We start from the raw sequence: 57,671 nt of genomic DNA on the forward strand, positions 1-57,671 counted from the left end.
CCGGAAGGCCGGATCGCTCCGCGATCCGGCACCGGAGTCCGCTCCGCAGACTCCGGAAAAGCGCAGCAACTAGGCGGAGGAGTGGGTGAATTGACGTTCAGTCACTTAAAAGTGACGCAGTATCACGTGAGCGCTTCTGTCCGGAGTTCTTGATCATTTTCTGCCGGGCTCTGCTAGCAGATGCGTCTTGCTGCTGTCATCGCGATGCCGAAGCCCGTCAGAACTCTGCCGACGGTGTGAGAGGACTGGAGCATGACCGAAGACGGATCAGGTGCACAGCAACGCCCAGGGGTTGTGCCGGCGGAGGTGGGCCGGACTGCAGCGGTGCAGCGCCTCCTCGACCTCGATGGCCGCGATGAGCTGACGTCCACGCATGTCCGTCTGGTAGCAAAGGCGTTGGGGCGTTCTGAGCGGACGGTGTGGCGGTGGTTGTCTGCCGCGCGAGTGGAGGGCCGGCACGGACGCATTACTGCGGCGCGGTTCACGGTGACACCGGAAGTGCGCACGCTCCTGGCCCTGTGGGGCGGCAACGCTTCCCGCGTTCACGCCGAACTGGTTGAGCGGGCTCGCTTGAATCCTGACAGCGGGCCGGCGCCGTCGTTGGCGACCCTGCACCGGGCGATCCGCCGGGACCTGACGGCGGGTGAGCGGGCCGGACTGCGTCAGGGCGAAGCAGCCCGGCGGGTGTACGACGTCTTCGCTACACGGCCGCCCACCCACCGCAACGCTGTCTGGGAAGGCGACCACAAGCGGGTTCCCGTCGAGGTCGACGTCGAAGGAGAACTGGCCTGCCCCTGGGTGACGTGGTTCATCGACTGCGCGACCAGAGTGGTTGTCGGTGTGGCGGTCACTCCTCATGCACCCAGCCGGGACGCGGTCCTGGCCTCGTTGCGGTGTGCGATCGACCGGCGTGAGCCCTATGGTCCGGCCGGAGGGCTCCCTGGCGCCATCCGGGTCGACCGAGGCAAGGAATTCCTGTGCCGCACCGTCACGGCTGCCATGGGTGGCTTCGCCGTCGCCGTGGTGGATCTGCCCCCGTACACGCCGCATCTGAAAGGCACCGTCGAGGCGCTCAACGGCGCGGCCGAGGAGATGCACTTTGTCCTCCTGCCCCGCTACCTGCACCGGCAGAAACTCACCGGAGGCAAGAGCGCTGATCCGGACGCGCCCGCTCTCGCCTTCGAGGCCTTCGTGGCCGGGCTGCTGGGCTGGGTGAACTGGTGGAACGGCCAGCACCGGCCTGCTGGCCTGGACGGCAGGACCCCGCTGGAGGCGTGGATGGCCGATGCCACCCCGCTGGCTGAGGCTCCGCCCGAGCAGCTGGCTCACTTCTCACTCGAAGGTGACGGACGGGAGCGGTCCATCACCAGCCACGGCATCAGGTGGCACCGCCGCGACTACATCGCCGAGTGGATGGTCGGCCGGACCGGTACGCGCGTCTCCATCCGGCACTTGCCTCACCACGACGACGTCATCGAGGTCTTCGCCGGCGGCACGCACCTGGGCAGCGCGTATCTGGCCGAGGCGGCCACGGCGGAGCAGGTCCGTGCGCTCAGAGCTGCCCGCACGGCGTCGGCCCGCCGCCTGCGGGCTGATCTCAAAGCTGCCGAGAGACTGCGCCGGGAGCGGTTCAAGGCGCAGACCGTGGCTGGCCGCGCCGAACGCAGCCGTACCCCGGCCCGCGGTGAAGCAGCCGGAGAGCTGGAGGGCGGGGCGCGACGGGACAGGCGCCAGCTGGCCCGGCCGGGTCTGATTCCCCATGGCCCGGCGCCGGAGCACTGGGTGCAGCTGGTGGATCCCAAGCAGCAGGACGGACGGCGTGATGAGGACTGACCTGGCCTACGGGCGCCTGCCTGACGAGCGTGAGGACCACTTCCTCGGCCTTAAGGCAGCGCATCTTGTGGGGACCGAGGCGTTGCTGACCACCCGGGACAACATCGAGGCGGTCATCGAGGCCAAGGCGATGATGTGCGCTTATGGGCCGGCCGGATACGGCAAGACCATGGCCGTGAACTCCGCGCTGCGGGCCTTGGCACCCGACATCACCTATCGCCTGGAACTGCGCTCCGGTCCCACCCCGCGCGACATCCGCCATGGACTGTTCAAGGCTCTGCGCCTGCCCGGCGAACCGCCCAAGCGTCCGATCGAGTTCGACGCGCTCCTGAAGAACGTCCTCGCCGAGCAGTTCCGGGTCCTGGTGTGCGACGAGGCACAGTGGATGAGCCGCACCGGATTCGAGTTCTGGCGTCACCTGTGGGACGACCGGCATACCGACATCGCCGTCGTCTTCGCCGGCGGCGACAACTGCTAGGTCCTGCGCCGTGAGCCGATGCTCGCCTCACGGATGTACATCTGGCAGGAGTTCGACCGCATCCCCAAACACGAGATCCGGCAGGTCATCACCGTATTCCACCCCGTCTGGGCCGCCGCGGACCCCTTACTGATCGACGCGGTCGACGCGGAAGCCGCCCACGGCAGCTTCCGCAACTGGGCCAACATCACCCACCACCTCGTGGCAGGGATGAGGAAGACCGGTGCGGACACGGTCACCGAAGCCCTGGTCCACTGGGTCTACAGCAAGATCGGCGGCATGTAGCAGTGAAGCCAGGCAGTCGGCACAGGACAGATCCGGGCGCAGCATCACGTCATGCGGTACGAGCAGCATTCACCGTCCTCCTCGACACCGGCGATGACCCAGTCTTCACTCAGGCCGCACTCGCGGCGCACCGGCTTGGCGCGGGACGCCTGGTCGTCCACCCCACCCCGGCAGCCTCCCACCCGCCCGGCCTGGCCCAGGACGTCCTGGCCGCGCTCGGCAAAGCCCTCCCCCGCCATCAGGGCGACGTGTCCCGACACCGCGCGGCATGGGCCGACATGGTCCGCCCCGCCTGGACCGCGGCCGCCAGCTGGATCCACGCACAGCGCATCGGCCACCTCGTCCTCCTACGCGCTCACACCCAGACCCCCGCACGATGGGCGCAGCTCACCCATCTCCAGCGGCGCACCGGGATCCACCTCACCCTCCTCTGGCACGACACCCTCGAGAGGCTGAACGACCGGGCGCAGGCATGGCAGGAGGCGTCCTGGGCCCTCATCAGCGAACAGGAAGCCGCCCAGCAGCGGCTACACCGTTGCGGACAGCGGCCCGCCCTCGACCAGCACGGCCAGAACCCGGCAGACACCAAGCCCGCGGCCCACCCCGTCGGGTGGCTGCAACAGGTCGGCCATCCGCTGCACGCAGGGCTCCTCGCCGCCCAGCTCGCCTGCGGCCAGCCCACACCCCAGCAGCTCGCGCGTGTCTGTCTCACCGACCTCGCCCCGGACGCGACCGCCCTGGCTCTGCCCCACCCCGGCCGCTACCGCTCCCCCGACCGGACCTGGCACCCCATACCCGTATGGGCGTGCCCCGCACTCATCGCAGCCCGCGCCTGGCAGCACCACACCGGACACCCCTACAGCAGCCGACGTTTGTTCCAGCACACCAACTTCCACCACCACAACCAGCTCTACGACCTCGCAGCCGCCGCCGGTATCCACCCCGCCATCACACGCCTGAACGGCGACCCCGCCTGGCCCACACCCCAGCGAAAAACATCGTGGCTCACGGCCACATGGTGAGAGCGATCGGCAACCAGCCGACCAGCACACTCTGCACAACCTGTCAGCACAGCCTCAGCAGTATCTGTCAGCCCACCATCAGGCACTGACCAGCGCAAACAACCCACCCCACCACTGACACCACAACAACAAAACACCACCGACAAAACACCACACAACACCATCCGCGCGGTTGAATTCCGGCGAAGCCGGAATTTGGGGGCCAACTCCGTTGGCCCCGGGCGCGAATCGCTTCGCGATCCGGCCCGAATTGGATTCGCTCCGCGAACCCAATAGTCTGGCTGGGGGGTTAGGGGGCGCCGGTTTTCTGCTTTCCTCTCGACTTTCTTGACTTACCGTCATGAACTCGGCCTGTCCAGCAGGTTGAGCCATCCGGCCCGCTCCGCCCGCCCGCTGTCCTCTTGTGGGCCACCACCAGTGATGTCAGTGGCGGGGTGGGTTGTTTGGCGCTGGCCAGTGCCTGATGGTGGGCTGACAGATACTGCTGAGGCTGTGCTGACAGCTTGTGCAGAGTGTGCTGGTCGGCTGCAACGAAACCCCACTGACAAAACACCGCACGACACCAGGCTGAATTCCGGCTCCGCCGGAATTGCTGCCAACTCCGTTGGCAGGGGCTGGAATTGCTCCGCAATTCGGCCGGACGGAATTCGCTCCGCGAATTCCTTTGTCTAGCTGCCTGGTTCAGGGCGAGTCGTTTTCCGGCTCACTCTGTGTTATTTACTGACTCGTCAAATCCACGTAGTTCAGAGCTGCTTCGCAGTTCTGATATCCCGTTCGCCTATTCCATTTAGTCAATCAGACTGTCTCATGTGGGATTCGCCCGCGCAAGTGGCTACCCTCGTGCCCCCTCCCGGGGCCCAGTGGGGCCCGTGTGGGCCGCGTCAGCGGCCGCGCGGAGGCTCCGCCGACGCGCAACATGAAGCCCGCCCCGATCCCCGAAGCCGCCGCGCAGCCCATGCCCGCCCCACCCTTTTCTCTCATTCGGGCAGGGAGAGCGGCAGCAGAGGGGATGTCAGCACCCCAACCACGAGTGAAAAGGCTTCTGACCAGGCACGATCGCGGACAGTTGATCAGGTGAGGTCAGGGGATAGCTCAGGGGATAGCTCAGGAGATTACGCGGGGTGTTGCCACAGAGGGCCTATTAGGTATTATGGAACGCGTCGCACGGTGGCCCCGGGCGACGCCGCCAAACGTTCGTCGACAGGAAGGCGCTCACGTGGAGATCGTCATAAGCGGGGGCAGGGTGACCTCCCTCAAAAGCGAGATCACGAACCTGCAGGCTCGAGCCGCTCGCAGCATCGCCAATTACCTTCCGCGCCCCGAGCTTCTGAGGGACGCCGTAATCCAGCACAACAAGGGCGAGGGCACCACGTCTATCCGGTTCGACACCAAGGCCGGTCCCATCCGGTTCCTTATTCCGGACTCCCCGGACATGGAATACCAGTTCATCAACGACACCGACGACGGGCCCGTCATTCTCGGATCGTTCAGGGGATTTGCCCTTTCGAGCCGATCTGTCGCGTTCCGAATCAGTGAGTTTCTGCGGATGCGTGAGCTCAAGTAGATAACCGTGCGCCGTGGTCCAGCATGCTGGACCCCGCTCAGAGCCCCGACAGCTTCACACCTACAGGAAGGACAGTCGCTGTGAGCATGACCCGCCTCGACCCGATCCAGCCCAAGTACCCCGCCGCATCCCCGAGTGAGGGCGAGGAAGAGCAGACTGAAGCAGCTTTCGAGTCCGCACTGGCTCAGCTCTCGCCGCGTTTCGGATTCCGGCTCCACCCGCAGGTACGCGAGCTGGCGTACGCCCTGTTTCAGATGGGATGGACCTCGGGTGTGCGCACGGGCCACACCTGGCCGTCACTGGCGAGCGTGCCTCTGCCGGACGGAATGATCCATGACGCCATAGGCGCATTGGTGAGCGCCGTAGGGGGAAGGCCCCCGCGCCTGGGGCAGAAGGTCGAGTACGAGGGAAGCGTGACGGGTCGCCACGGGAGCTACTGGGTCACGCACATTGAAGCGCACCTGAGCCTGTCTGGCCGTCCGACAGCGCATTACAGCCTCGGTGAGGTTCGGAACGGGCTTCTGCGTCCGGTGCTCCACAACGTGCACGTGGAGAGCTTTAAGCCTCTGCCGGAGGACTTCGACCGGGACGCTCTGTAGATCGGCGGGGGTGGGGCGGCCGGAGGTTAAAGGGGTTGCCCCACCCTCAGATTTAGGTATTATGGAACTTGCCCGGAAGGGGTGGCCCCCCTCTCGGGCACGCCGAAAGTTCGTCTCCCGAAGGGAACTTGAAGTGGCACACGAGATCGAGCAGTTCACCGACGGCACCGCCGCATTCGTCTCCGCGAACGAGAGCGCGTGGCACAAGCTGGGCACCGTGACCTCTGGTGCGATGACCGCCGAAGAGGCCATGCGCCTCGCGTCCCTGTCCGAGTGGAACGTGCGTCTCCTGCCCCTGACCGCGACCGAGCTCACCGACGACGGTGCTACGTCGCTGGAGGTACCGGAGCACTTCGCGACCGCGCGCACGCACCCCAAGACTCGCCGCACGCAGACGCTCGGAGTGGTCGGCAGCGACTACCAGCCCGTGCAGAACGAGGAGCACGCGGAGTTGCTCAACCACCTGGTCGACGAGTCGGGCGCGCACTTCGAGACCGCCGGATCGCTCAAAGGTGGTCGTCAGGTCTTCCTGACCATGAAGATGCCGCAGACCCTGACCATCGGCGGCAACGACGACGTCGATCTCTACATCGCGGCTTTCAACAGCCACGACGGGGGTTCAGCGTTCCGGCTGGTGGTCACACCGGTTCGTGTGGTGTGCGCGAACACCATGCGCGCGGCTCTCCACAGCGCGCGTTCCTCGTTCGTGGTCCGCCACACTGCCGGAGCCAAGGCCAAGATCGCGCAGGCTCGTTCCGCCCTGGGCCTGACCTTCCGGTACGCGGAGGAGTTCGAGAAGGCCGCACAGCGCATGATCGAGGCTGAGATGACGCTGAGCGAGCTGAAATCGGTCGTGGACGAGTTGTGGCCGGTCAAGGACAGCGACCACCCCCGGGCCAAGACCAACCAGCGCCAGCGGTGGGGGGCTATCTCGAACCTCTTCGAGAACGCCGACACCCAGGCCGGTATCCGGGGCACCCGGTGGGCCGGATACAACGCGCTCACCGAGTACGCCAACCACCTGGCCCCGGCGCGAGGCGGCTCCGCCGAAGCGAAGGCAGACGCCCGTGCCGAGCGGGTGATCAGTGGTTCGGCGAACGGCCTGATGGAAAGGGCTTTCGCCCTCACCACGGTCTGATCCCCCTGAATGCCGGATGGGCACCCCAACTACCCCCATGGGGGTGCCCATCCGGTCCCCACCGGCCAGCAAGTAGCCGCGCCCCACCCCCGAGCGCGGAGCGCTCCACCTCGTGCCAGGAGCGCGGAGCGCTGCCCGCCGGCCCCTGCCGCGTAGCGGCAGCGCGTCGCGTCTGCGGAGCAGAGCGCGCGCCACGAACACGTCTGTTCTCCGGCGCCCAGGCCGCGCCGGCGGCCGCCCGGCAACTCGGCGCCCACCGCCCCCCCCTGCCGCTTCACCGCCCGCGCCAAAGGTGCGCCGCTTCGAAGGGATTGCCATGGAACTGTTCACTCTCGATGGCCAGGAAGGCCCCCTGATGGATCTGTCCACCCCTGTGGGGCTCTCCTCGTTCGCGCAGGCGGTCGCCGAGCATCTCGGTACGGCGTGTCGGGCGCCGAGTGACGTGCAGGGCCGCGCGGAGCTCGTCTTCCCCGACGGTCGCGTCCTGGAGCTCGTGCCCAACCGGCGCGGTACGCGGCTGGTCATTCGCGCGGTGCTGCCGAGGGAGGCCGCTTCCTGGGGCATCGGCGCATCGATCACGGTGTCCGCCCGGCCGCGCCCCATGGAGGGCGAGACCCCAGAGCAGGCCGCCGCCCGGCACACGGCCACGCAGATCCGTCAGCGGCTGATCCCCGAGCACCTGGCAGCCCTGGCCGAACTGCGCAAGCACTACGCCCCGCTTGACTCCACCCTGGAGCGCGCCGAGAGGATTCTGTCGAGCTTCCCGGACAGTCCGCATGGGGCGGTGGCCGTGGGCGAGCGGATGATTCACGACTCGATGGGGTTGAACGTCCGGCGTGCTGTCGCCTGGTGGCGCACCCCCGCCGGGCCCTCGCGTGCGGTAGCGCCGTTCATCGCGGATGCCCTGCGCCGGGGCGGTCTGGCAACGACGGAGCCCTACGGGAGCGGTTACGTGTTCTTCGCCCCACCGCCGCCCGACGAGGAGGCCGTCATGCGGTTTCGTCTCGTCCCCGTCGGTCACCGCGCCGGTGTAGACATGGTGGATCAGTACACCGGAGCCTGTGTGCGCACCTATGGCGATGCGCACTGGGCCCTCGGGGTCGCGGAGAGCGCTGAGCGCGAGAACGAGGCCGCCCGCGCCGCCGAAGTGGCGTCCCTGGACCTCGCCGGGCTGTCCGAAGACCTCATCGAGGTGGAACACGTCCGGGCGCTGGCCGTCGACTTGGCTATGGCCGGGTACATGCCCTACGGCCTGAGCGGTGTCGACGACGCCGAGACACCGTGCTTCCTCATCTGCCCCGCACCGCACGGTGCGGTCACGGTCTCACGTCTTCTGGAGCCCTGGGGGTCCGTCCGGCCCGGAACCCGACTGCCTGCCCCGCACCACGAAGGCGAGCACTACGACCAAGACTTGCAGGCCTACGCCTCTGTACTGGCCCGCCCCGGCCGCACGGTGACCGTTGCCGCGCACGAGGTCCACGTCCAGTTCGACGACCCGACACGGTGACAGGAGGTTCCGCCATGCCCACCACCAATCACCAGGATCCGGCTCTGCGCCGGGCGACCACTGCCGTGGCCAGGCTGCTCGCAGTGCTGGGCACCGGCCAGCAGCACCTCGTGTGCAGCGACGGTAAGGGCGTCGCGATCACAACGGTCGACGTCGTCCTGTGCGGAGAGGAGATGACTCTCCACCACACGGCAGCCGACACATGGGCACTCGCCAAGGTGCTCAGCCGGGCGTTCACCTCAGCGGCCGGTGGCGGACTTGTCGTCCGTACGTCGGCGACCCAGGACACGGCGGAGCGGGTGCGCGGCTGGCGGGTGCAGGCCGGCTGGCTCACCCCGCTCACCGCCGCCCAGGTGTTCTCCGCCTACTGCACCGACGCCGTCACCGGCGACCCGCTCAGCCCCGAACGCGGCGTCGAGTACTGCCCGGGCCTGACCGTTCCCAGCCCCGAAGAGCTCTCCTGACCCCCGCTCCTCCCGGTGGGCCGCCCCGAAGCGGCCCGCCGCCTCCCCGGTGCTCCTCGAATGATCGGAGAATGCGCTGTGTTCAGCATCGACACCGCGTCCGGTACCGTGCCCGCCGCCCCGAGCGAGCCGGACCCCAGTGGGGCCGTCCGCTACGCCCTGACCGGCGCCGTCACGGGCACCGTGCACGTGGTCGCCTCGCACGACCCTCGCCAGTGGGACGACTTCCGGGCGCTGCGGATCAGTCTCGGATCCGAAAACGGCATCCATGCCCTCCCCACCGAGCCGCTCCCCCGCATCCGTGGCCGCTCCTACACCGGGGTCATGACCCGCCGGCTGACTGTTCCGGCCGACGCCGGGGACGGCTGCTTCATCAACGGCAGGCTGGCGGACAGCGCCGACCGCGACGCACCGCCCCAGGCGAGCACGACCCTGCACACCGTGATGCACGGCTGCGGAGAGCACTACGCCGCCCGCCCCGACCTGCCGGAACTGCAACGCCTTGCCCGGTGGCGGGAGACCCCGAAGCTGCGTGCCTGGCTGGAATCGATGATCACAACAGACCAAGCACACATCAGCCGCGACGAGCGGGAAGCGCAGCAGCACCACCGATCAGCCCGGATGTGCATCCAGGCGTGGTGGTTCCTGGCCCGCCTGTTCACCGAACAGCCCTCCCCGCTGCTCGCCTATCTGCTCGGCAACCACCCTGACTCAGTCGCCCACCGCGCCAGCTATCTGCCGCTCTGGGCCGACATCAGCGCGCGCAACGCTGCCGACACCCGCCGCCGACTCGACCACCTCCTTACCGAACGGGAAGGACTACGCCACCGCGGCCACCCACCGCTGCGCACCGCCTCCAGCGCTCGCTACGTGTCCTGACCTCCCGCCCGGGGCGGCCCGCCCAGCCGCCCCTACTGCACCAACGAATTCACCGGGGACCCACTCAGCCCTGAACGCGGCGTCAACTGGGGAACAAGCCCGCCTGTCCCCGCCCCGGAACAGATCTCCTGCCCCCGAGCAACCCCGAAGTGGCGTGCCGCCAGGCTGCCCCGGTCCGCCCCTGCCCTGCCCTTGCTCACGAGGAGAGACGAGTCATGGCATCGTTCACCCACGCCACCGTGCAGCGCTGCACTCACCTTGCCCGCGCCCTCGCCGCCGATGTGGAGCGACAACGGCTGCCAAAGCGACCCGCAGTTCCTGGACTACGTCGTCACCGACCCGCACGGCCGCATGTGGCGGATGGGTCACTCCACCAACTTCCAGATCCCTTTGTCCAGTCCGGGGCAGATCTGGCAGGCCTGCTGTCCAGCCCCGATGACGACACCCCGGTTCTGTCCGCCCGCCAGGTGGCGAAGCGCATCAAGGACGGCTGCGCATGAGCAGCCCACCGCCGCCATTCAGGCCCGAGGACTTCGAAGAGCGATGCGAGACCTGTCACACACCGCCGGGGCAGCTCTGCCGCACCTGGTGCGACACCGGATACACCGCAGATGATGCCCGCGCCGACGCCGTACGCTACGACGCCCACCGAGCAGCCCATTGAACCAATGCTTCCGGTTGGTCTGAGAGACCGGTCGCGGCTCGGGCCGAAATGCGTGCACTGTCCGCCCTGGAGGAGTTTCTGGGGCACGTGCTGAACACGCGGCTCCGCTTCGCCTGATTCTGCGCGACGACGCCACCGCCCACCCCGGTGGCCTGATGACCGGGGCCCGGCCGCGCGCGCTCCGTAACGTCCGCCGTTCACCCTCAACGACGAATCCGCGCAACCACCGGTATCCGCCCGCTGTGAAGAGAAGGGCTCCGCCGTGCCCCGATCCGCACTATCCCCGCCGCCCGCGTCGGCTCCCATGGCAGAGGAGGAGCGCCGGTGTGTCGACTGCGGGCTGCCGTGCAACGAGCAGGTCGCCTCCATCCGCCGCCTGCGGGGTGGCGCTCGTGCGGTGTACGCGTGCTCTGTCCACGCCGCCCGCCGGCGGGTGCGCTGACCTGCACCTTCGCGGCGGGCCAGCGCCGGGTAATACGGTTGCACCACACCACGACTACAGTATTATGGAACATGTCGGGAAGGTGGCTCCTTCTCGACTCCGCTGAACGTCCGTCAACCCAGCACAAGGAGGCCAGACATGGCCACAGCCACCGCCGACCAGACGGCCGCGCCCCTCCCCGTCGACACCGCCGAGGAGAACCTGAGTGCCGTTCTGCTCGACCCGAGCACGATCGTGCGCGACGAGTACAACGCCCGCGAGCACGACACCGAGCCCGACGCCGAGCTGATCCACTCCGTGAAGGCCGTCGGCGTCCAGGACCCGGTCAGTGTCCGCCCCCGCCCGGACGGCACCTATGGCGCGTTCAAGGGCTGGCGGCGTACCCAGGCCGCACAGATCGCGAACGCCACCGCCGAGGCGGAGAGCCACCCCCAGCGGCAGATCAGGGCCTATGTCCGCACCGACCTGGTGGACAGGGACGCCTGGACGCGGTTCCTGTCCCTGATCGAGAACCACCAGCGGCAGGACATGTCCCCCAAGGACACCCTCAAGGCCGCCGAGCTGTCGCTGCTGGGGATGGACGAGGTGGAGCAGACGCAGGCCGCGTGTGCGCTCGGCCTCAAGCGCGGTACCGGCAAGCGGCTTGGCCGCGCGCAGCAGCTCGATGACGCCACCCTGCGCCGGGCCTCCGCCTCGGGCATGGACCTGGAGCAGATCGCCCAGCTCGCGGAGGTCGAGGACGTGCCCCGCGCCCAGGACCGCCTGCTGCGGGCGCTGGCCCGCGATGAGGCGGAGGACGGGGGCGGGCGCGGTCACTGGGACCAGGAACTCGCCCTCCTCAAAGCCGAGCAGGACGACCGCACCGCCCGCAAAGAGGCTGTCGCGGCACTGGAGAAGGCCGCCATCCCGCTGCTGCCCGCGCCTTCGGCGTACGGGGAGAAGGACACCGCCCGGCCTCTGTCGGATCTGACCACACCCCTGGGCAGGCCACTGGAGGAGGCCAACCACAAGGGCTGCCCCGGCCACAGCGCCCGCCTCGACGACGAGCATCAGCCCCTGTGGTACTGCGCCGACCCGGCCGAGTACGGCCACAAAGTGCGTCCGAAGCCGAAGCCGCGCAAGAGCGCCGAGGACGAAGAGGCCGCCGCCGAGCGGGCCCGCACCACCGCGTGCAACCGGGCCTGGAAGGCTGCCGCAGGCCCCCGCAAGGCGTTCGTCTCCCGCCTGGTCCGCACCAGCAAAGCCCTGCCGGAAGAGGCCCGGCTGTTCGCCCTGGGGGTGCTGCTGGACCTGCCCCGCTTCTACGGCAAGTGGGCACAGCGCCAGGAGGGCGAGGACGTAGCCCAGTTCCTGGGGGTGAAGCTGCCCGAGAGCCCGCTGGAGCAGGTGCGGCTCTCGGAGCACGTCACCCTCTCCAAGGCCCGGACGGCTCACGTGCTGTTCGCGCATGTCGCCGCCGCCTTCGAGCGCGACATGCGCGAGCCCAAGGGCTGGAACGACGCCACCATGCAGGTGCGCTTCCTGTGGGAGGACCCCACCCCCCAGCAGGCCGCCTACCTGCTGCTCCTGGAGAAACTCGGTCAGGACGACAAGGGCTCCTACCGGCTGTCCGAGGTCGAGGAACAGGCAGTCGCCGCCCACCGGCGCCAGGACACTGACGCCACCGACGACGCCTGAGCCACCAGGCCAGACGCCCGCGCACGAAGGCCGGGCACCCACGGTGCCCGGCCCCACAACCCGCGCTCACGCACGACACCGGGAGCCCCTCATGTCCGCGTCCGGTCTCACGCAAGCCCTGGCAAGTCAGCAACAGCAGCCGCTCTGCCTTGACGTGCTGCGCCATCTGGTGGCCCACGACTGGGCACGTCTTCCGGGCACCACCCTGGTCGTGCTCTGCACCGCCCCCGAGGGCAACGGCTTCTCACCGTTCAGCACCTACGAGCATGCCCGCTACGCCCCCGAGGCTGACGGGCTGCGCGGCGAGATCTACCCGCTGGAGAGCGACCTCGCCCATGACCCCGGCCTGCGCGAGCTCTTCCCGCAGATCCCCGGCAACGCCGTCGCCGCGCTGGTGATCTACCCGCTCGGCTGACAGACGCACACCCCGCAGGCACCGCACCACCGGCGTCCATCCCCGGCCCGCCGTCCGGCGGCCGGGCTCTTCCACCGGGCGCACCCCGGGCCCGGATCACCCCACGCTGCACGAGAGAGGAATCCGCCATGCCCACCTTTGCCGAAATCCGCGCCCACGTCGCCGCCCTTACCGACGTCGACGCCCTCACCGCCGTCCAGGAGACGGCCGCCGCCCGCCTGGTCGAACTCGACGCCGCCCAGCGCCCGGTCATCCTTCCCGGGCGCACCGCACGGATCAACACCACGATCCGCCCGGCCTGCCTGCGCCGCCTGACCGGCACCGTCGGCCAGCCCAACACCACCGGCAGCCGCTTCGACTTCGTGCTCGACGAGGACTCCACCCAGCAGCTGCGCAACGACCCCCACAACACCCGCTTCACCGTCCGCAAGGACCAGACGCGCTACCGCATCCCCAAGGTCCCGGCCGCCTGTATCGAGCTCACCAACCCCCCGGCCGACGCGTAACCCCACCCCGGTCTGGGGCGGCGCGGCAATGCCGCCCCGGACCGCACCCGCAGACACCGTCTCCGCAACCAACAAGGAGCGCCGCACATGTTCAACCGACTCGAATGGGCCGACACCGCCAGCGCCGCGGTGCTGCTCTACCCCGGCACCGACATCGACGACGCCATCGTCGAACCCGGCGAGATCGCCGTCGCCGTAGGGACCGGCAGCAACGGCATCGCCCTGTACGGGTCGCCGCGACAGCTCGCCGACCGGCTGCAACAGCTCAGCGACGCCATCCGCAGCGCCCCGCCCGTACCCCAGCACGCGGCCTGCATCAGCGCGCACCCCGCCCCGCCGCATGCCAGCGACGCCGTCTTCCTGGACGCACAGCCGACCATGTGCGGCGACACCGCCACCGTGGCCACAGACCCACGCCAGGCAACCTGCCCCGCCTGCATCGAAGCCCACAACGCTCACCCCGCTACCCCGGACCGCCTGCGCATCCGCCTCAGCCTCCCCATCCCGGCGCTGCCCGACGCCGTCGCCGCGCAGCCAACAGGGCCGAGGGAACAGTGAAGACGGGACGTCCCGGTATACCGGTGCGCTGTCTCCACCGGCCGCTGGTCCAGGGCCTGGTCGTGCCCTGGGTTCGCTGACCCACATCGGACGCACCGCGTTCGGCAGCCTCGACGCCAGCCGCCCCGTGACACTGCCTCCCGTTCCCGACGACCCGAGACCGCCTGGCATGCCCTGCACCGTAGCGGCACGGTCGTGGGGCGCCCGGCCGAGGGACGGCCGACCGCCACGACCTTGTTCGCGATCGACGCCTCCAGCCCAGCCGAGGCGGAGCTGCGTGTCCTGCCTGGATCAGCACAGCTGCGAGGGCGACCTCCGCCAGGCAACCGCCACCACCGAGCAACAGGCCGGCCCCCACCGCTGACACGTCCGCCTGCGCGTTCCCGGCGAGTTCTGAGCCCAGCAGGCGCACCGCGCACCCATCCGCCATCCTCCGACGCGAGAGGAACCCCCGTGACCACCTCCGACCCGAAGACTCCCGTCGACCGGAACACCCCCATAGGCAAGGCCGTTCTGGCGCTGCACCAGCAGCTGACCGAACTGGAGGAGCGCACAGGAGAATGGCCCGGCGCGGACGTGGTCGACATCCTCGGCGGCTGGCTAGAGCGGTTGGACTTCACTGCCGCGCAACCGGCCCTCGCGTACATCCCGCCGCGCCCGCCGGGCAGCATCTGGCTGCTGCGCCGCTGGGACAGCGGCGAAGACCGCGTCCTGGCGTTCACCGACGAAGGCCCCGCGCTTGCCGAAATCGCACGCCACGTACGCGGCAACTGGAGCAACCTCCGCAGTCACGAGGGCATCCGGCCCTACCCTCCCGCTGATGACCGCCGGGCCGTGGAGCTGTACTACGGGCCCGACTGCCACCGTTTCCCCAACGAGGGCTACTCGCTCCACCGCGCCACCGTCCAAGGAGGGCGCCTCGGCCGCCTCATGCCCCTCGCCTTCGCGTTCCCCCCGGCCGAGGCGTGCGAGCGGGCGAACCGCAGCACCGTCTTCCACCCGCAAACCGATGAGAACGACCTTCCGTGCAGCGAGGTCAACGGCATCCTGGTGCTCGCCTACCGCGACCATGAGCTCGGCGACGTGCGGGTCTCCGTCCACCTCGACACCTCAAGCGACCGACTCGTGCGACCCGATGGCACGGTGCCCCTGCGCGTCACCGTTGAGGACACCGTCGTACTCGACGACAGCGGCACCGAAGGCGCACCACGAGAAGCCGTCCTGGACCAGTTACTCAACGCCGCCGAGGCCGGTCACCGGCAGGCCATCCGCGCGGCTGCCCTGGCCGCAGGACTCCTGTGGAACTGCCCGGCCTGCCACGGGGACAACCCGGCAGCGGCCACCTGCTGTGAGGGCGCAGGCCCGTGCCGAAAGCCCAAGCCAGCCGCAGAAGACGCGGCCGCGCGGGCGAAGACGAAGGCATCCGGCACGAGGAGGTGAGCATGGCCAGCGGAACCTTGGGCGGGTGCCTCTGCGGACAGGAAACGGGATGACACCCACCCACGTTTCAGGTATTATGGAACTCGCTTCACCTTTCCGGGCAGCACCCGACGTTCATCGCCTCTAGGAGGATCCCCATGAGCGGAGAGACCAGCGCCGTCATCCGCGGCCGCGTAACCGGAATCGTGCAGCTGCGCCACACCGAACGCGGCACACCCGCCGCCCGGTTCACCCTCATGCAGGTCCCCCGCGCCTACGACAGCACCCGCGGCCAGTGGCACGACAGCGAACCGGTCCCGGTCATCTGCACCGTCCTAGGACCCCTCGCCCGGCACGTCGCCGAATGCCTCACCGACGCCGTGCACGTCATCGCCACCGGGAACCTGGCCCTGCGCGCGGGCCTGCTCCACCTCGACTCGGCCCAGGTCGGCGTGGACCTCGCCCACCACATCGCCTACATCGACGACACCCTGCCCGCCGTCCTCGCCGGACACGCCCCCGCCCCGCACAGCACATCCGCACCCCTTCACCGCGCCACGCCCGCGAGCCCCACCCCCGCAGTCCAACCGGCCCCCGTCCCCGCCCCGGCCGCAGCGGCTCCAGCCGACTGGTGGGACACCGCGCCGCCCGCACCCTGGTACGCCGTCGCCGCAACCGGCCCCACCAGGCACTGACCGCGCCCGAGAGCCACCCCACCGCACCTCGCACCCCCGGCCTGCCCACCCGGCCGCACCCTGATGGAGGTTCACCATGCCCAGCCCCCGCCTGAGCGAACGCGCCGCCCGCGCCGCGCTCGCCGCCCATTTCTCTCCCACCCAACTCGCCGACGAGCTCTCCGGCTTTTCGCCGCAGGAGGTCTGGAAGCAGCGACTGTCCCGCGACAGCAGCGGCCGCCTTCCCCGTTACAGCCCGGCAGGCGGGCTACATGCCACCTCCGGCCGGTTCCTCATTCCCTCGGACGAGGCCTGGCCCGCCGCGCTGACCGATCTCGGTCCCCACTGCCCGCTGGGCGTGTGGGTCCGTGGCGCAGACCGCCTGCCCGGGCTGACCGCGAGCACCGTCGCGGTGACGGGCAGCCGCAACGCCACCCGGCGGTCCTTCGCCCAAGCCCAGTCCTTCGCCGCCGCTGTCGCCGAAGCCGGTCACACCGTCACAGCGACGCTCGCCTACGGCGGCGACTCCGCCGCCCACCAGGCCGCCGCACGCGCCGGGCGGGCGTCCCTGGCTGTCTACCGTGCGGCCTGGACCGGGCTCACCCCGAAGGTCACGCACCGCTGCTGCGGTCCGTGCCTGCCTGGGGCGGCGCCGTGCTCAGCCTCTACCCGCCCGGCACCCCGGCCAGCGCTCTGACACTCAAGGCCAGCGCCCGCCTGCTCGCCGCTCTCGCCCGCGCGGTGATTGTCGCCGAGGTCCTGGACGACGGCGAGCCAGCGATGCTCACCGCCACGGTCGCCGTCAGTCTCCGCCGGCCCCTGCTGGTGTCGCCCTCATCCAAGGGCGCGCAGGCGGGCCCTACCGCTCGCCTGCTGACGGCACAGCAGGCCGTCCCCGTCACAGACCCCCAGGCCGCACTCGCCCTGCTCTGAAGCCCGGCCACCCAGCCGTACCCGCCTCTGCCGGCGGGGTATGGCGACGACGAAGACCATGCCCGCTGCTCCCAGGCCCCTCGCTCGCCCTCGTGGCCCGCGCCGGTGACGTCGCCGACGGCGACCTGATCCTGGCCGCCGTCTCCCTCCAGGGAGCCGACTACTACAACGAGCCCTGGGCCGCCCACCGCCTCGCCCTGGAGGCCCGCGAGCACTGCATGGCCGTCCACATGGGCCGCGTCAACTCCCGCCGACGACGGCTGCACACCGCCCAGGCCTTCGGCTGCGCCAGCGCCGACGGCACCTACCTCGCCTTCGGCCCCGATACCAGCCTCCCCCGCCACCTCGCTTGGATGAACGAACTCCACACCACGCCACCCCTGTTTGGAGACGACGCGTGACGACGAGCTGGCTGCGCTACGTGGGTGCCTCAATCATGGGCATCCTCAACCCCATCCCCTCACCGACGCCTTCCCCTATGACCGCGGAGGAAGGCGCGTGGGTGCGTGCAAATGCCTGGACCACGGCCCTGCGCAAGATCGACGAGGCCTACCCTCACGGGTTCCACCGGTGGTGCTCGTGCGAAGCTGGCACCTGCTACCCCTGCCGCACCGGCCACCACGGCCAGTGCATCAGCGCCAACGGACCACGCGTCGACACGGATGCAGGCACCCTCACCGACCGAGGCGGCTTCGTCGTCTCCGTGATCCGGCACACCCCGCACCAGCGTCCCTGCCGGTGGATCTGCCCCTGCCCCCACACAGCGGCTCCCCACAAGGCTGCCGCTACCGAAACGACCACGTCCGGGCCGTCCACCGCCCACCCGGCCAGGCCCGCGCCCGGGTTGGCTCCCACCCCCAAGGGCCAGCTCTCGCTCTTCGACAGCAACTCCCAGGACCAGCAGCAGGCAACGCCGTGAGCTTCCCCGTCCAGCACCCGATGCTGTTGCGGGACCTACCGGAGATCACACCCGTGTCGCCCTGGTGCCAGCGCTGACGTGAACGCACTCCTGGCAGCATGTGCACGACGGCGGGTTCAACTCCAACCACTACGAAGTGGCCCCACTCGGCGAGGCGCAGGCCGAACACTTCGTGCGCACTCACCACTACTCCGCCACTTACCCGGCCGCGACCCGGCGACTGGCCCTGTACGAGACATCCGCAGGTGAGCGACGTCTGTGCGGGGTCGCTGTTCGGGGTCCCGGTCAGCCCAGCCGTGCTGACCAATCCCCTGCCACAACTGCGCCCCTACACCGAATCCTTGGTCTGTTCGCGGTTCGTACTCCTCGACGAGTGCCCCGGCAACGCCGAATCGTGGTTCCTCGCCCGCTGCTTCGACGCCCTGCTCCATACCGGGGTACGCGGAGTGGTCACGTTCGCCGACCCGGTACCGCGCCGGACCGCCGCAGGTGCCCTGGTAATGCCCGGCCACGTCGGAACGATCTACGCGGCGACCAACGCCGTGTACACCGGCCGGGCCACCGCCCGCACGGTCAAGCTCCTCCCAGACGGCACCGTCTTTAACGAACGGCCCAGAAAGTCCGCCGCCAAGAGCAGGGCTGCGCGTACGCGAGCGCCCAGCTCATCGCGCTGGGCGCTCCGCGGCCGGGGCCCAGCTGCGACCCGGCGGCATGGCTGCGCGAGGCCCTGGCCGCAGTCGGCGCCCGCACCATCCGCCACCGCGGCGCGCACCGCTTCGTCTACCGGCTGGGCCGCACCCGCCGCGAGCGGGAAGAAGTCGAACTCGGCCTTCCCGCACGCCGGCCCTACCCCAAACGGCGCGACCCCGAGCCCTCACCCGCGTGAGCCCGGGCCCCAGCTCAACCCTCACCGCGGTCCCACCCGTCCGGCGCCCATCCCCCGTCGCCCACTCCTGCGACTCACTGGAGCTGACATGCCTTCTCGTACGCCCCGCCGCTCGTCCGGCAGGCCCGACCTAGCTTCCTACGACCTTCTCGCGCCCCAGCTGTCCGGCGGCAAGGACAGCGCGGTCACGATGGCCGTGTTCATGGACGCCGCCCGCACCACCGGTGTGGAGGAGCGGGTGTTCTCCTACCATTCCAGTCTTGGTGTGCTGGAGTGGCCCGCCGTCGACTTCGACGGCACCCGCTACCCCGGCGTGTCCGAGCTCGCCGCGCTACAGAGTGCCGCGTTCGGGGTGCCGCCCGAGAGGCACATCGAGGTCACCCGCACCCTGCCCGGCCCGGACGGCACCCGCATGCCGCACAGCCTGCTCACCGAGATCGCGGCCTACGGGCGTTTCCCCCGGATGGGCAGCCCGTATTGCCGCACGGCGGCAAAGGAGGGCGTGGTCTCCAGCGCCTGGACACCGATCGTCCGCCGCCTGGGGCGCGAACTCGGCCACCCCGTGCGAATCCTGAAGGTCATGGGCTTACGCAGCGACGAGGGAACCGACCGCAAGAAGCGGCCAGTCTTCCGCACTGTGCAGGCCAACAGCGCGCGGATCGTCGATGAATGGCTGCCCGTCAAGGACTGGCCGACCGAGGACGTCAAGAAGTGGCACGCCGACGCCCCCGTGCCCTACAGCTGGACCTACGACTCGGCACCCGGCGCCGGTGACTGGGCCGGCACCTCCCGCTGCTCCTGCTCGCTGTGCGTGTTCGCCTCCCGCCGCGACCTGTTGCTCGCCATCGGCCGCCGCCCGCGGCTCGCCCGCCTGTACGCGGAAGTCGAGCAGGTGCGCGGCGACACCTTCCGGCCCGACTGGCGCATCACCGACCTGATACGGCACGCCACTACCTGCGGCGCGCCCGACCCCGGCGTCATCTGCCCGGACGACGGACCCGAATTCATCGCCCTGGAAGTACAGATCCGGGCAGCACTCAAGCAGAAGCCGCGCAAGGAACCACGGCTCGCCCGCCGCAACGGGCGCACGCCGTGCGACGGCTGCACCGCTCACCACTGATGTCCCCACCGCCTGCCGCGCCCACGCGCAGCCTGGGCGCGGCAGGCGCCGCTACCGTGGGGACAAGGAGATGAGGATGGAGACGAACACCACCGCCCTGCTGCTCGACCTCGCTGCCCAGGCCCAGAACGCGGGCGACGCGGACGCGCTGCGCGCGTTGCTGTCCGCGGGCCACCAGGCCTGGTGTGCGGGACTCGCCGAGGTCCAAACGGGCGTTGCCCGGGAGAACGCACCCCTGTCCGACGCCGAACTGGCCCAGCGGTGCGCCACCGCCGGCGCCGGGTGGGAGGCTGGCATGCCCCGCAACGAGGCGCTCTCCGCACTCGCGTTCGCGACTTGGGACGCCGCTCCGGCCGCCCTCGCCTACACCGAGCTCGAAGAACGCGCCGAGTCCCTCGGAGTCAGCCTTCTCGGCGAGGAAATTCTGTAACTGAATCTCGCGCTGAGCTGGACACGAAAACCCCACCTTTGGCATTATCGAACCTGTCGCGCTGGACCGGCGCCGGCACCACCCGATCCTTGCCAAAAGAGGCCCAGATGTCTCCCGCCGAGCGGCTCGTGGACACCACTCAGATCGTGTCCGAGTTCGGCACGAGCAAGCCCCGGATCAGCGAGTGGAGCAACAACCCCGACAGCGGCTTCCCCGCGGTCGCGCACACCCAGGGCCGCAAGCGGTACTGGCGCCATGCCGAGGTCGCAGCCTTCTTCGCCCAGCGCGCCCCGAAGAAGCGCACCCTGCCGGCCGCGGTCCTCGAGGCCGACCAGGACGAGCTGCTGACCAAGCGCGAGGTAGCCGCACTCCTGGGCTACACCCGCACCTCCACCATCGACGCCTACTTCCGCGACCGGCCCGGCTACTTCCCCGAGCCCGACGAAGACATCGACGCCCCCATGTGGCGCCGCGGCACGATCGTCACCTGGGCCACCAGCCGCCCCGGCAAGGGCCGACGCGGCCCCGCCCCCGCCGCCGCCCTGCCCGACGTGCCCGTCGAGGGCGACCCCGACGAACTCCTCGGCACCGCCGAAGTCGCCAGCCTCCTTGGCTACGGCAGCGCCGCCTCCTTCTCCAGCGCCCTCTCCCAAGGACGCATCCCCCAGCTGCCGCAGCCGGACACCCTGCACAGGGAGGAAGGCCGACGCGGCGGGCCCCGCAAGAAGTGGCGCAGGTCCACCGTCCTGGCAGCCGCCCGCGAACGCGGCGTCCTGCCCAAGGCCGGCCAGGACGAGAACGAGGACTTGGTCGGCGCCGCCGAAGCCGCCCGCATCCTCGGCTACAGCAACGCTGACAGCCTCCTCAGCGCCCTCGCCCACGGACTCCTGCCTGACCTCGAGCACCCCGACGGATTCGAATACCGCCGCGGCAGCGCAGGCCGACCCCGCCAGCAGCGCTGGAGCCGCACCCGCCTTCAGGAACTGGCCGAACGCCGCTCCCCAGTATCCTGACCGCACCACACCCACCCCGTGCCCCGGCACGGGATACCGTAAGACCGCGGCCTCTGGTCAAAGGGAACGACGAACTCCCGGCGGGCCACAGACCGCACGATGGCCGGTACGGAGCGGCTAGCCACCGCTCTCCCGCGAGGCCGCACGGCTTCGCGGAACCGGCCATCGCTACTGATCCTGCGAACCTGCCGGCACCCGACCACCACGCCCGTCAGCTCCTCCTACCGACACCCTCTCCGCAGCCGCACGGGACCGGGACGCCGCCGGGCAGACCTCAGGCGCGCTCCCTCCAAGACCGGTCGGTGTCGGCGCCTTCGTTCATTACGGGGCAGCGCCTGGCGGAGATCCTCGATCTGGACACTTCGTCGTCGGTCACCGGCGCCGAGGCACTCATCAGCCTGTCGTCTTCCGGTGATCGTGTGCACCTATGCCGTTCACTGGAACGGACGGAACTTTCACAGCCGGGGCGTTCGCGAGCTGGTCAGCACCCGCATCCGCAACACGGCCGACGAGCTCGGCCTGCCTCACCTGGCGGAAAACCACCCGGGAGTACACCCGGCGGGCCGACGAGGGGAAGATGGGCTACCTCGACTTCCTCGACCTGGTTCTGTCTGAGGAACTGGCCGTCCGCGACGACCGCCGCTTTCGCCAGGGACTGCGGCTGTCCCGGCTGCCCCACCACAAGACACTCGACGAGTACGACTTTTCCTTCCAACCCGACCTTGACCCGCGCAAGGTCAAGGACCTCGCCCACCTCTCGTTCGTGGAGGGCAAGGCGAATGCCGCTCTGCTCGGGCCGCCCGGGGTCGGCAAGACGCATATCGCCGTCGCCCTGGCCGTCGCGGCCTGCCGGGCCGGCTACTCGATCTACTTCACCAGCCTCGACGAAATAAACAGGTCATCTCCTACGAGAAGGGATCCATCATCCTGACGTCGAACAAGACCTTCAGCGAATGGGGTCAGGCCTTCGGCGACGAGGTCCTCGCCACCGCGATCCTCGACCGGCTCCTCCACCACTGCGAGGTGATCTCCATCGACGGCCCGAGCAACCGGCTGAAGAACCGCCTCAAAGCCATCGAGCGAGAGACGGAAATGGCATGAGGTCTCACGAGGCGCTTGGAGCGGTCTGCGTCGTCCCTCGACGGCCGGATCTCAACGCGAGATAGGACGTCACCGCCGTCGCGACGAGAGGCAGGAGCGGATACAGAACTGCCGTCCCCCACGACGTGAAGCTCTTGTCCACCACCTCAAAGGTTCCCCACGGCGTTCGGGCTGCGGGCACTACGTCCCCTTGCTTGCCGTCATAACGCACTGTCACCGTGTTCATGCTCACGTCGCCCACAAGCTGGCCAGAGCACTCGACGTGGCTTCCACTTCGACTGCTTTGGAGCCGGCACTGCGAAAGATGAACCCGGACTTCGTTCCCAGCCAGTCCCAGCCGCACGAGCCCGAGAGCCCCGGCTGACACCGTTATCCCCAGAAACAGCACAGCAAGCACGCTCCAGGCCACGGCCGCTATGCCCCACCCCTTAGTTGTCACGGAGCCAGCATGGCGCACCAGGATCAGAAAGAACTGGGGACGTTCGTCCGTACGCAGCTGGGGAGAGAAGTCCGTACGCCGACAGCTGCAGGAACAAACCGAGTCAGCCGCCTTCCCGCTCCACGGACGACAGCGATCGGGACCTGCAGTTGATGCGGGCGGAGCAGAGGGGGAACACCACGTGGTCTCGTCAGCCGTGGTTACGAAAGACGAGCAGATAGCGCCAGAAGAGGAGCCTGCGGATGTTGCACCCGGGCAGCAGCATCGCAGCTTCCCGGCGGATCTCGACCAGGGGCATGGCCGGCTGTCGCACAGGCACCTTCACTCGTTCTCGACCAGTCGCAGCAGAGGCAGATCGGAGTTTGTCCCTCACGGCGACGGCCAGCCTGAGGACAGCGTTGACGGGCACAGCTACCAGGCTCCAAGCCCAATCGAGGTGAGTCTTCTCCGGATAGCAGCCCAAGATCACGAGGACCCCGCCGGGCGCAAGCGCGTCACGCAATGCGGCGACGGTGTCGAACGGCATGTGGTGGATGCTGGCGAGGCACGAGACGAAGTCGTAGTGCGCCTTGGGAAGTTCCACTTCGGTCACGTCCGCGTGCTGGAAGCGCGGGCTCCGGTCACCAGCTATCCGGCCGGACAGCTCGCGAGCCTCCGCGATGGCTTCCTTCGACGGATCGATCGCATCGACCTCTATGCCCAGGTGAGCGAGCCGACGCGCGAACTGGCCGGTCCCGCACCCGACATCCAGTGCCGCACCGCAATTCCGCGGTACCTGGTGCAACAGCAGACGGTGATAGTGGTTGTTGTGATCAAAAGGCATGGTCCCGACCCTGCCACAGTGGACGCACTCGGCCTCACCTTCCACCATCAAGACCCTTGCTGTGATCTGCGTCACACCAGCGGGTCCGGAATCCAACACAGGCTGCTGTCATCGTCGCGAACGCGGCACGGGCAGCGGACCTGCTGAATGGCAACACGCACTCGACCGCACACGGCCTCTGCGTCACGGCTACGACGCTCGCGTCGACGCCGACACGCAAAACCGCCGGCCCCAATCGCACGGAGATCGCTCCGCGACTGCGTATACAGCGCGATCACGTAGGCCTCGGGCCCTCCGGAGCAGCGCCGCTCCGCCGACCTGATCACCTGCAGCGTCATCCGTTTTTCCCTTACTCCACAGCGCGCCCGATGAGTTTGTGGCACCCGGCCGGTCCAAGCTCGTGACATTCCAGGAAAGGACAACGCCGTGTCAGAGCTTCTCGTCGACTTCATCACCTCCCTCGACGGCTATGCATCAGGAGAGGGGTGGCCCGGGTTCTGGGGCCTGGAGGGCCCGGAGTACCTCGCATGGCTCAGCGAGCAGCCCAAGGCCACCTACCTGATGGGAGCCAACACCTACCGCCTGATGTCGGGCTTCGCCGCAGGCGAGGTCCCCCCAGGCCAAGACGAGTTCAGGCCCGAAGAAGAGGCGTCCGTCGACGAGCTCACACGCGCGTCCAAGGTGGTGTTCTCCTCCTCCCTCAAGGAGCCGCTGACGTGGGCCAACTCCACGCTCATCCGCGACGACGCCGTCGAGACGGTCCGCGCCATGAAGTCGAACGGCTCGGGGCTCCTCAGCACGATCGGCAGCCTCAGCCTGTGCCGGTCCCTGCTACAAGCCGGACTCGTCGACCGCTTCCGGGTCGTGATGTTCCCGGTGATCACCGGAGCCACAGGCGAAGAACGCATCTACGACGGCTATCCGGACGTCGCCCTCGAAATGACCGACCACCGCACCTTCGACGGCCGCATCCAACTGGTCGAGTACAAGCCCCGCGTACTTGAGCACCCGCCGCTCAGCGCCCCGGCGTGACGGCGCCCCGCCAGCGCCGGTCCGAACGACACCAGACCGACGCCGGCGGCCGCGGAGCAAGACCGAACAGAGTGTGAACGGCCAACCTCAGACGACCGGAACAGGCCGCGTCGACGGAACAGATCAGTCGCTGGACCCACCAGCGGATCCTCGAACAAGCCACCCAGCGACGCAGCAGAACCCGGCAGTGAGCACACCGGTGCCCACCACCCCCTAAACGCGGCACCCGGTTACGGGCCGTTGGCCCCTGCGGGCCGGGCGCCGCACGATGGCCGGCACGACGTGGCTCGCCACCACGCCGCCGCGAAGCCGTGCGGCTTCGCGGCACCGGCCATCCCCCGCTACCGCTGCTGCTGCCGCTGCCGCTGCCTGCAGAAGTCGAGAAGGTTCGCGGCCCCCGTCTGCGTCCCGATATCTCGCAGGGCACCCTCGGCCTGCTCTGCGGGATGTCGCGGGTTCAAACGCAGGCTCTGAGACGGCGACCCAGTTGCGCGCTGTACTCGCCTTGGTCGAGGAAGCACGGCGGCAGCACCTTCGGCCTCGGGAGCGCTGAGTTTGCCGGTCAGGCGGCGGGCGGTGCTCCAGCGGAGAACCACCAAGTGCCCGCTACAGCGTCTTTGGGGCTTCGCGGTAGTACTTGCACCGGAAGGTCGTCTCACCTAGGTGGGAGGGAGCCGCCGCAGGGGGGTCCTCATGATGCTGTCGCCGTGTACAGCTCCGGCTTGGGGGCACGGGACATGAGCAGCTCCGCCGCCTTCTTGGCGGTCAGCTCAGCTTCGATGACCCGGACGACGACCTCGGTGATGGGCATCTCGACCTGGTGGCGGCGAGCGAGGGACAGCAGGGCTGCGGCCGACTTCACGCCTTCTGCGGTTTGCGAAGTCGCGGCGGTCGCTTCGGCGACGGTCATGCCCTGGCCGAGGTGGGTGCCGAAGGTGCGGTTGCGGGAGAGCGGGGAGGCGCAGGTCGCGACGAGGTCTCCGACGCCGGCGAGGCCTGCGAAGGTGAGGGGGTCGGCGCCGAGGACGGTACCAAGGCGCGCGGTTTCTGCCAGACCCCTAGTCATGAGGAGGGCGGTGGCGTTGTCGCCAAGTCCCAGTCCGGTGGCGAGGCCGGTGGCGAGGGCGATGACGTTCTTGACCGCGCCGCCGAGTTCGCAGCCGACGACGTCGGTGTTGGTGTAAGGCCGGAAGTACGGGGTGACGGACGCGGCCTGGAGGGTGTCGGCGAGGTCTTCGTTCGTGCTGGCGATGACTGAGGCGGCGGGCTGCTTCGCCGCGATCTCCCGGGCCAGGTTCGGGCCGGAAAGCACCGCGATCCGTTCGGCAGGGAGTGCGGCCGCCTCCTGGATGACTTCGCTCATCCGCATGCCGGTGTCGGTCTCGATGCCCTTCATCAGGCTGACCACCGCAGTGCCCTCATCGAGGTGGGGCGACCAGGCGGCGAGATTGGCGCGCAGGGACTGGGCGGGGATGGAGATGACCGCCACATCGGCGCTGGCCAGGGCCCGGGCGGGATCGGTGGTGGCCCGCAGGGCGTGGGGCAAGTCGAGGCCGGGCAGGTAGGCGGGGTTTTCGTGCCGGGTGTTGATCGCCTCGGCGATCTCGGGGCGTCGGGCGTGGACGAGCACGTCGTTGCCGGCGTCGGCGAGGACGGCCGCGTACGTGGTGCCCCACGATCCGGCGGACAGGACCGCGAACCTCATGCAGACCTCTTCCTTCCTTGACAGGTGGCTGGAGCCTACCGGCCGCCATGGCTGGGGCGGCACAGCGTGAGGACCAGGGCGCGACGGTCGGATAGCCGCGGCAGCATACGGTGGGCCTCGGCGAGCATCCGACCAGCCTGCTGGTCCCCGAGTACGCGGCGCAGCGCGGCTTCGTGGGAGATCCAGAGACGGTAGAGGCGGTCCCATGCGGCGGGTTCGTTGGGGCGTTCGTCCAGGTGCTCCAGTTCGAATCCGGCGTCACGCACCGGCTGCTCGATAGCTGTGGCCGGAGTGTCGTGGCGTACGGCCCGGGTGATGACCGCCCGGCCTTGCGGGTGCAAGACGCGGTGGAGCTCGCGCAGGGCTTCGGTGCGGTCGGGCGCGAAAGAGAGAGCGTCCACGCAGACGATGCCGTGGATGTGCTGGTCGGGGAACGGCAGGCGGGACATCGGAGCCGTGTAGAAGGCGGCGCTGCCTGGGTCGAGGAGGAAGCGGGCGCGACGGGCGGCGAGGTGGGTGGCGACGGGCGAGATGTCGATCCCGATCAGCCGGGTCTGAAGGGTGTGGGCGAGCCACAGGCCGATGCCGCCGGTGCCGCACCCGGCATCCAGCAAAAGCTGGCCTCGACGCAAGTCCAGCCGCTTCGCGAGGGTGGTGAGCAGCGTCCGGTCGCAGGAGCTGTGGGTGTTGAGCCCGGCGGGGTGGACCTCGCCCAGGGCCTGTGCGTGCAGGCGGGACACCAGCCGGGTCTGGGAGCGGGCCAGGTAGAAGGCGTCGAATCCCTCCCGCAGCTGCTGTTCGGCGGTCACCGGGGCACCGCCCTGGTGATCCGGGAACGGGTGCCCGGGCAGACCGCCTTCACCGCGGCGATCGGCGAGGCGGGCTCGGAGAGGTCGACGACGAGCGGCTCGTATCCGGTGACCTTCTCCACCCGCTGGGCCACCGCCGCCAGCTGCTCCGCGAAACAGCCCTCGGACGGTGGCAGGTCGCGCATGACGGTGCCCCATTCGCTCCGGGTGCCGGGCGCGGGAGCTGGCCTGGGCTGCGGGGCGGCGGTGAAGACCTCTTCCTGGGAGGGAAGGTCGTCGCGGGTCCCGGCGATGCAGGTCAGCCTGGACTGCATCGCTTCGGTGAGCGCGCGGGACAGAGCGATGGGCGCCGTACTGTGACAGCCAGAACCTGCGAACCAGAGCGGGAAATCCTCGCCCCACACGTACGCCAAACAGACCGGAAGACCGTAGGCTCCCCCGATCGTACTAATCTCCACTTCCATTCCTGCCTGGTACAGGGAGTCGAGCAGCCGTCGGCAGTAGTGATCGTCGACGGTGCCGGGGTGGATGAGCTGGCGGCTGGCCGTGTGGCTGTCGGCGGCGAGGACGTCGCGCTCGATCACCTCGAACAGTGCATGCAGGACTGCTTCGTCGCGGCTGTTGCCGCAGGCGAGTCCGGTGCTGGTGGTGTGCCACAGGTCCGGTTCCCATCTGCGGCGTGCGGCGCTGCGGTGGATCAGTCCTGCGGGCAGCAGATGCGCCTGGCTGGTCAATAAGCCTGTGGCCGTCACCCAGTCGGTCTCCACGGTGACCAGATCCGGGTGATCATGGTGGAGCGGCAGGGCGCCCAGCGGGTAGGGCAGATCGAGATGGGCTGCCGGCGCCTTCGCAGCGATGCGCGGGGGCTGCTCGGCGTGCCACAACTCGATGCTCTCCATCACGGCGGAGATCTTCGCCAGCAGGTCCGTGGCGCCCTTACCCTGGGTCGCCGTCAGGGTCTGGGCATCAGGCCGGATCGCTGTCCACACCGGCCAGCCCAGACAGTCGAGGCCAGTCAGTCTCGCTACCCGTGTGATCCCGAAGTCCGCCAGCAGCGGCTTCAGTGCGTTCCAGGTGTCCTGGGGACCGCGGGAGCGTACGGTGCCCTCCAGGCGCAGGACGCTGGCGTTCACCGGGCCACCGCCTCGTGGAGCCGGTTCTGGTCCAACAGCAGCCCGGTCATGAACACCTTCAGTTCCTCCAACGCTTGTTGGGCGGTGCGGTAGCCGCAGGCGGCCGCATGGCCACCCAAGGCATTCGGACTGATGTTCCACAGGTGCAGCAGAGTGTGGTGGGCGGCCGCGGTGCTGATCGCTTCGCAGCAGTGACCCGCGTCGGTGCGGGCGGCGTGGTTGGCCTCGAGGTAGCGGACGATCGCAGCGCGGTCTGCGGGAGACTCCCGCATCAGGAGCAGAGCCCTTGTCGCCGGGTCACTCAGGTCGGGCTCGGGCCGGAAGATCAGGTGGGCCGGCAGGGAGGCCGCCGCCGGAGCCATCTGCTGGACGCGGCTCGCCAGCGGCATGGCCTCATCGGCCGCTTCCGGGCCGGGGTGGCGGGAGAGGTGTTCGAGCCAGGCCAGCCACACCGTGGGGAAGGCCGGGTCGAACAGTCGCTGATACGACAGCCGCAGGCCCACCGGCACTACGCCCTCGCCGGTATGGGACGCGGTGAAGAAGTGCGCCCAGCGCCGGTAGTACACCGTGTCCCAGCAGCCGGTCGAAGTGGCGACCTGTTGGCGGGGTGCCGCGGCGCAGGCCCGGGTGACGGCCTCGATGGCATCGGCACGCTTCACATCGCCGAAGTGCTCGTCGGCAGCGAGGCGGGCCATCAGCCACCGCTCGAGCGCCCCGGCCCCAACACGCAGGCAGACGGAGCGCACGGCGCCGGTCGTGCGCTGCGCGTAATAGACGCCAGCCCATTCCTGCACCAGCTCTGCCGCCTGGTGCCGGTCCAGGATGCGTTCGGCGACCGCGTGCCGAAGCACCTCGCGCAGATTGACCAGTGGCCAGGTCAGGCGCACGTACTCGCCGTCAGGGTCCTGGCCGACAGCGACCTCGTCGTCTCCCTCGATCTCGCCGCTGGCGTAGGCGCGGTAGACGCGGCCGATCCCTGTCATCCCGTACGGGGCGAGCTCGACCGCCCGCAGCGCTCCGATGGACGCGGCGCCGTAGACGCGGATTCCGCGGGCCAGGGCGGCGAGGATCTCCTTGTGCCGCAACGCTGGCACCTGGTGGTAGGCACCGTCGATCAGTACAACGGTGTCGCCGTCTGCGATCCCCGCATCGAACAAGTCCCCGTGTCGCACCGGGGGGTGGACGCTCACCTGCGGGGTGCACAGCACCGGCTCGCCGCTGCCGAGCGTGGGGCCGGTGTAGACGTGGATCACCGGGTCTCCTTGCCAACGGAAGCGGTGCCGGGGCCAAGTCCCGGCACCGCGTTCAGGGGGTCAGGTCGGGCAGGGTCAGGGGCCTTCGTCCTCGACGTCCTCGATGCGAACGACGCTCGACGGCGCGACGATCGAGCCGGCACCGTCCGGTGCCGCGACGACGGGGCCCGTCTCCAGGGCCTGTTCGGACTTGGACTTCTCCATCACGGTCTCCTCTCGATGAACGCGGGCCGGCTGCCCGCGCCCGTAGGGGTGGGGGGCGTCGTCCCCTTCACGCGACGGCGGCGGGGGCACCAGGGACAAGGCACGCAGCGGCCCGCCCTTCCCCGGGCTGGCGCCCTGCCTAAGCGGTGCCGCAAGATCCTCCGTGGCATACCGCAGCAGGTGCTGCACCGCCTTGGCGCACAGCCGCAGCGTGGCCGCCGGATCACCGCCCGAGCCAGCCAGGGCCCGGGCGTGGCGGAAGGTGCTGGCCGCCACATCCCGCTCACGCGACGGTGCCATCCGCCACACTCGGCTCTCGGCCGGGCCAGCCAACTGCCTGATGTATCCGCGCAGACGCTCCCTCACCTGGGCGGCGGCGTCACCTGTGGGGGCGTGAGCGGCCAGCGCCATCGCGATCTCGATATCGCGAGACATGGGGTGTACCGGCGCAGACGCGTGCTGCGAGGTCGCGGTGTCGGTAAGCGTGTGAGCCACAGTTGTCTCCCGGTGAGGGGGTTTTCGTGTTGCTCCCAGGCAACTCCTGCACGATCGGGTGAGGTCAGGCGAGAAAGCGGGCACCTCATGCACGGGGACCGGAAAGTTTTACCCACGCAACGCACGCAGCCGGACTAGCCTCTGGGCCACGGCCCGCACCCTGGGGAGAAGCGATGGACCCAGTCCCCAACCGCCAGCTCGCCAAGCTGATGCGGGAGCTCGACTTCACACAGGTCACGCTGGCCGAAGCGGTGAACGAGACGCTGGCCGAGCTGTTCGGACCCGACTGTCCCCGCCGCTGCAGCGACCGCAACGTGCGGTACTGGCTCAGTGGGAAAGTGCGCTGGCCGTGGGTTCAGTACCTGCTCGCACTGGAACACCTCTTCGGCCGTCCAGCCCAGGCGCTCGGGTTCGTGCCCCGAGGAAAAGGCAGCACGAACCTGCCAGCCCCGCCTCACCGACCACTCGCCGCGCCCAAGGAGGAGAACGTGCTGCGCCGCCGGTTCATGACCGCATCCACCACCGCCACCGTTGCGCTTGCCCTGGGCATTGACGAGACTCCGGGCCGCGGCCGCCTGTCGATGAGCGACGTGGACCGCGTACGCGCGCAGACCGCCCGGCTCGACGCGCACTTCTTCGCCATCGGCGGAGGCCCGCTTCTAGCCGCCGCCACCGCCTTCGTCGGCCGCCTCAACACCGCATTGGACAACTGCCGCTACGGCGACCGCGTGGAGCAGGCCCTGCATGCCGCGATCTGCAGCCTGTACGCCTCCGCTGGCTGGGCCGCCCACGACTGCGGCGACACCGAAACCGCCGCCCGACTGCACGCCGCTTCCCTGCAAAGCGCACTGCAGGCCGCCGACTCCAGTGCTGTCGCCCGGGCGTGGTCCAATCTCGCCTTGCAGGCCCGTACCGAGGGCCGCCACCGCGAGGCGGTCCGTCTCACCCGCACCGCTCTCGACCACCGCCAAGTCCGCCAGGACCCGCACCTGGCCGCGCTGCTGTACTCCCGTCTCGCCATCGGCCAGGCCACCACCGCCGACCGCACTGGTGCTGCCCGCTCCCTGCTCGCCGCTGAAAGGGCCTACGACCGCGCCACCACCCCGCCCCCCTCCTGGCTCGCGTTCCTCAACGAAGCCGAAGTCAGCGGGCTCGCCGCCATCGCCCACACCGCGCTTGGCCACTACGCCCACGCCGAGGCCGCGACCGCCCAGGCGCTGCAGCTGCTGCCCGGTGCGATGCGCCGCCAGCGTGCCCTGTACCGCGTGCAACTCGCCGAACTCCAGCTAGCCCAGCACGAACGCGAACAGGCCGCCGCCACCCTCACCGGCCTGGACACCGCCAGCCTCGACAGCCGCCGCATCGCCACCCGCCTCACCGTCGTTCAGCGCACCCTCGCCACCACCTAGAGGAGCCCCGCCGTGTCCCTCGATATCCGGCACTACGACCGCCACCAGGCCGCCGAGCTGCGCCCGCTGCTCCTCGACATCTACGCCGAGATCTATAAGGAAGCTGCCGAGGAGGATCCGTTCGCCACCGTCGACCGCTTCGCCCAAGGCCTCGACGGCTGGTCAATACGGCCTGGCTGGACCTGCACCGTCGGCTACGATCCCGCCCACGACGACGAGCCGGTCGGCTATGCCTACGGCGCCCCCCTGCCCCAAGACGCCCGCTGGTGGGGTGGTCTGATCACCAGCGTGGATCCCGCTCTCACCAAGGAGACCGGGCAGCGCACCTACGCGTTGAGCGAGCTGATGGTCCGCAAGCCCTGGCGGAAAACTGGCGCCGCCAGACAACTCCACGACGCCCTGCTCAGCCGCCGGTCCGAAGAGCGCGCTACGCTCCTCGTCGACCAGGACCACCCCAAGGTACGCGCTCTGTACGAGACATGGGGCTGGACCACCCTCGGCGACCTCCGCCCCCGCCTGCCCAACGCCCCCCTGTTCCACGCCATGCTTCTCCCCTTGCACTAAACGAGGGCTTTCCCCCGGCATGGCTGTTTGAGAATCAGGGGAACGAAGCCGCTTGGGATCAGGTGAGCACCCGTGTGACGATCAGGCTGCATGAGCCGTGAGTACTGCGGTTGAACCGGGTTCGACCGTAGAAGACAAGGAGGTGCGCTGTGGTGACCGCTCCGGGAACGGCGAGGCTACTGATCGGCAACAGCGGTGAGGCGGTGCTGGAGCTGGCCGTGGAGCCCTGGGCGGATACGCATCAGCTGCCCCCGCAGCAGACGTGGGTCGTGGTTACCCACGCTCCAGCGGATGGTTCATGGTCCGGGACCCTGCGCGAGAACGAGCCATTCCAAGTCGACTATCGGCCCGGATCCATCACGGTGTGGGTCAACGGCAACTGCTTCCACCTCACCGACGCGGCAGGGAACACGATCGACTCAGCCGACTGGAATTGCCCTGCCCAGGGCCGTGCCTCCTGATCTGGCGGGCACAGGGCTATTGCTGCGCTGCGGAAGTTCCGCCGATGGCTATCGGGCGGTCAGGCGCATGTTGATGTCCTTGGTGTCGACGTGGCTGGAGGCGAAGGTGCCGCCGACCCACCCGATGAGTTCGTCGCGCACATCATGGTCGGGGCCGGTGATGGCCTCGAGGAGGCTGGCGAAGCTCCGTGAGAAGCGCCCTAGCTCCTAGACTCCGTCACGAGATCGGGGGGTGCGGTGCCTGCCGGGTGTGGTGGTCAAGGAGGCGGGTGAGCGTCTGCGTGAACTGCTCGCGTTCGGCGGAGGTCAGCGGGGCGAGCAGCTCGTCGTGGAGGTCGTCCAGGATCTTGTCGAGGCGGCGGAGGTGCTGGCGACCCTGGGTGGTGATGGTGATGACATTGCGGCGGCGGTCCTCGGGATCCGGCGCGCGCTCGATGAAGTCGCGCTCGGCCAGTTCGTTGAGCACGCCGACCATGTCGCTGCGGTAGATGCCGGTGCGCCGGCTCAGCGTTGCCTGACTGTCGGGTCCGTACTCCTGCAGGGAGGCGAGCACGGCGTAATGCCACTTGCGGGCATCCAGGCGGCCCAGCCCCTCGCTCACCAGCCGATCCGACTGCGCGGAGATCAGCGACAACAGTCGACTCGCCCGTCGGCGCAGCCTGTCCGGTGTCTCCGTCTGGTCGTTGGGCATGTCCGCGGCTTCAGCTCTGCTGGTCATGGCACCCATCCTACCCTGTTGCGTTAGCCCCACTAACGATGTACTTTCGTTCTCGCCTGAAACGTTAGTCACATAAACGTTAGCTCTGTGAATTGAATGGAGATCGTCATGGCGACCACCACCCAGCCCTTCGGTACCGCGCTCATCGGCCAGACGGAGAAGACCCTCAACGCGATCCTGGATCGGCAGCTCGCCGAAACCGGCATCACCGAGCCCCAGTGGGTGACCCTCACGCTGACCGTGGTCGGTGGCGGGACCGTCGACCGCGCCGAGCTCATCCGCCGGGTCAGCGCCACCACGAAGTTCAACGAGGCATCGGTGGCCGAGCGCATCGCCGAGCTGACCGCCGCGGGGCTGCTGCGCGACGGCGGCGAGGCTCGCGTCCAGGTCAGCGACACAGGACAGGCGCAGTGGACCCAGGTCCGGACCGCCCTCGGTCCGATCACCCAGGGACTGTGGGGCGACCTGCCCGCTGAGGACCTGGCCGCCGCAGCCCGCGTCCTCAACACCGTCCTACAGCGGGCCAACGCCGTACTGGCCGACGCCTGAAGCCCCGGCGCCCGTGTCGGAATTCCCATCGACAACTCATCCCTCGCGAGTTGAGACCACGCTCAAGCCGTTCGGTAGCGGCATCCCCCAGGCCGATCTCGGCGATCTGCCCGATCGCTTCTCCCGCCCTCCTTGGCCCAACGAGGGCGCCGATGCCGGGCGCGACCACACCTTCCCGGCGGCACAGCGCCGGTGGTGCTCGGAGGAGGCGGCCAGTACGACGGCCACGGCGGGGGTGACAGGCATGAGAGGAGGGCGGCCGTTCCTTTGGGGGGTGGGGCTGGCCTGTTGCAGATGCCACCGACCGGTGGGTTCGGGTGCGGTGGCCTGCAGGTGTCGGTGGGGGCGTTTCAGGTTTCAGGATGGGCCAGGCGGCCGAGCAGGGCTACCGCGTCGTCGAGGGGCACCGGTTGGAAGAACCGCGCGTCGGCGCGCTCAACGGCGGCAATCGCGCGTGGGGCCAGGTCGGCGCCGGTGTCGGTGACGCGCAGTCGTTTGGCGCGGGTGTCGGCCGGATCGACTTCACGCTCGATGAGTCCTTTGCGTTCCAGGACGCGCACTACCTGGGAGGTCATCTTGACGTCGGTGCCGGCTTGGCGGGCGAGGGCCAGCTGGTTGGGATGCTCACCCTGGGTGTTGAGCCACCAGGTGCAGGCGAGCAGCACGAACTGCACGTGGGTGAGGTCGAGCGGGGCCAGGGCCGTGGCGACGTCACGCTGCCAGCGCAGGGTGGCGTGCCACAGCAGGAACCCGGGACTGTCACCGGGACTGAGGGGCATCAGCGAAGGGCCAGCTCGGCCAGCGAGGCCATGGTCTCGGGCCAGTCAGCGGTGATGCCCGGGCCGATCTGCGGGCCGGCCTCGTCGGCGCCGGCGCCGGTGATCTCCATCCGGTACACCACGCGGATCCGGCCCTGGCCGATCCGGTCGATCCGGTGCACGGTGCGCAGCAGCAGACCGTTGAAGCGCGCCTCGTCGACGAACAGTTCGTCTTCGACCGCCTCGGCAATGCGCAGCAGTACCGGGTCGTCCCCGGGCGGCGTCATCGTGATGTGCGTGCCCGCCGCGAACGGGCCATTCATCTCGATCTTCTCGATCTCAGTGTTCCAGGTGCCCCAGTTCTCCACGTCGGCCCAGAGCCGCCAGATCTCCTCGGGGGTGGCGCTGGTCTCGATGCTGTGCTCGTACTCCCACATGAGGGGTCTCCTCCACTAGATGCTCTATCCAGAGATTATCTGCGCAGAGACTATCTGTCCAGTGGTGCACGGGCGCTGTCGGCGGCCACCGCCGGAAGAAGCCTCACCAGTTCTGGCGGTGGCCTGGGCCTCGCCACACCGGGCAGCGAACTGGCCGGGGAGGGCTCGCAGGGGGCTCACAACTCGCGGAACCGGTTCACCCAGGGCCCGCAGGCAATACTCGCGGTGGCCCAGCACGTGCGAGATGTACAGCTCCTCGGGCCAGGCCAGCCGATCGCGTACGAGTAGACGTGCTCCACGAGCACGGCTACTGCCTCGGCCGGAGAAGTACGAGCTCGCGTGAGCAACGCTCCAGTGACCGGCAAGGGGGTCGCCGTGGCATCGGCCGTTCGCCGGACCCGTCCGCCCAACACGGACCTGGCCCGGCTCATCGAAGCCTGCGGTGCCAGCCACAAGTCCCTGGCCCACCGCGTCAACCAGCTCACCCGCCAAGCCGGGATACAGACAGATTACTCACACACGTCCGTGGCGAACTGGTGCCGCCGGGGCATGATCCCCAAGCATCCGATGCCGCAGCTGCTGGCCCAGGCGATCAGCGAACGGCTCGGACGCCCGGTCAACCTCGGCGAGATCGGGATGGGCGGGGCGGAGACAATCAACGCGGATGTGGGATTGGATTTCCCACGAGATCCCGCGGACGCCGTCCGCGTCGCCACCACGTTCTGGAGATCCGTGAACCGCCGCGACTTCCTCACCCAGACCGGCACCGGCTTCGCCGCCTCCGCGTTCACCACCCCCGTCACTCGCTGGCTGGTCTCCCCCACCGACGAGACCGCTGACCACCAGGGCAGCGGCCAGGTCGGCCAGGCCGACCTGGACGAGCTGCGGGACGCCGCCGACGACGCCCGGCGCTGGGACTCGAAATACGGCGGCGGGAACTGGAAGGCCAACTCCGTCACCGACTGCCTCGAACACCGGGCCGCCCCGCTCCTGCAGGGTTCCTTCTCCGACACTGTCGGCCGCGAACTGTTCTCCGTCACCGCCGAGCTGTCGCGGCTGGCGGGGTGGACGGCGTTCGACGTCGGCCAGCACGATGCTGCCCAGCGCCACTTCGTCCAGGCCCTCCGCCTCGCCCGCGCCGGCGGCGACGTCCAGCTCGGCTGCTATGTGCTGACCACCATGGCCATGCAGGCGTTGATGCGGGGCTTCGCCTCGGAGGCGATCGACATGGCCCAGGGCGCCTTCGAACGCGCCAGGCATGACGCGGTGCCCCGCGTGCTGGCGTTCACCAAGTTGATCGAAGCCCGCGCGCATGCCCGCGAGCACAACGCCAGGGCCGCCTCCCGGGCTCTGGCGGCCTCTGAGGGCCTCCTGGGCAAGGCGGATGCGGACAGCGGAGACGAGCCCGGCTGGATCGACTTCTATCACCACGCCCGCCTGTCCGCGGACGCCGCCGAAGTCTTCCGCGACCTGAAGAACCCCAAGATGGCGCTGGCCTGGAACAAGCAGGCCGCCGCCATGCCGACCGGCGTGTTCACCCGCTCGGTCGGCATGCGCCTCGCCATCGTGGGGACAGCACATCTGCAGGCCCGCGACCTCGACCACGGCCTCGAACTCGGCCACCGCAGCGTGGACATCCTTGCCCGTGTCCAGTCCACCCGGGCCAAGGACTACGTCGCCGAGTTCAACGCAGCCCTCGTCCCCTGGCGACGCGAGCCAGCCGTGCGCGAGTTCATGCAGCGCACCCGTGATGAGGCTCTTTGAATATTCCCACCTCATGCTCAGGGTGGGGCAGACCTGCTCTCCGAGATCCCCACCCACGGCCCGCGGGCCCGGGGGCGGAGTGGTGCGCCGTTGGATTCGCCTTGCAGCCGGCCGCACTTGGGGCCGGGCTCGCGCGCCGGTAGACCTCCAGCGTTGAACGCCACGGGGTCGGCACGTTGAACAGGGTCTGGATGCCTGTGAGTCTGCGCCGTCAAGGATCTGATACTGGAGTCGTACGCGGAGTTCGGCTTTATCAGGGGTGAGGGGTCCGCAGATTTTGGCCGCGGCAGAAGCCGTTGCCCTCGGCGTCCTGGTCCGCCTGAGCCCAAGCCCGATACAGCCAGGCACGTGGTGCATCTTTCCGGCCTACCAACGACGATGCCCAGAGTGATGCGGGTCACATCAAGGGCTGTCACGTCCGGCGGGAGTTGCTTGTCCCATGGGCGTCACCGGCACCGAAGCCGGTGCCCGACCCTGGGAGGTTGAGATGACCAACGGCCACCACGTCGTCGTTCTCGGCGCCGGCTACACAGGTATGTTCAGCGCTATCCGGCTGGCCCACCGCACCCGCCGGACCGGCGTAAAGATCACCCTGGTCAACCCTTCGAGCCGGTTCGTCGAGCGACTGCGGATGCACCAGATCGCCGCCGGGCAGCAGCTGGCCGACCACCAGATCCCCGACCTGCTCGCCGGTACTGGCGTCACGTTCGTCCAGGGCACCGCCACCGCCATCGATCCCGAGACCCGGCGCGTCACCGTCGACGGCGCCACATCCCTCGGTTACGACACGCTCATCTACGCGCTGGGCAGCTCGACCGACACCGGGAAGGTCCCCGGCGCCGACGTCCATGCGTTCACCCTCAACAGCCCGGAGATCGCCGGCCGGTTTGCCGCGCGGCTCACCGAGGTCGCCGCGGCCAGCGGCACGGTCACCGTCTGCGGCGCCGGCCTGACCGGCATCGAGGCGGCCTGTGAGATCGCCGAGAGCCACCCCGGTCTGCGCGTCACGCTGATCAGCCCGGACGAGCCCGGCGGCATGATGGGCGCCAAGGCCCGCGCCCACCTCCACCGCGCGCTGGGCCGCCTCGGCATCGCCCTGGAGACCGGCGCCCGCGTCACCAAGGTGCTGCCCGACGGCGTCGAGCTGGCTGACGGCCGGATCATCCGCTCCGACGCCTGCCTGTGGACCGCCGGCGTCAAGGTGTCGCCGCTCGCCGCTGATGCGGGAATCGCCACCGACGACCGCGGTCTGATCCTGGTCGACGCCACGCTGCGCTCGGTGTCCCACCCGGAGATCCACGCCATCGGTGACGCCGCCGCCGTACGCCTGGCCTGGGGACAGCTCCACGGCTCCTGCCAGAGCGGTCTGCCCACCGCCCAGTACACCGCCGACACCGTCGCGCGGCTGGTACGCGGCAAGGCCGTCAAACCGTTCCGCTTCGGCTACTACCACCAGCCGGTCAGCCTCGGCCGCCGCGACGCCCTCATCCAGTTCACCAGGACCGACTTCACTCCCCGCCGCCAGTGCCTCACCGGCCGCGGTGCGGTCGTGTACAAGGAGATGGTCAGCAGCAGCCCCCTCATGACGTACCGGTTCAGCAAGCGCATGAACGTCAGCACGATCGTCTCCAAGGGCGGCCGCGCCACCCGCAGGCCCGCGCCATGACCGATACCCGCTCCCGGCGCCGCGATCCACGCCTTGCCGTCCGGTTCGCGGCGCTGGCAGCATGAGCCGGTGATCAACACCGGAGCCGGGCAGGACCCGTACCTCGCACACCGCAGACTGCTGTTCGCCACCGCGTACCGGATGCTGGGCAGCGTCACCGACGCGGAGGACGTCCTCCAGGATGCCTGGCTGAAGTGGAACACCACGGACCACGACACGATCAGCCACCCCAAGGCCTACCTGGTGCGCACGGTCACCAACCTCTCCCTGAACCGCCTCACCTCCGCGCGGCACACCCGCGAAACCTACGTGGGCCCGTGGCTCCCCGAACCCCTGCTGACGTCCCCGGACATCGCGTCGGAGGCTGAATTGGCCGACTCCGTCTCCACAGCCATGCTGGTCGTACTGGAAACCCTCAGCCCTGTGGAACGCGCCGTCTTCCTGCTCCGCGAGGTCTTCGGCTACTCCCACAGCGAGATCGCCGAGACCCTCGAGCGCCCCGAGCCGACCGTCCGCCAGATCGCCCACCGCGCCCGCGCGCATGTCCAGGCCCGCCGCCCCCGCTTCGACACCGACCCCGACCGGCGCCGGCAGATCACCGCCCAGTTCCTGGATGCCTGCGCGGGCGGCGACCTCAACGCCATGATGGAACTGCTCGCCCCAGACGTGACCGCCTGGTCCGACGGCGGCGGCAAGGTCACCGCGGCCCGTCGCCCGCTCCACGGCACCGACCATGTCGCCCGCTGGCTTCTGGGCTTCCTGGCCAAACCCGAACTGGCCGACCTGACCATGGAGCCGGCCCTCATCAACGGCGAACTCGCCATCCTGGCCACCCTCGGCGGACACACCGTAGGCGCCCTCTCCTACGACATCGCTGACGGCTGCATCCACAACCTGCGCTTCCAGGTCAACCCCGACAAGCTCGGCGGGCTGAGCCCCGACAACAGCCTGGCGCTCCCTGAAGCAGTCACGCCTGGAGCCATTCCCGCACGGGCCCAGGTCGCGGCACGTCATCCAGAGCCGCCACAAACCATCGCTTGCGACGCCGCCGACGCCCTCGACGGAGCCGAATAGCCCCGAGGCCATCACATACAGGCGCTTCCAGCCCCCGTTGACCAAGGCAACAGCCTGGGGAGCGAAGAGCATCGTCGGCCGATTTCAAAGATCCGCATCACCCGCCGCGAACTGGGTGTCGCGGCCTGACCGCCGTCCCGTAGTCCGTGCGCTGCCCGCTCAGGGCTCGCTACCACCAACCCTCGGCCAAGGCTGGGTGGGCGGCACGCGAACCCGGGAGCTGGGGGCAGCGAGCTGCTGACGCAGCTGCCGGTTCTCCATCTGCTGCTGGTGCAGAGCACCAACCCGGGCCTCGACGTCGGCCTCGCTCCACGACACCATGAGGGGTGCGATGATTTGGTCGTGGTGACAGAGGCCGAGTGGGCTCGGATTCGGAAGGACCTGCGCTTCGGACAGGTCTTCGAGGGAACGGTGGCGAAAGTACCCCAACCCGGTGCGATCGGGATCTTCGTGGACATCGGGCTGAGCGTAGGAGGCTTTGTCGACGTCTTGCTGCTGCCCAAGGAGAGCGAGGCATGGCCCGTGGAAGGCACCGTGGCCGATTTCGAAATCTGGTGGGCTGACAGTCGTCAACAGATCCGGCTGAAGCCGTCCGATGCCCGGTATCTGCGGAACGACTTCACGCAATTCGTCGAACAGTGGCGCCCCAGTTGGTCATCTGACATCGGCCAGCCCGTTCGTGACCCGGGGCCTGTGACCCTCGACGAGTTGCAGGCCAAGCTTCTCTGACGGGCCGTCGGCCGACAGACCCCGCCCAGTCGGCCTCCCCTCCCCAAGATCACAGAGCGATCAGCCGGTACGCCATGGCCTCGTCGACGATCTGCTCGGCAGAGGCATCCTTCAGGGCGGCCTCCATCGGGTGAATGACCAGGTCGCTCAGAAGCTGATTCAGATCCCGTGATCGGTCACCGTGCGCAAGAGACATCGCGTGGGAGCCGTGCGCTTGCCGCTGCTTGTGCCGCGGTCAAAGCGAGGCGAGGAGCGTCTGCACCTCGGGCGAACCTGCGGGCGGTGCAGTCGGTGGCGAGGCAGTCGGGCCAGTGGTTTCCATCGAGCTGCTGCTGCGAGGCGTTCATGTCCTGCGGGTTAAAGGCGAGACTCCGGCCATCGGGGTATTCGTGGACGGCGTCCGTCAGGTAGCTCGCGCGATGCGCCGAGTGCTGTCTCAGGCGGCACTCGGTGGGGCCAGGGCAGGCTGAACGAGAGATCGTCGTCGATCTCGGCGCCGATGTGGTCGACGACGAGTGCGCGAACGAGGACCGGTTGTCGGGCCGCGAGTTGGTAGGCGTTGACGCCGCCGAGTGAATGCCCGAGCACCACCGCGTCGCGGATCTTGAGGATATACAGGAGGATGGCGACGTCTACGACATAGCCCGTGCGGGAGAGATCCACAGCGCGGCCAGAATAGCCGTGGCCCCGCTGGTCGGTCGCGATGACCCGTCAGCCCCCGCCCAGTTTCCGCGCCAGACCTATGAAAGTTCGCCCTTCCGCGACGTGACCGCGCAGGGCAAGCAGGGGCAGGCCCAGGAGGCTGTACTTTTCTGCCGTACCTTCGCCGCCTGGCCCTCGAAGAGGGTGATGTTGCCCGACGTGGCTGGGTTCGCTCAGGTGACCCGTGCGGCCACCAGGGTCTCGAAGGTGTAGGGCCGCAGCCCATCGGTACGGCCGGCGAAGTACCGCTGCTGGAGGTCTGCACGTGCGGGATGGTCCACAACCTTGAGCCCGCACCGGCTGATCAGCCTCTCGATCTCGGTGACCGGCCAGCCGGGCTGAAGAGGCTCGCCGGCAGCAGCCGCGATCGGCGTGTAGATCCGGGCGAATTCCGTGCCCACCTCGTCCAGTACACCGTCCTCGGCCCGGTAGGAGAACACCACCTCAGACCCGGGAGCGGCCGCCTCGATCGTGCGCAACGTCGACTCGATCGCCTGCGCCGTCAGATAGGGAGCGACACCCGTCCAGCAGAACATCGCTGGCTGCGTCCAGTCGAACCCGGCCGCGCCCAGAGCGTCCTGAAGCGGTTCGGCCTCGAAATCAGCCGGCGCGAACACCTGCGAGTCGCTGAGCGGCAGGCCGAGCTGCCTGACCCGCTCGAGCTTCCAGGCCTGGGAAGCGGGATGATCAACCTCGAACACCGTCAGCGAGCCGAGTAGATCCGGACGCCGCCACGCGAACGAGTCAAGCCCCGCGCCAAGAATCACGTACTGCGTGAAAGCGCCAGCAGCCAGCCGGTCCTCGGCGTACCGGCTGCGGGTGCAGACAGCCGCGCGGGACTCGCGACGGGCCGGGCCGGGGAATAACGGGTCGAACCGGTCTCGCAGCTCGCGCCATGCCGGGCCGACAAGCACCAGGGCCAGCACATCATCCAGTACCCACGGCGACGCCGTCTCCAAGCGAAACAATCCACGTGACACGGCCGCAAACATCGCCGTCCTGCTCGGCGTGCTTTCCATGCATTCCTCCTCGCCGACCAGAACCCGCGCGCGTTCACACTGCGCACTTCACACAATGCGCCTGAAGCGCCCTGACGGCCACAGCCAGATCGTCTGCCGCCACGATCTGCTCGCCATCGGCATCCTCCGAAACGGCCGGGCACACCACCATCACAGCCCCCTTGCAGGCACGATGGGGGCGAGCGCGGTGGCCTCCATGGAGGCGATCGCCTCCTCTGCGGCGGCTGCGGGCAGGGACTGGCTGGCGGCGAGTGCTGGCCACTTCTACCCCGCGGGTGAGGGACTGGGACTGGATTCGTACTACGCCGTAGGAGGCGTAGCCCAGCATCAGCCTGCCTCCCTGGAGTTAATTGGGGGCAGCAGTCCGTTGCCGGGCCACAAGGGGGATCCTGCTTCGGCCTGGGCCAGGTGTCGGCCGATCTCGGCGAGGACCCCGGTCCGGTCGGCGGGCCCGTACGCCCGAGACGCTCCAGACGTAGGGTCGACGGCGCGGACCTCGCTGTGCGGGCCGGCGCACACCAGGGCGCGGGCGACGTCCGGCAGGCCCAGGCTGAGGGCGTCGCAACTGTGGTCGCAGATGAGCTCCAGCAGGTCTTCGGTGGCTGCCTCCCAGTCTCCGACCTCTGGCCAGCGAGCGCCTGCGTCGAGTTCGTGGGTGAGCGTGGACAGCGGCACGATCTCGCCCGGCCGACGGCCGTGGACGAGGCGGTCATGGATGCGGGCGCCGTCGGCTGCCGAACGCGGGGGTGCAGCAGGGAGGCTGCGGCCACGACCGTGGTGTTGATCTCCTGGGCACCCGAGGGGTAGTAGGGCTCGTGCGCGAACAGCAGGTAGATGTCCCTGGCGGGGCCGGGTTCGGACTGGCTCACGAGGAGGTTCCTTTCTGCAGCGGTGGGTTCGGTGCACGACGAGCTGTCCGGGCGGTCCTCGGGCGCAGGGCCGACGGATACAGCCCCAGGGGCCGACCGGGTCGCGGGGCCTGGTCGGCGCCGGGCCTGCTGTCGTCTGCCATGCGCTCAAGGATCTGTGCCGCCTGGTGGACGAGTTGGAGCATCAGCCGCTCGCGGGCGATGAAGTCGGCGGAGACCGAACGGGTGTCCCAGTTGTGGAGCAGGCCGGCGGCGTCCCACAGCACGCCCTGTCCGACCTCGGCCGAGCGGCGCAGCTCGTGGCGGCTGCTGTCGGTGGCGGCCTGGACGAGGGAGGTCTGCAGGATGGCGAGGCGCTGGAGGTAGCGGCAGGCGGTGGCACCCTCGACCATGCGCACCTGATGGCGGGCCTTCGCGTCCAACCGGCCTGGGAGGCGCTTGGCGAGAAGCGGAGCCAGGAGCATCGCCGGCAGGGCAACATCGAGGGGCGCTCCGTGTCGAAGGGCGAACAGGCCAGCGAGCACGCTGATGAGGGTGATGGCAGCAGTGGTGAAGCGCAGCGTTCCGGGAACGGAGGCCACGGCGATGCGCTGGGCGGGGCGCCGGGTCAGCCAGCGCGGCGCCAGGCGCTGCAGGCGCGTCGCGCCCGGGGTCAGGACCCCGATCTGGTGGGGGATCTCGGGGGCACTGCCGTCGCCGGGGACGGTCCAGGCGAACCAGCCCCAGAGGGTGCGTTCGTGGATGAGAACGAGTTCGCAGGCGGCCGAGCAGGTGGGGTCGCGGACGTGGCCGGTCCGCAGGGCGCGGGTGCGTTCCTTCTCCCAGCGCCCCAGGTCACGGGTGAAGGGGCGCTCGCGGTGCGCGGCGGCGGTCGGCGGCGGAGTGTGAGGCGTGTCCGTCACGGGGTGTTTCCTTCCAGGTGGTGAACTGTCAGGGCCACGGAGCACGTGGTGCAGCGGCCGTCGCCGTTGGGGTGGGCGCGGCGGGGTGTGGGGCCAAGGCAGGTGCGGCAGAGCGGCCAGCCAAGGCAGGCGGGGCAGAGGTCTGCGCCAGGGGCGGTTGCGGGAACGCCGCAGCCGGCGCATTCGGTAAGGGCCCGGTACGTCAGGGCATAGCTCACCGTGCGGGCGGCCGCGGAGTTGGCTATCGGCTGCGGCGGCGCTTCGCCCCACCCGGGCTGGTCATTGCCCCTGCCCGCGTGGGCGGGCGGCGGGTAGGCCTGGGCGGCTCGCAGGCGGGCGGCGATGACCGCCCCGACCGTGTTGCGTAGCGGATGGGGCAGGGGCCGGTCCGCGATGACGTGCCGCAGCTGCTGAACGCTCCAGCCGGCCTCCAGCATTACGGTCACGACGTGGCCTTGATCGGTGAGCGCCTGGCCGGTCAGCAGCAGCTCGGGGTGGGACGCCCCGAGTTCGAGCAGCAGCCGGATCCCCGGGGGCATCGCATCCGCTGCGGGCGCGGTCGGCGGGGACACCCGTATGTCCGGCCGGTCCGACCGTTCCGGTGCATGCGGCGCGTCGCCGGGGCACGGACGGAGGGGTCTGGTGTTCTGCTGGGTGGTGTTCTTTGTGGTGGTGTTCTTAGTGGACCGATCAGCCAACGTAGGGTCATCCACTGGTGGAATACCCGACTCTGGTTTTGACCTGCTGCTTTGCAGAGCGGGCAGGTCGGTGATGAGGTAGGCCGCCGCGCCGAGGGTGCCATCTGGGCCGCGCCCGCGTTCGCGTACCAGGAAGCCGTGCTTCTCCAGCTCCTTGAGCCCGCTCTTGACGGCTGCGTCACCGTCGCGGCCACGGCGGGCGAGGTCGGCGACCGTCATCCGCCAGCCGTCCCGGTGCGTGGAGAGCAGTCCGAACAGGCCCTTGGCCTTGAAGGACAACGTGGTGGCGCGGAAGAGCCCGTTGGCGATCTGGGTGAACTGATCGGCCGCCATCACACCGCGGCGGATCCCCGCCGAAAGACCTCCGGAGTGTGGGGCTTCGGGGACCGTGGCCGCCACGTCGGCTTCGATCAGCTCGATGTCCAAGCTGGCCGGGCGGTCGGTAATGCAGTAGACGATCTCGCCCAGAGTGCCGTCTGCGCGGCGCAGCCGTTCACGGACCAGATAGCCGCAGGCCTCCAGTTCCCGCAGGCCGGTACGTACCGCTTCCCGCCCGTCCGGGCCCAGGTGCACCAGATCGGTGATGGTCACCTGCCAGCCGTTGCGGTGCGTGCTGACGTACCCAAAGATCCCCTTCGCCCTGAAGGAGAGCCGGGAGTCACGGAAAAGCCCGTTGGCGATTTGAGTGAACTGATCGCTGGCCATAGCGCCCCGGCGCACGCCCGCCCCAAAACGCCTCACCGCTCCGACCTCGAGCCGGGCCCCGTGCGGTGGCCAGGCCAGCGCACCGGTCCCACTGGTGCGGGACCGCCGATGGGCCTGGGTGCGCGGGCAGGCGTGTGAGCCATGCCGTCAGCTCACCCGCCAACGGCGACCAGGATGACGGCCACGAGACCCGACCACCGATCACGACCCGGCAACGCAGACCTCTAGCTGCCGTGGTCGGGGGCATGGTCGGGCCGACCATGCCCCCTCTCAGCCGAGTGCTCAGCCATCGGGTAGCTGGCTGCACAACCGGGAACGGGCCATGCGTAGTCCGTCCTGCGCAACCGGGCGAAAGTTCCGCGCAGCCGCGTTGCGGGGGGCGCTGCGCACTCCGCATGCACGTTTGTGATCCGCGCGCTCGCGCGAGTTCGGACGGCTCACTGTGCAGGCGCCCAGCGGAGCATGGTCGGGCTTGCGTCGGCACATCGGTAGCTGGGTCTGGGCGGCCGAGCGGAATGTGATCACCCAGCGGTCGCGCGTCTGCGGAACGCACCGGACGCGACCGCTGTCCGCCAGCTCGCGGCTCGCTCATGGTCGGACCTGTGGTCGGGCCGACCATGCGCCCGACCATGGTCGTCGTGTCTCCATCGTGACCATGGCCGGGGGTTCATGGTCGGTGGTCGGGTCGGGGCCGCCAGGTTTCCTCAAACTCAGCAACATTCGTTCCGACTTGGGAGTTTGACCATGCCTCCTGGAAAGCAGGTCTCACAGAATGAGGCCGCTGCTGCGACGGCGGCCGGTGCCCGGCTGGAAGCGATGCGCCGCCGCGTCCGCCTCTCCCGGGTGGCGGTCTGGGCTGTTATCGCGGCCGGCCCCATCGCCCTGGCCGTAGCCCTCACTTCCCTTCCGGCCAGGGCCGAGGCCACCCCCGCGGCCCCGCCCATTGCCGTGCGCTCCACGGCGGCCGCCGTCGACCCGGGCGGCTATGCGCAGGTGTTCATGAACGCCTGGTTGCGCAGCAGCGCGGAGGACGAGACGAGTGCGCACGCGCGGCTGGCGAAGTCAATCGCGCCGGACGTCTCGCTGCCCACCTCGGGGCTCGATGCGCAGTCGCTGCCTGAGTCTGTCTCGGTGGTGCGCAGCGTGCAGCGTGCGCACGGTGCATGGGCTGCGACGGTGGCTGCGCAGTACCCCAATGGTCCGGTGCGGTACTACACGGTGCCCGTGGCGTCGGACAGTGCGGGTGCCTCGTTCACGGTGACCGGTGCACCCGCCATGGTGGCCGGCCCGGCCCGGGCTACGACGGCGAAGCCGTCGTACACCGTGATCGTCCCCCAGGGGGATCTGTCCTCCGCCGTCAGCGAGTTCCTCGCCGCCTACCTGACGGGGGCCGGCGAAATCGACCGCTACCTCGCCCCCGGCGCGAAACTCACCGCGGTCTTACCCACCCCGTATACGTCGGTCTCTGTCGAACAGGTACTGGCCGCCGAGAAAGCCACAGCCGCCAATCAGGGGCCGGCGGACGGCACAAGCGTGCGCGTCCTGGCCCGGGTCGAAGCCCAGAACTCCGTCGGCCGGTGGCCCCTGGCATACGAATTCACACTCACGGCCCGCTCAGGCAGATGGGAAGTCGCCACGCTGGAGTCCGGGACAGCTCGGGATGGAGGTACCCGGTGACCACGGTGCACAGTCTGGTGCTCGCCGGAGAGCTCAACGATCTCGGTGACAGCTGGATCAGCATGTTCAAGGAATGGGCGACCAAGGGGTTGCAGGCCGGGCTGGTCTGCCTCGTCGTCGTCATCATGATCCAGAAGTTCAGCCTCAAGGCCGGGATCGGCGCCCTACTGCTGATGATCATCGCGCTCGGGCTGTACAACTCGCGCAATGACCTGGCGAACATGTTCACCGACGAGGTGAAGAACCCGTCCAAGGGAGGGCCCGCCCTTCCCGGCATCGTCCGGCCCCAACTCCCCGCCTCTCATGTCCACTCACCGGATGCTGGGGGCTGGCTATGACCGCGGCAGCCGCGCGGGTGGGCCGCTTCTATACGGCCGCCCGACGCCATCCTTGGGTCCTGGGCAAGGTCGCCGACTGGAAGATCCCGTTCGGCCCGTACACGCCCGCGCAGATCGCGGTCGCCGTCGGCGGCGGCTTTCTTCTGGTCAAGACCATCGGCTGGTGGTCGTGGATGGGGCCGGTGCCCCTGATCGCATGGGTCCTGGTCATCTGGATGGTGCGCACGCCCAAGATCGGCGGCCGCGCGCCGATGCAGGGCGCTGTGGGCTGGGTGCTGCTCGCCTGGCAGCCCCGCGGCGGGCGGATCGGCGCACGAGCCGCCCGCGATCGCGCTTCCCACCCGTTGCTCGGCGGCTTCACCATCGAGGCCGCGCCCGGCCCCGCAGAACCGACCGCATCCTCGCCTTGGAAGCGAGGCCCTGGCTCGGCGCCGCATCCACGCCCGGCCGCGGAGCGCTCGCCTGCACCCCGCCCTGCACAGCCAGATGCCGCCGCGGCGGGCCCGACGTCGGGTGTGCAGCAGCTGCTCGAGCGCGTCAAACAAGGGGGTGCGCAGTGAAGGTTCCGATCCGCCATATCGCCGGGCACCTGGTGTGGTCGACGCACGGCAGCGTGTGGGCAATCTACCGCCTTCACCCCGGCCCGGACCCCCAAGGGCGGCGTGAGGAGAGCGTCCAGGGCACCTACGTGCCCGCAGCTGTCCGCGACGAACAACTGGCGAAGATCACCCACTTGGTGCGGTCGCTGTCCGGGGCTCCGCGCCTGTACGGCCTGTGTGCCCAGGTCGATGCGGGTGAGATCGCCCTGCGCATGATCGAGGGTATCGAGCCGGCCGAGCAGGCACCCGGTGATGGCCCGCACCCGTGGGTGGAGAACGTTGAGGCCACGCTGGATCTGCTGGACGAGCAGGAGATGCACCGCCGCACCTTGTGGCTGGCCGTGCCCCTGCAGAGCGAAACCCGCGGCATACAGGTGTCAGCGTCGCTCGGCGCGGCGTGGGCTGAGGTGGCTCCGATGCTGGGCATGCACCTGACGCCGGTGGCCCGGCGCGAGGTGAGCGCGTATCGCGAGCAGGCCGCGCGGGTGGAGGCCGCGCTCGCCGGGGGCATCGCTTTTCGCCCGGCCCGTCCGGCGGAGGTCGTGTGGATGATCCAGCACGCCCTGCACCGTGGTGTTGGTGAACCGCTGCTGGCACAGGCGGAGAGCAGCGAGATGTACGGCGGGCAGGTGCGGGGTGGGGTGTTGCGCTCCCCCAGCTACGCCGACCTGGGGCAGATGCGTCTGCAGGAAGGCGGCATCGACCCTGGACTCGATGAGGTCGACGAGCTCCAGGGCGCGGGCCAGATCACGCGGTCGGGCCGCACGGCCTGGTGGCGGCTGAAGGCCGGCTCGCCGCTGGGGCGGCGCTGGCTGCAGGTTGAGTCTGAGACGGGGATGGGCTATCAGGCGCAGTTGGCACTGGCCGAGTGCCCGCCTGCGGTCAGCCAGGATGCCGCGGATCTGTTCGCTCAGCTGGAGCTGCTCGATTTTCCAGTCGACTACGCCGTCGATTTGGCCTTGGTGCCTGCGGAAAAGGCCCGCCAGCAGGTGCGGCGCAAGAAGAACGAGCTGATCGACCAGGCCGACCAGTACGACGCCCGCCTCACCGGCATGCCCGCCTCCTTGACCGAGGCCGCCCGTGATCTGGGCGAGCTGGATGCCCGTCTGTCGCGTACGTCGGTCGAGGTCGAGGTGCAGTCGGTGACCGTGCTCACCGTATGGGGGCCGACCGCCGCCGTGTGCGACGCCCGGGCCCGCGCCCTGGCCGCGCTGCTCGCCTCAGCCGACTACCGGGCCGTGCGCCCAGCCGGCCTGCAGGAAGCCCTGTTTGTGCTGGGGCTGCCCGGCACAGCACGGCCCGGTGTCGTGCGGGAGTTCACCCAGCATCAGATCAGCGAGGACTGGGCGCTGTCAGGGGCCTTCACCTCTGCGGAGGTCGGCGACCCCACCGGCATGTTCCTCGGCATCGACCTGGACTGCGGGACCACCCGCCCCGTCCTGATCAACGTGGCGGATGCGCCCAAGGTGGAGGCGTCCGCCTCGATGGGCATCGTCGGGGACCTCGGCGCGGGCAAGAGTGTCCTGCAGAAGCTGATCGCGGAAGCAGTCTGGGCACGCGGCGGCTGCGCCATCTGCATCGACCGCACCCCGGTACGCGAGTGGGCCACCTTCGCCCGCACCGCCGCTAAGGGCCGCGCCCAGATCATCGACGCCGCGCGCGCCCAGGTGTCCATCGACCCGCTGCGCCTGTTCGGCGGACCGGAGGGCCGCCACTACGCCTTGTCCTACCTCACCTTGCAGCTCGGCATCGGCCCGATGAGCACCCACGGTGAAGTCCTGCACCACGCCGTCGAACAGGCCGCCGCCTGCGCGCAGCCCTCCATGCACCGCGTCTTGGAAGTCCTTAAGGAGATGGCCGCGCGCGAGGCGGGCAAGCGGCAGGACGCGGCCGCCACCCTCGCCGGTCTCCTGCGGGTCGTCGCCACCCACTCGCTGGCCCGCATGGTCTTCGACCCGTCACTCGCGCCGGTCCGCCTGGACGCCTCCAGCGCCTGCGACATGATCGTCATCACCACGGCCGGACTGACGCTGCCGCCCAAGGCCGCGTTCGACAAACCGGAGGTGCTGCACCAGCAGCCCCTGGAGGCGCTCATCGGCCGCGCCGTGCTCTACCTGGTCGCAGCCCTCGCCCGGCAGACGGCGTTCGCAGATCCCGAGCGGTTCACCGCCGTGGTACTGGACGAGCTGTACTGGCTCACGTCCTCGGCCGAAGGCACCGCCCTCGTGCACGAGATCCTCCACGACGGCCGCAAGCACGGCGCCGGCCTGCTCGGCGCCTGCCACGACGCGCTCGAACTCGGACCCGACCGCGGTTTGATGGCCTACCGGGCCCTGGCCCGTACCGCAGACCGCGAACGTGCCCGCCGCGGCCTGGAATTCGTCGGGCTCGATCCGGAAGATGGCGAACTGCTGCGGCTGGTCACGACGGGCCTGTCCCCTGTCGGCCACAGGGGCCGCGAGGGCGAGTTCCTGCTGACCTGCCCGCGGCAGAACACCGGCCGCATCAAGGTCTCCATCCCCCGCATCGCGCGCATCGCCACCTCCATCACCACCACACCAGGACGCCGCACGGGCCCACGCGCCGCGGCTTCCGTGCCGAAGCCGCTCCCCGGTGACGCCTTTGAAACCCGTTCAAGGGGACGTGTCTGATGCCCACTGCCAGGGACGGCTCACGGCGTATCGCCGCCGCCGTGAGCGTCCTCACCGTGATCGCCTTCGTCATTGCCTCAGCCTTGCTCGCCCTGGTGGTGGGCATACCGGACACGTGGTGGCCGCACGCCGCAGGCGCGTTTGCTGCCGACACCGCGCACCATGATCCCTGCACCCCGATGATGGGCCCGGCTACGGCGTACTGCGAGCATGGCGCCGCATGCCCCGCCCCCAGCCGGCGTGACGTGGCCGCAGAGGCGTGGAGGCTGCTGCCTGCCGGTGCAGGCGCGGGTGCCGTCGTGCTGGGGCTTCTGCGCAGTGCTGCTGGGCAAAGGTGGCGCTGACGTGTTCCGTCCCGACCGCCCGGCCTGGCATTCCGCCGGATTCGTCCTCCTTCTCACGGGCGTTTTTGTCCTGGCCAATACCCAGGTCGTCTACGCGGCCAGCAGTAACAGCGAGACCGGGGACCTGCTGGCCCCACTGAACATTGCCTCGTCCGAAGGCGTGCCGATCGACGGCTACGACCTCAACGCGTCGGGCGGCTCCATCGTCGCGTTCAAATCCCAGGGCCTGGCCTTCGCCCTGTCCGGGCTGTTCACCCTGATCCGCTTGCTGGTGGGGCTGGCCGGGTGGGCCATCGAGGTCGCCTTCCGCTTCCCGCTGCTCAGTCTCCTGACCCGTCCGGCGCAGAAGGCGGCCGACACCTACGACACCGTGGTCGTCGACACCCTCGGGCTCAAGGGACTCCTGCTGGCCTGGGCGTTCGTCTTCGCCGCCTTCATGATCGTGCGGGGTCGGGTGGGCCGCGGTCTGGGGGAAATCTTCCTTACCCTGCTGATCGGGGCGATCGCTGCCTCGGCGCTCATCCGCCCCGACACCCTGCTCGCCCAGTCCGGACCGCTCGGGCAGGCCCAGCAGGTCGGCACAGAGGTCGCGCAACAGAGCATGGCCGCCTACGACTGGGGCGGAAAACTCGCCAGCCGCGGTCCCTGCGATTCCATGGCCGGCAACGCCGAACGCACCTGCCTGGCCCAGCCCGGTCAACAGCCCACCGCGGCAGCGGCGGTGGCCCACCCGCTCCAGGACGCGCTGACCAACGCGCTGGTCGTCAAGCCGTACATGCTGCTGCAGTACGGACGCATCCTCGACCCGGGCAAAGCCGGCGACCGCCCGGCCTACGCCGTGCACCTGAAGTGGGTCAGCGGTGGCTACAAGCCCAAAGGTGATGCCCCGGGCGGGCCGTGCAGTCTGATCAAGGGACCGGCCAAGCAGTACTGCCTGGCGGGGCAGGGTGGTGCAGCCCCCAACCCGGACGTCCTGCCATCCCTGACTCCGGCCGGTGACCTGCTCGATACGCCGCACCCGGTCCTGGGCGAGGACGACCAGGAGTTCGCTGCCTTCCTCGCCGACCTGAAGAAGGCGGGGCCGGTCGGCAAGGCGTGCGCCGCCTACGCGGACAAGCCCACCTGGTGGCGGGTTGGCGGCGCCGGACTGCTGCTGGTCGCGGCGCTGTTCATCTGCGGGATGCTCCTCTCCAGCGCCGTCGTGCTCCTGGGAACGCAGGGCATCTGTGTGGCAGCCGCAGCCGCGGGCTCGGTCACCTTCATCGCGGGCATGCTGCCCGGGCCGGCCCGCCAGTCGGTGTGGAAGTGGCTGTCCCTGTGGGGCATCGCCATGGTCGCCGTCGTCGGGATCTGTGCGTTCATTCCGTTTTTCGGGATCGCCGTCGACGCCACCCTCACCAACGGGCCCCAGCTGATGGTGGAGCGGATCCTGCTCATCGATGTCCTGGCCATCGCCGGGGCGGCCGGTCACCGCCGCCTGCTCAGTGGCATCAGCTCGTTCGGGCGGCGGATGGCGATGCGGATGCGCTACGCCAAGATCGGCGGCACCCACCTGCCCGGCGACACCTCCGAACTCGGCGCCGCCCTCGCCATGAACTCCCCCGCAGCGCTTGGCGGATACGGCGGCGGGCTGCGCGCCTTTGCCGGCTGGGGCGGTGGCCGGTTCGCGATGCTTGGCACCCGCCAGCGCCTCATGGGCGCCCTCAGCTTGCTGGCCGACGGGACGGGTATGCCGGTGGACACCGGCCGCCTCCTCACCGACGCCACCGCAGAGGCCGGGCGCGGGCTTGCCCCGCTCACCGCGGCCGCCGCCGTGGGCGGCCTGGGCGCACGGCTGGGTGTCAGGAGCGGGCACTGGCTGCTGGTCGGAGGCCGTCCGGACAAGGAGCAGCTGGCCAAGTGGCGCAAGCCCACCGCGGACGGCGACGCGGACGGCGGCGGGCTGCCAGGCGGCGGGGTCGGTGGTCCGGGCAGCGGGGGGCCAGGTCGCCCCGGCGGGCCGCCGGACCGGTACCGCAATGCGGACGGCCAGATCGTCGACCGCCGCACGAACAAGGTGCTGCACGACCAGCACGCCGACCGGACCCTGCTCTCCACCCGGGCCCACAACCGGCTGGTGCGCTACCGCGGCTACCGCCTCCTGCACCGCGGCGGCCGGACCGTATACGGGGCAACCGCCGGGCTCCCGGGCACTGTCCGGCGCACGCGCGCGGGCGACACCGCCTCCTCGCGCTATGCCCAGGACGCCCGCCAGCAGGTACGCGTGTGGGCCAACACCGTCCGCGAGGACGGCCGCGCCTGGCAGGACACCGCACGCCACGCCTCCCATGTCGTGCGGGAGAACACCGACGATCGCGGCGGCCCCGGCCCGTTCACCAGCCGCCGCCTGCCCACCACGGGCCCATCGACCGGCGCCTTACGCCCGCCGGCCCCGGCGCGAGCCACGCCCGCCAGCCGAGATCCCCACCGTCCCACTCCCGCCCCCGCGCCACCGGCCCCGGCAGCGCACACGGCCGCGACCGACCCCTCCTCCGCACAACGCCCCGTGTCAGACCGTGCTGACCTGCGTCCCCGCCGCGCTCTCAACGAGGCCGTGCTGCCCGGGGGCGGGAGCGCCCGCAGCCAGGCACGTCAGCAGGCACGGGCCCGGATGCAAGAGCTGATGCGCAGGACCGCACCCCAAGCCGAACGCCTGCGCCAGCAGCGGGCGCAGCCCCCACAGGACGACGGCGGTGAGCAGCCGTGACACGCCCGTGGCGGCGCCGTGCCCGCAGGTGGGGATGCCTCACCGCAGTGCTGGTGTTCGTCACCGTGTGCTGTGCCGTGCCGGCATCGAATGCGATCAGCTCGTATATGACGCTCCTGCGGCGTGGCCAGGACGACGCAGGAACCGCTGAAGGGGGCAGCGCGGCGGATATCCCGGCCCGGATGCTGACCGCGTACAAGAATGCCGCCGCCAAGGTCGCCACGTACGTGCCGCGGTGCCGTGGGATGCGCTGGCCCGTCCTCGCGGGGATCGCGAAGGTCGAGTCCAACCACGCCGCTGGCCGATCCATCGCCGCCAATGGCGATATCCGACCCCGGATCTATGGGATCGTGCTCAACGGCTCCGGCCAGGGCGGCAACACCACAACCGTGGCCGACACCGACGGCGGCAAGTGGGACGGCACCGCAAGCGGCGAGCGCGCCGTCGGACCGTTCCAGTTCCTCCCCTCCACCTGGGAGACCGCCGGCAAGGACGCCAACGACGACGGGGCAGCTGACCCGCACAACGCGGACGACGCCGCCCTCGGCGCGGCCGTTGATCTCTGCGGGAGGGGCCGGGATCTGACGCAGCGTTCGCAGCTCGAAGCGGCCATCTGGCAGTACAACCACTCGAGGGCCTACGTCAGCGAGGTGCTGGGCTGGATCGACCAGTACACGGCCGCCGCCGCTGGCCCGGCGACGGTGAAGCTGACCGGCACGGTGCGCACCGTGGTTGAGGCCGCGCTCTCCCAGAAGGGGGTGCCGTACTCGTGGGGTGGCGGCGATGCCAGCGGTCCCACCTACGGGATCTGCTGCACCCCCAGTGGCAGAAGCGGTGCTCACATCAGGGGTTTCGACTGCTCCGGACTGACCGTGTACGCGTACGCGAAGGCGGGCGCCCGGCTTCCACGGACCGCCGCCGCACAGGCCGGTGCCGGCCGAAGGATCCCGGCCCGCTTGGGCACCAGCGCCCTCAAGCCCGGTGACCTCGTCTTCTATGCCTACGCTCCCGGCCGCGACGCGACGATCTACCACGTCGGGATCTATGTGGGCGGCGGGCAGATGGTCAACGCGGCCCGCCCGGGGACTGTGGTGCGCCTGGACGCCGTGAGCGCCATGTCCGGCTACGCGGGAGGAGCTCGTCTGCTGTGACCACCCCACCGCGCTCCCCACGCTCCCCAGGTCTGCTGGTACTGAGCACCATCCTGCTGGCCGTCGCCGGTGCCCTCCTGCTGGGCGTGCCCGGCTCGCAGGAGCCTTCCGCCCCGCCGGTGGGCCGGCCTCGGCCCGCCGCCGTTCCGTCACCGGTGCGCGCTGCGTCTGCTTCGGGCCCGCCGGCCCCCACCCCGTCTGGTCTCGCGGCGCCTCCCCGTTCAGCGCCCCGCGGCGTCCTCTTCGCTCTGCCGCCGCAGGGCGAGGGGCAGGCTGGTGACGCGGTCATTCAGCGCAGTCTCGAGTCAGCCTGGCCGGCTGACCTTGTGCCTGCTGATGAGCGGGTGTTGCTCGAGATGGGCCGCGCGCTGCTGCGGGCGGACGCCACCGGGGCCGGTCGCGCACGGTGGCCCACCGTCTTCCCCACCTCCGGCCGGGCAGTGGCCCCGGCGTTTACGGCCGCGAGCTGGCGCGTCCAGGCCGCGATCGCCCGCCGCGAGGAGGCTCCTGACCGGGCGGTGGTGCATTTGGTGTGGGCGGGCGCTGACCGGGGCGGCACCTATGCCGAAGGCCGCATCACCAACTGGCACTTCACCCGCACCCCATCGAAGAAGGAGGGCGCCCGGTGGATACCGCAGCCCCCTACCTGACCGGTCAGAGCGCCGCCTCGGCATCCGCTCCGGTGCTCGGCCTCGTCCTCGTCCTCGTTCACGCCGCAGATTGGGTCGTCACGTACTGGTGGGCAGCGGCCCTGACAGTGGTGGCGGTATGGGCGGCGGGTGAGGCGGTGGTGCGCCGCCTGGCGCGGAAGGCCTCCGCAGAACGCATGGCCCTCGAGCTCGTACCGTCGCGGCACTTCGACCCCGGTCTGGAGGAGATCTTCCGCCGGGGTGTCCAGCTCGCCCGGGCCTCGACGAGCATGCCGTGGTGGGCACCGCGCCGCTCCAAGGCGGTGCAGGTCCGCCTGCGCGCCGACGGCTCCAGAGCGCTGCGCTACCGCATCGAAGGCCCGGCAGGCGGCGAGCGTCTGCTGTCGATCACCCCGTACGGTCCGGCCGTCACCGTGCAGCGGGCCCGTCCCCTCGCCGACAAGCCGCGCAAGCATGTGGTGCGGGCGGAGTTCATCCTGCGCGGTAAGCCCACCGCGCCCCTGCGTGAGGTCCCCTTGGACCCGGATCCGTTGCAGCCACTGGTCGACGCCGTCTCGGACCTGAGGGCCGAGCTAGGTGATCTCGCCGAGGTCCGCCTCGACATCCAGCGCTCCCCCAAGTGGGCCCTGCGGGCCCGCCGTCTGCAGCTGATGAGCAACGCGCGCCGCGCGGAGCGGCGCGAAGCCCAGCGGGCCGCCCGCTGGGTGCGCCAGGACGCCACCGGTATCGAGGACTCGCTCAGCTGGCAGCTGCAGCAACTGGCCACCGGCAAGCAGAGCGGCGGCCGCCGCCTGGTCATGCCGCCCGTCCCACGCCGCGTGGATCCGGCCGAGGCACTGGGCAAGCTCGCCGAGGACGACCACGTGGTGCGGGTGCAGCTGCTGGTGATGTGCGCCTCGAACACCGAGGGCCGTGCCCAGGCCAGGCTCGCGCAGCTCCAGGCCGCGCTGGATGTGTTCGGTGCCGGATCGCGCTGGGCGATGCGGGGCTGGAGGGTGGGCCCCTGGCGGATCGGCGCGGACCGCTGGCCCAGCCGGCGCGGCTTCGAACGCCGCTGGACGCTGGGCCAATGCCAGCCGCCTCGTACGAACTGGGCCCGGCTGGACGAGCTCACCGGCCTCCTCAAGCCACCCACGATGCACTGCCGCCTGCCGCTGCTCGCCGGCGACCTGCCGACATTCGCGCATGGGGACCCTGAGCTGTTGCTGCAGGGGATCTACCGCAGCCCGGACGGCCGCCGGCGCCTGGTCGCCACCTACGCCAAGGAGACCCTGTTCGAGGTCGGGGTGGGCAAGGCGGGCGGCGGCAAGACGGAGAGGGCCCTGGCACAGGCGATCGGCTGGGCGCATGCCGGCGGCGGGCTGATGTTCCTCGACCCGCACCGCGACTCGTGGCCCAGGGCTCTTCCCTTCCTCGCCCACGACCACCTGATGCAGCGCATCGCGCTGATCGACCTCAACGCCCACTCCCCCGCCGCGCAGCTCAGTTGCTGGAACCCGATCGGCATGCACCAGGGCCAGGCCGCCCACGAAGTCGTCGAGGCGACCGCCGACGCGTATGCGTCCGTCCTGGGCTGGGACGACACCACCGCGCCCCGCGCGCTGACCATCATCCTCGCAGGGCTTGCGGTGCTGGTGGCCGTCAATGAGGCCGCCTGCCAGGCCGGACGGCCAGAAGACCAGGCCACGGTCTTTCACCTGCGGTCGCTGCTGACAGACCCGCTCTTCCGTAGGAGCGCGCTCACCGCCGTCGAGACACGCCTGGACGAGGAGACCCGCTCCTGGTGGCGGACGGTGTTTCCGACACTGCCCGCCGACGCGTTCTCCGTCGTCCTCAACCCCATCGCCCGTCTGGCTGCGAACCCCGTCACCTGGGCCTTCCTCGGACAGCCCACAGGCGCCTACAACATCCGCGCCGCCATGGACTCACGGATGATCGTGTGGGTATGTCCGGGCGGGAACGGGCCTACCGACCGGCTGATCACCGCACTGCTGGCCCGGGATCTGCTGCGGGCCGTCCGCTCGCGCCGCGACACCGCGGAAGAGCGGCGGGTGCCGTTCCGCCCGTACTTC

General features: G+C 69.7%; 53 protein-coding genes and 3 pseudogenes (1 of these 56 running past the window's edge). 41 read left to right on the top strand and 15 right to left on the bottom strand.

Going from position 1 to position 57,671, the window contains the following annotated elements; translation table 11 throughout:
- The first annotated feature begins 324 nt into the window (after positions 1–324).
- Genes ABD236_RS22765 through ABD236_RS22775 form a run of 3 tightly spaced genes read left to right on the top strand, consistent with a single transcriptional unit; the run spans position 325 to position 2,596 of the window.
- Complete coding sequence (locus ABD236_RS22765) at positions 325–1,833, top strand: Mu transposase C-terminal domain-containing protein (RefSeq protein ID WP_425543932.1); 1,509 nt, start codon at positions 325–327, stop codon at positions 1,831–1,833.
- The gene (locus ABD236_RS22770) at positions 1,823–2,311 is read left to right on the top strand and encodes an ATP-binding protein (protein WP_344076142.1); all 489 of its coding nucleotides are present in this window, start codon (positions 1,823–1,825) and stop codon (positions 2,309–2,311) included. The genes ABD236_RS22765 and ABD236_RS22770 overlap by 11 nt, the downstream gene beginning before the upstream one ends.
- A gap of 18 nt (positions 2,312–2,329) precedes the next feature.
- Positions 2,330–2,596 carry a hypothetical protein gene (locus ABD236_RS22775; RefSeq protein ID WP_344076145.1) on the top strand — a complete coding sequence of 89 codons (267 nt, stop codon included), beginning with the start codon at positions 2,330–2,332 and terminating at the stop codon, positions 2,594–2,596.
- A 44-nt stretch (positions 2,597–2,640) separates the two neighbouring features.
- Here the strand turns inward: ABD236_RS22775 and ABD236_RS22780 are convergent, their stop codons facing one another.
- Entirely contained in the window at positions 2,641–2,856 is a 216-nt protein-coding gene (locus ABD236_RS22780) for a hypothetical protein (RefSeq protein ID WP_344076147.1), read from the bottom strand.
- Here ABD236_RS22780 and ABD236_RS22785 point away from each other — a divergent pair.
- The 21 genes and pseudogenes from ABD236_RS22785 to ABD236_RS22880 all read left to right on the top strand — a co-directional run bounded on the left by ABD236_RS22785 (position 2,845) and on the right by ABD236_RS22880 (position 22,526).
- The gene (locus ABD236_RS22785) at positions 2,845–3,618 is read left to right on the top strand and encodes a hypothetical protein (RefSeq protein ID WP_344076149.1); all 774 of its coding nucleotides are present in this window, start codon (positions 2,845–2,847) and stop codon (positions 3,616–3,618) included. The two genes, ABD236_RS22780 and ABD236_RS22785, sit on opposite strands and share 12 nt — an antisense overlap.
- Positions 3,619–4,834: 1,216 nt before the next feature.
- Positions 4,835–5,182: a hypothetical protein gene (locus tag ABD236_RS22790; protein WP_344076151.1), complete on the top strand. Its 348-nt coding sequence runs from the start codon at positions 4,835–4,837 to the stop codon at positions 5,180–5,182.
- Between the two features lie 80 nt (positions 5,183–5,262).
- A complete protein-coding gene (locus tag ABD236_RS22795) occupies positions 5,263–5,781 on the top strand; it encodes a hypothetical protein (RefSeq protein WP_344076153.1) in 519 nt (172 codons plus the stop codon).
- Positions 5,782–5,914: 133 nt separating this feature from the next.
- Positions 5,915–6,919: a DUF932 domain-containing protein gene (locus ABD236_RS22800; RefSeq protein ID WP_344076155.1), complete on the top strand. Its 1,005-nt coding sequence runs from the start codon at positions 5,915–5,917 to the stop codon at positions 6,917–6,919.
- 316 nt (positions 6,920–7,235) lie between these two features.
- Entirely contained in the window at positions 7,236–8,426 is a 1,191-nt protein-coding gene (locus ABD236_RS22805) for a hypothetical protein (RefSeq protein WP_344076157.1), read from the top strand.
- 14 nt (positions 8,427–8,440) lie between these two features.
- Positions 8,441–8,890 carry a hypothetical protein gene (locus tag ABD236_RS22810; protein WP_344076159.1) on the top strand — a complete coding sequence of 150 codons (450 nt, stop codon included), beginning with the start codon at positions 8,441–8,443 and terminating at the stop codon, positions 8,888–8,890.
- Between the two features lie 78 nt (positions 8,891–8,968).
- Positions 8,969–9,769 (top strand): hypothetical protein, encoded by an 801-nt coding sequence (locus ABD236_RS22815; RefSeq protein ID WP_344076162.1) that lies wholly within the window; start codon positions 8,969–8,971, stop codon positions 9,767–9,769.
- A 1,244-nt stretch (positions 9,770–11,013) separates the two neighbouring features.
- On the top strand, positions 11,014–12,552 hold the full coding sequence (locus ABD236_RS22820) for a ParB/RepB/Spo0J family partition protein (protein WP_344076163.1): 1,539 nt from the start codon (positions 11,014–11,016) through the stop codon (positions 12,550–12,552).
- 91 nt (positions 12,553–12,643) lie between these two features.
- Positions 12,644–12,967 (top strand): hypothetical protein, encoded by a 324-nt coding sequence (locus ABD236_RS22825; RefSeq protein WP_344076164.1) that lies wholly within the window; start codon positions 12,644–12,646, stop codon positions 12,965–12,967.
- A 128-nt stretch (positions 12,968–13,095) separates the two neighbouring features.
- Positions 13,096–13,473: a hypothetical protein gene (locus ABD236_RS22830; protein ID WP_344076165.1), complete on the top strand. Its 378-nt coding sequence runs from the start codon at positions 13,096–13,098 to the stop codon at positions 13,471–13,473.
- A gap of 87 nt (positions 13,474–13,560) precedes the next feature.
- Positions 13,561–14,031, top strand: a complete 471-nt coding sequence (locus tag ABD236_RS22835) for a hypothetical protein (RefSeq protein WP_344076167.1) — start codon at positions 13,561–13,563, stop codon at positions 14,029–14,031.
- A 453-nt stretch (positions 14,032–14,484) separates the two neighbouring features.
- Complete coding sequence (locus ABD236_RS22840) at positions 14,485–15,471, top strand: hypothetical protein (RefSeq protein WP_344076169.1); 987 nt, start codon at positions 14,485–14,487, stop codon at positions 15,469–15,471.
- Positions 15,472–15,608: 137 nt separating this feature from the next.
- Positions 15,609–16,145 (top strand): single stranded DNA-binding domain-containing protein, encoded by a 537-nt coding sequence (locus ABD236_RS22845; protein WP_344076171.1) that lies wholly within the window; start codon positions 15,609–15,611, stop codon positions 16,143–16,145.
- Between the two features lie 76 nt (positions 16,146–16,221).
- Positions 16,222–17,057: pseudogene (locus ABD236_RS22850) on the top strand (DNA-processing protein DprA).
- A gap of 92 nt (positions 17,058–17,149) precedes the next feature.
- On the top strand, positions 17,150–17,458 hold the full coding sequence (locus tag ABD236_RS22855) for a hypothetical protein (RefSeq protein WP_344076173.1): 309 nt from the start codon (positions 17,150–17,152) through the stop codon (positions 17,456–17,458).
- Between the two features lie 35 nt (positions 17,459–17,493).
- Positions 17,494–17,976 carry a DUF6248 family natural product biosynthesis protein gene (locus ABD236_RS22860; RefSeq protein WP_344076687.1) on the top strand — a complete coding sequence of 161 codons (483 nt, stop codon included), beginning with the start codon at positions 17,494–17,496 and terminating at the stop codon, positions 17,974–17,976.
- 98 nt (positions 17,977–18,074) lie between these two features.
- A pseudogene (locus ABD236_RS35150) lies at positions 18,075–18,545 on the top strand (Mom family adenine methylcarbamoylation protein); the annotation flags it as partial.
- A 405-nt stretch (positions 18,546–18,950) separates the two neighbouring features.
- A complete protein-coding gene (locus tag ABD236_RS22865; RefSeq protein ID WP_344076176.1) occupies positions 18,951–19,982 on the top strand; it encodes an adenine nucleotide alpha hydrolase family protein in 1,032 nt (343 codons plus the stop codon).
- Positions 19,983–20,058: 76 nt separating this feature from the next.
- Positions 20,059–20,412 (top strand): hypothetical protein, encoded by a 354-nt coding sequence (locus ABD236_RS22870; RefSeq protein ID WP_344076178.1) that lies wholly within the window; start codon positions 20,059–20,061, stop codon positions 20,410–20,412.
- A 107-nt stretch (positions 20,413–20,519) separates the two neighbouring features.
- A complete protein-coding gene (locus ABD236_RS22875) occupies positions 20,520–21,425 on the top strand; it encodes a hypothetical protein (protein WP_344076181.1) in 906 nt (301 codons plus the stop codon).
- A gap of 417 nt (positions 21,426–21,842) precedes the next feature.
- A pseudogene (locus ABD236_RS22880) lies at positions 21,843–22,526 on the top strand (ATP-binding protein).
- 629 nt (positions 22,527–23,155) lie between these two features.
- Here the strand turns inward: ABD236_RS22880 and ABD236_RS22885 are convergent.
- A complete protein-coding gene (locus ABD236_RS22885; RefSeq protein WP_344076184.1) occupies positions 23,156–23,788 on the bottom strand; it encodes a class I SAM-dependent methyltransferase in 633 nt (210 codons plus the stop codon).
- Positions 23,789–24,214: 426 nt separating this feature from the next.
- Between ABD236_RS22885 and ABD236_RS22890 the strand changes: the two genes are divergently transcribed.
- Positions 24,215–24,820 carry a dihydrofolate reductase family protein gene (locus ABD236_RS22890; RefSeq protein ID WP_344076186.1) on the top strand — a complete coding sequence of 202 codons (606 nt, stop codon included), beginning with the start codon at positions 24,215–24,217 and terminating at the stop codon, positions 24,818–24,820.
- 691 nt (positions 24,821–25,511) lie between these two features.
- Here ABD236_RS22890 and ABD236_RS22895 read toward each other — a convergent pair.
- The 5 genes from ABD236_RS22895 to ABD236_RS22915 form a co-directional block, all read right to left on the bottom strand.
- Positions 25,512–26,525: an NAD(P)H-dependent glycerol-3-phosphate dehydrogenase gene (locus ABD236_RS22895; RefSeq protein WP_344076188.1), complete on the bottom strand. Its 1,014-nt coding sequence runs from the start codon at positions 26,523–26,525 to the stop codon at positions 25,512–25,514.
- Between the two features lie 35 nt (positions 26,526–26,560).
- The gene (locus tag ABD236_RS22900; RefSeq protein ID WP_344076190.1) at positions 26,561–27,334 is read right to left on the bottom strand and encodes a class I SAM-dependent methyltransferase; all 774 of its coding nucleotides are present in this window, start codon (positions 27,332–27,334) and stop codon (positions 26,561–26,563) included.
- Positions 27,331–28,467: a YcaO-like family protein gene (locus ABD236_RS22905; RefSeq protein ID WP_344076192.1), complete on the bottom strand. Its 1,137-nt coding sequence runs from the start codon at positions 28,465–28,467 to the stop codon at positions 27,331–27,333. Before ABD236_RS22905 ends, ABD236_RS22900 begins: the two co-directional genes overlap by 4 nt.
- Positions 28,464–29,720, bottom strand: coding sequence for a TfuA-like protein (locus tag ABD236_RS22910; protein ID WP_344076194.1), 1,257 nt, complete (start codon positions 29,718–29,720; stop codon positions 28,464–28,466). The genes ABD236_RS22905 and ABD236_RS22910 overlap by 4 nt, the downstream gene beginning before the upstream one ends.
- Before the next feature lie 75 nt (positions 29,721–29,795).
- On the bottom strand, positions 29,796–30,359 hold the full coding sequence (locus ABD236_RS22915; protein ID WP_344076196.1) for a DUF6415 family natural product biosynthesis protein: 564 nt from the start codon (positions 30,357–30,359) through the stop codon (positions 29,796–29,798).
- Positions 30,360–30,592: 233 nt separating this feature from the next.
- Here ABD236_RS22915 and ABD236_RS22920 point away from each other — a divergent pair, with 233 nt between their 5' ends.
- The 3 genes from ABD236_RS22920 to ABD236_RS22930 all read left to right on the top strand — a co-directional run bounded on the left by ABD236_RS22920 (position 30,593) and on the right by ABD236_RS22930 (position 32,853).
- Positions 30,593–31,828: an NsdA family TPR-like regulatory protein gene (locus ABD236_RS22920; RefSeq protein WP_344076198.1), complete on the top strand. Its 1,236-nt coding sequence runs from the start codon at positions 30,593–30,595 to the stop codon at positions 31,826–31,828.
- A 12-nt stretch (positions 31,829–31,840) separates the two neighbouring features.
- Positions 31,841–32,392 (top strand): GNAT family N-acetyltransferase, encoded by a 552-nt coding sequence (locus ABD236_RS22925; RefSeq protein WP_344076200.1) that lies wholly within the window; start codon positions 31,841–31,843, stop codon positions 32,390–32,392.
- Between the two features lie 149 nt (positions 32,393–32,541).
- The gene (locus ABD236_RS22930; RefSeq protein WP_344076202.1) at positions 32,542–32,853 is read left to right on the top strand and encodes a hypothetical protein; all 312 of its coding nucleotides are present in this window, start codon (positions 32,542–32,544) and stop codon (positions 32,851–32,853) included.
- Positions 32,854–33,070: 217 nt separating this feature from the next.
- On the opposite strand, the gene ABD236_RS22935 is transcribed toward ABD236_RS22930, so the two are convergent.
- Positions 33,071–33,580 carry a MarR family winged helix-turn-helix transcriptional regulator gene (locus tag ABD236_RS22935; RefSeq protein ID WP_344076204.1) on the bottom strand — a complete coding sequence of 170 codons (510 nt, stop codon included), beginning with the start codon at positions 33,578–33,580 and terminating at the stop codon, positions 33,071–33,073.
- 99 nt (positions 33,581–33,679) lie between these two features.
- On the opposite strand from ABD236_RS22935, the gene ABD236_RS22940 reads away from it, so the two are divergent.
- Entirely contained in the window at positions 33,680–34,120 is a 441-nt protein-coding gene (locus tag ABD236_RS22940) for a hypothetical protein (protein ID WP_344076206.1), read from the top strand.
- A gap of 350 nt (positions 34,121–34,470) precedes the next feature.
- Here ABD236_RS22940 and ABD236_RS22945 read toward each other — a convergent pair whose 3' ends face one another.
- Both ABD236_RS22945 and ABD236_RS22950 read right to left on the bottom strand, forming a co-directional pair.
- Positions 34,471–34,899 carry a MarR family winged helix-turn-helix transcriptional regulator gene (locus ABD236_RS22945; protein ID WP_344076208.1) on the bottom strand — a complete coding sequence of 143 codons (429 nt, stop codon included), beginning with the start codon at positions 34,897–34,899 and terminating at the stop codon, positions 34,471–34,473.
- Positions 34,899–35,315, bottom strand: a complete 417-nt coding sequence (locus ABD236_RS22950; protein WP_344076210.1) for an SRPBCC family protein — start codon at positions 35,313–35,315, stop codon at positions 34,899–34,901. The genes ABD236_RS22945 and ABD236_RS22950 overlap by 1 nt, the downstream gene beginning before the upstream one ends.
- A 339-nt stretch (positions 35,316–35,654) precedes the next feature.
- On the opposite strand from ABD236_RS22950, the gene ABD236_RS22955 reads away from it, so the two are divergent.
- From ABD236_RS22955 to ABD236_RS22970, 4 genes are all read left to right on the top strand, one after another.
- Entirely contained in the window at positions 35,655–37,079 is a 1,425-nt protein-coding gene (locus ABD236_RS22955; RefSeq protein ID WP_486387789.1) for an NsdA family TPR-like regulatory protein, read from the top strand.
- 487 nt (positions 37,080–37,566) lie between these two features.
- Complete coding sequence (locus ABD236_RS22960) at positions 37,567–38,745, top strand: NAD(P)/FAD-dependent oxidoreductase (protein WP_344076213.1); 1,179 nt, start codon at positions 37,567–37,569, stop codon at positions 38,743–38,745.
- A 141-nt stretch (positions 38,746–38,886) separates the two neighbouring features.
- Positions 38,887–39,819, top strand: a complete 933-nt coding sequence (gene sigJ / locus ABD236_RS22965; RefSeq protein ID WP_425543933.1) for an RNA polymerase sigma factor SigJ — start codon at positions 38,887–38,889, stop codon at positions 39,817–39,819.
- Positions 39,820–40,089: 270 nt separating this feature from the next.
- Complete coding sequence (locus tag ABD236_RS22970) at positions 40,090–40,548, top strand: hypothetical protein (protein ID WP_344076218.1); 459 nt, start codon at positions 40,090–40,092, stop codon at positions 40,546–40,548.
- Positions 40,549–40,597: 49 nt separating this feature from the next.
- Here ABD236_RS22970 and ABD236_RS22975 read toward each other — a convergent pair whose 3' ends face one another.
- The 5 genes from ABD236_RS22975 to ABD236_RS22995 form a co-directional block, all read right to left on the bottom strand.
- Positions 40,598–40,744, bottom strand: a complete 147-nt coding sequence (locus ABD236_RS22975) for a hypothetical protein (RefSeq protein ID WP_344076220.1) — start codon at positions 40,742–40,744, stop codon at positions 40,598–40,600.
- A 161-nt stretch (positions 40,745–40,905) separates the two neighbouring features.
- The gene (locus ABD236_RS22980; protein WP_425543934.1) at positions 40,906–41,253 is read right to left on the bottom strand and encodes an alpha/beta fold hydrolase; all 348 of its coding nucleotides are present in this window, start codon (positions 41,251–41,253) and stop codon (positions 40,906–40,908) included.
- A 170-nt stretch (positions 41,254–41,423) separates the two neighbouring features.
- Entirely contained in the window at positions 41,424–42,269 is an 846-nt protein-coding gene (locus ABD236_RS22985) for a class I SAM-dependent methyltransferase (protein WP_344076224.1), read from the bottom strand.
- An 865-nt stretch (positions 42,270–43,134) separates the two neighbouring features.
- Positions 43,135–44,040, bottom strand: a complete 906-nt coding sequence (locus ABD236_RS22990; protein ID WP_344076226.1) for a hypothetical protein — start codon at positions 44,038–44,040, stop codon at positions 43,135–43,137.
- Positions 44,037–45,443 (bottom strand): hypothetical protein, encoded by a 1,407-nt coding sequence (locus ABD236_RS22995; protein WP_425543929.1) that lies wholly within the window; start codon positions 45,441–45,443, stop codon positions 44,037–44,039. Before ABD236_RS22995 ends, ABD236_RS22990 begins: the two co-directional genes overlap by 4 nt.
- Before the next feature lie 744 nt (positions 45,444–46,187).
- On the opposite strand from ABD236_RS22995, the gene ABD236_RS23000 reads away from it, so the two are divergent.
- From ABD236_RS23000 to ABD236_RS23035, 8 genes are all read left to right on the top strand, one after another.
- Positions 46,188–47,120: a conjugal transfer protein gene (locus ABD236_RS23000; protein ID WP_344076230.1), complete on the top strand. Its 933-nt coding sequence runs from the start codon at positions 46,188–46,190 to the stop codon at positions 47,118–47,120.
- On the top strand, positions 47,117–47,458 hold the full coding sequence (locus tag ABD236_RS23005; RefSeq protein ID WP_344076232.1) for a hypothetical protein: 342 nt from the start codon (positions 47,117–47,119) through the stop codon (positions 47,456–47,458). Before ABD236_RS23000 ends, ABD236_RS23005 begins: the two co-directional genes overlap by 4 nt.
- Positions 47,455–48,018, top strand: a complete 564-nt coding sequence (locus ABD236_RS23010; protein ID WP_344076234.1) for a hypothetical protein — start codon at positions 47,455–47,457, stop codon at positions 48,016–48,018. The genes ABD236_RS23005 and ABD236_RS23010 overlap by 4 nt, the downstream gene beginning before the upstream one ends.
- Positions 48,015–50,708 carry an ATP-binding protein gene (locus ABD236_RS23015; RefSeq protein WP_344076236.1) on the top strand — a complete coding sequence of 898 codons (2,694 nt, stop codon included), beginning with the start codon at positions 48,015–48,017 and terminating at the stop codon, positions 50,706–50,708. The genes ABD236_RS23010 and ABD236_RS23015 overlap by 4 nt, the downstream gene beginning before the upstream one ends.
- Positions 50,709–51,053: 345 nt before the next feature.
- Positions 51,054–53,798: a hypothetical protein gene (locus ABD236_RS23020; protein ID WP_344076238.1), complete on the top strand. Its 2,745-nt coding sequence runs from the start codon at positions 51,054–51,056 to the stop codon at positions 53,796–53,798.
- Between the two features lie 47 nt (positions 53,799–53,845).
- The gene (locus ABD236_RS23025; protein WP_344076240.1) at positions 53,846–54,949 is read left to right on the top strand and encodes a C40 family peptidase; all 1,104 of its coding nucleotides are present in this window, start codon (positions 53,846–53,848) and stop codon (positions 54,947–54,949) included.
- 356 nt (positions 54,950–55,305) lie between these two features.
- Positions 55,306–55,599, top strand: coding sequence for a hypothetical protein (locus ABD236_RS23030; RefSeq protein WP_344076692.1), 294 nt, complete (start codon positions 55,306–55,308; stop codon positions 55,597–55,599).
- On the top strand, positions 55,575–57,671 hold the 5' portion of the coding sequence (locus tag ABD236_RS23035) for an ATP/GTP-binding protein (RefSeq protein WP_344076242.1). Its footprint extends 525 nt past the window's final position; the window shows 2,097 of its 2,622 coding nt (coding positions 1–2,097); its start codon is at positions 55,575–55,577; its stop codon lies beyond the right edge, outside the window. The genes ABD236_RS23030 and ABD236_RS23035 overlap by 25 nt, the downstream gene beginning before the upstream one ends.

Origin of the sequence: Streptomyces crystallinus (genome assembly GCF_039521265.1) — a bacterium.
Taxonomy (GTDB): Bacteria; Actinomycetota; Actinomycetes; order Streptomycetales; family Streptomycetaceae; genus Streptomyces; species Streptomyces crystallinus.

Coding starts and splice junctions, on each gene's coding strand:
- ABD236_RS22770 (WP_344076142.1), top strand. CDS start 1,823: ATGAGGACTGACCTGGCCTACGGGCGCCTGCCTGACGAGCGTGAGGAC.
- ABD236_RS22775 (WP_344076145.1), top strand. CDS start 2,330: ATGCTCGCCTCACGGATGTACATCTGGCAGGAGTTCGACCGCATCCCC.
- ABD236_RS22805 (WP_344076157.1), top strand. CDS start 7,236: ATGGAACTGTTCACTCTCGATGGCCAGGAAGGCCCCCTGATGGATCTG.
- ABD236_RS22810 (WP_344076159.1), top strand. CDS start 8,441: ATGCCCACCACCAATCACCAGGATCCGGCTCTGCGCCGGGCGACCACT.
- ABD236_RS22820 (WP_344076163.1), top strand. CDS start 11,014: ATGGCCACAGCCACCGCCGACCAGACGGCCGCGCCCCTCCCCGTCGAC.
- ABD236_RS22825 (WP_344076164.1), top strand. CDS start 12,644: ATGTCCGCGTCCGGTCTCACGCAAGCCCTGGCAAGTCAGCAACAGCAG.
- ABD236_RS22830 (WP_344076165.1), top strand. CDS start 13,096: ATGCCCACCTTTGCCGAAATCCGCGCCCACGTCGCCGCCCTTACCGAC.
- ABD236_RS22835 (WP_344076167.1), top strand. CDS start 13,561: ATGTTCAACCGACTCGAATGGGCCGACACCGCCAGCGCCGCGGTGCTG.
- ABD236_RS22845 (WP_344076171.1), top strand. CDS start 15,609: ATGAGCGGAGAGACCAGCGCCGTCATCCGCGGCCGCGTAACCGGAATC.
- ABD236_RS22860 (WP_344076687.1), top strand. CDS start 17,494: ATGGGCATCCTCAACCCCATCCCCTCACCGACGCCTTCCCCTATGACC.
- ABD236_RS22865 (WP_344076176.1), top strand. CDS start 18,951: ATGCCTTCTCGTACGCCCCGCCGCTCGTCCGGCAGGCCCGACCTAGCT.
- ABD236_RS22870 (WP_344076178.1), top strand. CDS start 20,059: ATGGAGACGAACACCACCGCCCTGCTGCTCGACCTCGCTGCCCAGGCC.
- ABD236_RS22875 (WP_344076181.1), top strand. CDS start 20,520: ATGTCTCCCGCCGAGCGGCTCGTGGACACCACTCAGATCGTGTCCGAG.
- ABD236_RS22885 (WP_344076184.1), bottom strand. CDS start 23,788: ATGCCTTTTGATCACAACAACCACTATCACCGTCTGCTGTTGCACCAG.
- ABD236_RS22895 (WP_344076188.1), bottom strand. CDS start 26,525: ATGAGGTTCGCGGTCCTGTCCGCCGGATCGTGGGGCACCACGTACGCG.
- ABD236_RS22915 (WP_344076196.1), bottom strand. CDS start 30,359: ATGTCTCGCGATATCGAGATCGCGATGGCGCTGGCCGCTCACGCCCCC.
- ABD236_RS22920 (WP_344076198.1), top strand. CDS start 30,593: ATGGACCCAGTCCCCAACCGCCAGCTCGCCAAGCTGATGCGGGAGCTC.
- ABD236_RS22935 (WP_344076204.1), bottom strand. CDS start 33,580: ATGGGTGCCATGACCAGCAGAGCTGAAGCCGCGGACATGCCCAACGAC.
- ABD236_RS22940 (WP_344076206.1), top strand. CDS start 33,680: ATGGCGACCACCACCCAGCCCTTCGGTACCGCGCTCATCGGCCAGACG.
- ABD236_RS22945 (WP_344076208.1), bottom strand. CDS start 34,899: ATGCCCCTCAGTCCCGGTGACAGTCCCGGGTTCCTGCTGTGGCACGCC.
- ABD236_RS22950 (WP_344076210.1), bottom strand. CDS start 35,315: ATGTGGGAGTACGAGCACAGCATCGAGACCAGCGCCACCCCCGAGGAG.
- ABD236_RS22960 (WP_344076213.1), top strand. CDS start 37,567: ATGACCAACGGCCACCACGTCGTCGTTCTCGGCGCCGGCTACACAGGT.
- sigJ (WP_425543933.1), top strand. CDS start 38,887: ATGCTGGGCAGCGTCACCGACGCGGAGGACGTCCTCCAGGATGCCTGG.
- ABD236_RS22975 (WP_344076220.1), bottom strand. CDS start 40,744: ATGTCTCTTGCGCACGGTGACCGATCACGGGATCTGAATCAGCTTCTG.
- ABD236_RS22985 (WP_344076224.1), bottom strand. CDS start 42,269: ATGGAAAGCACGCCGAGCAGGACGGCGATGTTTGCGGCCGTGTCACGT.
- ABD236_RS22995 (WP_425543929.1), bottom strand. CDS start 45,443: ATGGCCAGCGATCAGTTCACTCAAATCGCCAACGGGCTTTTCCGTGAC.
- ABD236_RS23000 (WP_344076230.1), top strand. CDS start 46,188: ATGCCTCCTGGAAAGCAGGTCTCACAGAATGAGGCCGCTGCTGCGACG.
- ABD236_RS23010 (WP_344076234.1), top strand. CDS start 47,455: ATGACCGCGGCAGCCGCGCGGGTGGGCCGCTTCTATACGGCCGCCCGA.
- ABD236_RS23030 (WP_344076692.1), top strand. CDS start 55,306: ATGGGCCGCGCGCTGCTGCGGGCGGACGCCACCGGGGCCGGTCGCGCA.